The 57,671-nt window shown below is 73.2% G+C and carries 46 protein-coding genes and 4 pseudogenes (1 of these 50 running past the window's edge); 23 read left to right on the forward strand and 27 right to left on the reverse strand.

Features of this window, described 5'->3' with window-relative positions:
• From ABD317_RS03175 to ABD317_RS03185, 3 genes are all read right to left on the reverse strand, one after another.
• Positions 1–736: aminotransferase class I/II-fold pyridoxal phosphate-dependent enzyme (locus ABD317_RS03175; protein WP_344287594.1), on the reverse strand; the 736-nt coding region annotated here is incomplete at its 3' end.
• 177 nt (positions 737–913) lie between these two features.
• The gene (locus ABD317_RS03180) at positions 914–1,762 is read right to left on the reverse strand and encodes a SigB/SigF/SigG family RNA polymerase sigma factor (RefSeq protein ID WP_344287596.1); all 849 of its coding nucleotides are present in this window, start codon (positions 1,760–1,762) and stop codon (positions 914–916) included.
• A gap of 261 nt (positions 1,763–2,023) precedes the next feature.
• The gene (locus ABD317_RS03185) at positions 2,024–2,266 is read right to left on the reverse strand and encodes a DUF6158 family protein (RefSeq protein WP_027752321.1); all 243 of its coding nucleotides are present in this window, start codon (positions 2,264–2,266) and stop codon (positions 2,024–2,026) included.
• Positions 2,267–2,427: 161 nt separating this feature from the next.
• Here ABD317_RS03185 and ABD317_RS03190 point away from each other — a divergent pair, with 161 nt between their 5' ends.
• Together ABD317_RS03190 and ABD317_RS03195 are read left to right on the forward strand one after the other, a co-directional pair.
• Positions 2,428–3,228, forward strand: a complete 801-nt coding sequence (locus ABD317_RS03190) for a methyltransferase domain-containing protein (RefSeq protein ID WP_344287600.1) — start codon at positions 2,428–2,430, stop codon at positions 3,226–3,228.
• 131 nt (positions 3,229–3,359) lie between these two features.
• A complete protein-coding gene (locus ABD317_RS03195) occupies positions 3,360–3,707 on the forward strand; it encodes a VOC family protein (protein WP_027752323.1) in 348 nt (115 codons plus the stop codon).
• Positions 3,708–3,723: 16 nt separating this feature from the next.
• Here ABD317_RS03195 and ABD317_RS03200 read toward each other — a convergent pair whose 3' ends face one another.
• The 8 genes and pseudogenes from ABD317_RS03200 to ABD317_RS03235 all read right to left on the reverse strand — a co-directional run bounded on the left by ABD317_RS03200 (position 3,724) and on the right by ABD317_RS03235 (position 13,835).
• Entirely contained in the window at positions 3,724–4,281 is a 558-nt protein-coding gene (locus tag ABD317_RS03200) for a GNAT family N-acetyltransferase (protein ID WP_344287603.1), read from the reverse strand.
• Between the two features lie 24 nt (positions 4,282–4,305).
• Positions 4,306–4,677, reverse strand: coding sequence for a glyoxalase superfamily protein (locus ABD317_RS03205; protein ID WP_027752325.1), 372 nt, complete (start codon positions 4,675–4,677; stop codon positions 4,306–4,308).
• A 7-nt stretch (positions 4,678–4,684) separates the two neighbouring features.
• Positions 4,685–5,221 (reverse strand): endonuclease domain-containing protein, encoded by a 537-nt coding sequence (locus ABD317_RS03210; RefSeq protein ID WP_344287605.1) that lies wholly within the window; start codon positions 5,219–5,221, stop codon positions 4,685–4,687.
• Between the two features lie 55 nt (positions 5,222–5,276).
• Complete coding sequence (locus tag ABD317_RS03215) at positions 5,277–5,789, reverse strand: DinB family protein (RefSeq protein WP_344287669.1); 513 nt, start codon at positions 5,787–5,789, stop codon at positions 5,277–5,279.
• A 47-nt stretch (positions 5,790–5,836) separates the two neighbouring features.
• Complete coding sequence (locus ABD317_RS03220) at positions 5,837–8,812, reverse strand: prolyl oligopeptidase family serine peptidase (RefSeq protein WP_344287607.1); 2,976 nt, start codon at positions 8,810–8,812, stop codon at positions 5,837–5,839.
• A 112-nt stretch (positions 8,813–8,924) separates the two neighbouring features.
• Positions 8,925–10,307: a M20/M25/M40 family metallo-hydrolase gene (locus tag ABD317_RS03225; protein ID WP_344287609.1), complete on the reverse strand. Its 1,383-nt coding sequence runs from the start codon at positions 10,305–10,307 to the stop codon at positions 8,925–8,927.
• A complete protein-coding gene (locus ABD317_RS03230) occupies positions 10,300–11,133 on the reverse strand; it encodes a M55 family metallopeptidase (protein WP_344287611.1) in 834 nt (277 codons plus the stop codon). Before ABD317_RS03230 ends, ABD317_RS03225 begins: the two co-directional genes overlap by 8 nt.
• A gap of 274 nt (positions 11,134–11,407) precedes the next feature.
• Positions 11,408–13,835 (reverse strand): annotated as a pseudogene (locus ABD317_RS03235) (MFS transporter).
• Between the two features lie 319 nt (positions 13,836–14,154).
• On the opposite strand from ABD317_RS03235, the gene ABD317_RS03240 reads away from it, so the two are divergent.
• A complete protein-coding gene (locus tag ABD317_RS03240; RefSeq protein ID WP_344287613.1) occupies positions 14,155–15,231 on the forward strand; it encodes an Rv2578c family radical SAM protein in 1,077 nt (358 codons plus the stop codon).
• Positions 15,232–15,340: 109 nt separating this feature from the next.
• On the opposite strand, the pseudogene ABD317_RS03245 reads toward ABD317_RS03240, so the two are convergent.
• Positions 15,341–15,850, reverse strand: a pseudogene (locus ABD317_RS03245) (HEAT repeat domain-containing protein); the annotation flags it as partial.
• Between the two features lie 416 nt (positions 15,851–16,266).
• Here ABD317_RS03245 and ABD317_RS03250 point away from each other — a divergent pair.
• The 9 genes from ABD317_RS03250 (at position 16,267) to pssA (ending at position 27,232) form a co-directional block, all read left to right on the forward strand.
• The gene (locus ABD317_RS03250; protein ID WP_344287615.1) at positions 16,267–18,144 is read left to right on the forward strand and encodes a 3-hydroxyacyl-CoA dehydrogenase family protein; all 1,878 of its coding nucleotides are present in this window, start codon (positions 16,267–16,269) and stop codon (positions 18,142–18,144) included.
• Positions 18,145–18,225: 81 nt separating this feature from the next.
• Complete coding sequence (locus ABD317_RS03255) at positions 18,226–19,023, forward strand: TetR family transcriptional regulator (RefSeq protein ID WP_027752335.1); 798 nt, start codon at positions 18,226–18,228, stop codon at positions 19,021–19,023.
• Between the two features lie 371 nt (positions 19,024–19,394).
• Complete coding sequence (gene ccrA / locus ABD317_RS03260) at positions 19,395–20,810, forward strand: crotonyl-CoA carboxylase/reductase (protein ID WP_344287617.1); 1,416 nt, start codon at positions 19,395–19,397, stop codon at positions 20,808–20,810.
• Positions 20,810–22,873: a protein meaA gene (locus ABD317_RS03265; RefSeq protein WP_344287619.1), complete on the forward strand. Its 2,064-nt coding sequence runs from the start codon at positions 20,810–20,812 to the stop codon at positions 22,871–22,873. The genes ccrA and ABD317_RS03265 overlap by 1 nt, the downstream gene beginning before the upstream one ends.
• Positions 22,870–23,844, forward strand: coding sequence for an HpcH/HpaI aldolase/citrate lyase family protein (locus ABD317_RS03270; RefSeq protein WP_344287621.1), 975 nt, complete (start codon positions 22,870–22,872; stop codon positions 23,842–23,844). Before ABD317_RS03265 ends, ABD317_RS03270 begins: the two co-directional genes overlap by 4 nt.
• A gap of 1 nt (position 23,845) precedes the next feature.
• The gene (locus ABD317_RS03275; RefSeq protein ID WP_344287623.1) at positions 23,846–24,364 is read left to right on the forward strand and encodes a MaoC family dehydratase; all 519 of its coding nucleotides are present in this window, start codon (positions 23,846–23,848) and stop codon (positions 24,362–24,364) included.
• The gene (locus ABD317_RS03280) at positions 24,364–25,581 is read left to right on the forward strand and encodes an acyl-CoA dehydrogenase family protein (RefSeq protein ID WP_027752340.1); all 1,218 of its coding nucleotides are present in this window, start codon (positions 24,364–24,366) and stop codon (positions 25,579–25,581) included. The genes ABD317_RS03275 and ABD317_RS03280 overlap by 1 nt, the downstream gene beginning before the upstream one ends.
• A 165-nt stretch (positions 25,582–25,746) precedes the next feature.
• The gene (locus ABD317_RS03285) at positions 25,747–26,400 is read left to right on the forward strand and encodes a phosphatidylserine decarboxylase (protein ID WP_344287625.1); all 654 of its coding nucleotides are present in this window, start codon (positions 25,747–25,749) and stop codon (positions 26,398–26,400) included.
• Positions 26,387–27,232, forward strand: a complete 846-nt coding sequence (gene pssA / locus ABD317_RS03290) for a CDP-diacylglycerol--serine O-phosphatidyltransferase (protein ID WP_027752342.1) — start codon at positions 26,387–26,389, stop codon at positions 27,230–27,232. The genes ABD317_RS03285 and pssA overlap by 14 nt, the downstream gene beginning before the upstream one ends.
• 124 nt (positions 27,233–27,356) lie before the next feature.
• Here the strand turns inward: pssA and ABD317_RS03295 are convergent, their stop codons facing one another.
• Positions 27,357–29,363, reverse strand: coding sequence for a M4 family metallopeptidase (locus tag ABD317_RS03295; RefSeq protein WP_344287628.1), 2,007 nt, complete (start codon positions 29,361–29,363; stop codon positions 27,357–27,359).
• A gap of 104 nt (positions 29,364–29,467) precedes the next feature.
• Here ABD317_RS03295 and ABD317_RS03300 point away from each other — a divergent pair, with 104 nt between their 5' ends.
• A complete protein-coding gene (locus ABD317_RS03300; protein WP_027752343.1) occupies positions 29,468–30,427 on the forward strand; it encodes a LysR substrate-binding domain-containing protein in 960 nt (319 codons plus the stop codon).
• A gap of 87 nt (positions 30,428–30,514) precedes the next feature.
• Here the strand turns inward: ABD317_RS03300 and ABD317_RS03305 are convergent, their stop codons facing one another.
• The 5 genes from ABD317_RS03305 to ABD317_RS03325 form a co-directional block, all read right to left on the reverse strand.
• A complete protein-coding gene (locus ABD317_RS03305; RefSeq protein ID WP_344287631.1) occupies positions 30,515–31,828 on the reverse strand; it encodes an ABC transporter substrate-binding protein in 1,314 nt (437 codons plus the stop codon).
• A complete protein-coding gene (locus ABD317_RS03310; protein WP_344287633.1) occupies positions 31,791–32,912 on the reverse strand; it encodes a branched-chain amino acid ABC transporter permease in 1,122 nt (373 codons plus the stop codon). Before ABD317_RS03310 ends, ABD317_RS03305 begins: the two co-directional genes overlap by 38 nt.
• Positions 32,905–33,795, reverse strand: coding sequence for a branched-chain amino acid ABC transporter permease (locus tag ABD317_RS03315; RefSeq protein ID WP_344287635.1), 891 nt, complete (start codon positions 33,793–33,795; stop codon positions 32,905–32,907). Before ABD317_RS03315 ends, ABD317_RS03310 begins: the two co-directional genes overlap by 8 nt.
• Positions 33,792–34,589, reverse strand: a complete 798-nt coding sequence (locus tag ABD317_RS03320; RefSeq protein ID WP_051437963.1) for an ATP-binding cassette domain-containing protein — start codon at positions 34,587–34,589, stop codon at positions 33,792–33,794. The genes ABD317_RS03315 and ABD317_RS03320 overlap by 4 nt, the downstream gene beginning before the upstream one ends.
• 122 nt (positions 34,590–34,711) lie before the next feature.
• On the reverse strand, positions 34,712–35,578 hold the full coding sequence (locus ABD317_RS03325) for an ABC transporter ATP-binding protein (protein WP_344287637.1): 867 nt from the start codon (positions 35,576–35,578) through the stop codon (positions 34,712–34,714).
• 143 nt (positions 35,579–35,721) lie between these two features.
• On the opposite strand from ABD317_RS03325, the gene ABD317_RS03330 reads away from it, so the two are divergent.
• On the forward strand, positions 35,722–36,915 hold the full coding sequence (locus tag ABD317_RS03330; RefSeq protein ID WP_344287639.1) for a PucR family transcriptional regulator: 1,194 nt from the start codon (positions 35,722–35,724) through the stop codon (positions 36,913–36,915).
• Positions 36,916–36,966: 51 nt separating this feature from the next.
• Here the strand turns inward: ABD317_RS03330 and ABD317_RS03335 are convergent, their stop codons facing one another.
• The 5 genes from ABD317_RS03335 to ABD317_RS03355 all read right to left on the reverse strand — a co-directional run bounded on the left by ABD317_RS03335 (position 36,967) and on the right by ABD317_RS03355 (position 42,776).
• Positions 36,967–38,094 (reverse strand): glycerate kinase, encoded by a 1,128-nt coding sequence (locus ABD317_RS03335; protein ID WP_027752348.1) that lies wholly within the window; start codon positions 38,092–38,094, stop codon positions 36,967–36,969.
• Positions 38,095–38,187: 93 nt separating this feature from the next.
• A complete protein-coding gene (locus tag ABD317_RS03340) occupies positions 38,188–38,676 on the reverse strand; it encodes a methylated-DNA--[protein]-cysteine S-methyltransferase (RefSeq protein WP_344287640.1) in 489 nt (162 codons plus the stop codon).
• Between the two features lie 5 nt (positions 38,677–38,681).
• A complete protein-coding gene (locus tag ABD317_RS03345) occupies positions 38,682–40,181 on the reverse strand; it encodes an AlkA N-terminal domain-containing protein (protein ID WP_344287642.1) in 1,500 nt (499 codons plus the stop codon).
• 285 nt (positions 40,182–40,466) lie between these two features.
• Positions 40,467–41,882, reverse strand: a complete 1,416-nt coding sequence (locus tag ABD317_RS03350; protein WP_344287644.1) for a phytoene desaturase family protein — start codon at positions 41,880–41,882, stop codon at positions 40,467–40,469.
• A 33-nt stretch (positions 41,883–41,915) separates the two neighbouring features.
• Positions 41,916–42,776 carry an inositol monophosphatase family protein gene (locus tag ABD317_RS03355; RefSeq protein WP_344287646.1) on the reverse strand — a complete coding sequence of 287 codons (861 nt, stop codon included), beginning with the start codon at positions 42,774–42,776 and terminating at the stop codon, positions 41,916–41,918.
• A 350-nt stretch (positions 42,777–43,126) separates the two neighbouring features.
• Between ABD317_RS03355 and ABD317_RS03360 the strand changes: the two genes are divergently transcribed.
• The 6 genes and pseudogenes from ABD317_RS03360 (at position 43,127) to ABD317_RS03385 (ending at position 52,011) form a co-directional block, all read left to right on the forward strand.
• Positions 43,127–46,750 carry a chondroitinase-B domain-containing protein gene (locus ABD317_RS03360; protein ID WP_344287648.1) on the forward strand — a complete coding sequence of 1,208 codons (3,624 nt, stop codon included), beginning with the start codon at positions 43,127–43,129 and terminating at the stop codon, positions 46,748–46,750.
• Between the two features lie 154 nt (positions 46,751–46,904).
• Positions 46,905–48,188, forward strand: coding sequence for a discoidin domain-containing protein (locus ABD317_RS03365; protein WP_344287672.1), 1,284 nt, complete (start codon positions 46,905–46,907; stop codon positions 48,186–48,188).
• 444 nt (positions 48,189–48,632) lie between these two features.
• Entirely contained in the window at positions 48,633–48,983 is a 351-nt protein-coding gene (locus ABD317_RS03370; RefSeq protein WP_344287649.1) for a MerR family transcriptional regulator, read from the forward strand.
• Between the two features lie 350 nt (positions 48,984–49,333).
• Positions 49,334–50,416 (forward strand): pentapeptide repeat-containing protein, encoded by a 1,083-nt coding sequence (locus ABD317_RS03375; RefSeq protein WP_344287650.1) that lies wholly within the window; start codon positions 49,334–49,336, stop codon positions 50,414–50,416.
• Positions 50,417–50,465: 49 nt separating this feature from the next.
• Positions 50,466–50,732 (forward strand): annotated as a pseudogene (locus ABD317_RS03380) (IS5/IS1182 family transposase); the annotation flags it as partial.
• Positions 50,733–50,862: 130 nt separating this feature from the next.
• Positions 50,863–52,011 carry an amidohydrolase family protein gene (locus tag ABD317_RS03385; protein ID WP_344287652.1) on the forward strand — a complete coding sequence of 383 codons (1,149 nt, stop codon included), beginning with the start codon at positions 50,863–50,865 and terminating at the stop codon, positions 52,009–52,011.
• Between the two features lie 25 nt (positions 52,012–52,036).
• Here the strand turns inward: ABD317_RS03385 and ABD317_RS03390 are convergent.
• A pseudogene (locus tag ABD317_RS03390) lies at positions 52,037–52,141 on the reverse strand (IS5/IS1182 family transposase); the annotation flags it as partial.
• Positions 52,142–52,384: 243 nt separating this feature from the next.
• On the opposite strand from ABD317_RS03390, the gene ABD317_RS03395 reads away from it, so the two are divergent.
• Complete coding sequence (locus ABD317_RS03395) at positions 52,385–52,972, forward strand: hypothetical protein (protein ID WP_344287654.1); 588 nt, start codon at positions 52,385–52,387, stop codon at positions 52,970–52,972.
• Between the two features lie 108 nt (positions 52,973–53,080).
• Here ABD317_RS03395 and ABD317_RS03400 read toward each other — a convergent pair whose 3' ends face one another.
• Positions 53,081–53,692 (reverse strand): TRADD-N-associated membrane domain-containing protein, encoded by a 612-nt coding sequence (locus ABD317_RS03400; protein WP_344287656.1) that lies wholly within the window; start codon positions 53,690–53,692, stop codon positions 53,081–53,083.
• Positions 53,693–54,189: 497 nt separating this feature from the next.
• On the opposite strand from ABD317_RS03400, the gene ABD317_RS03405 reads away from it, so the two are divergent.
• Both ABD317_RS03405 and ABD317_RS03410 read left to right on the forward strand, forming a co-directional pair.
• Entirely contained in the window at positions 54,190–54,825 is a 636-nt protein-coding gene (locus tag ABD317_RS03405) for a hypothetical protein (protein WP_344287658.1), read from the forward strand.
• 171 nt (positions 54,826–54,996) lie between these two features.
• Positions 54,997–55,746 (forward strand): SIR2 family NAD-dependent protein deacylase, encoded by a 750-nt coding sequence (locus ABD317_RS03410; RefSeq protein WP_344287660.1) that lies wholly within the window; start codon positions 54,997–54,999, stop codon positions 55,744–55,746.
• Between the two features lie 90 nt (positions 55,747–55,836).
• Here the strand turns inward: ABD317_RS03410 and ABD317_RS03420 are convergent, their stop codons facing one another.
• Positions 55,837–57,219 carry an RNA-guided endonuclease InsQ/TnpB family protein gene (locus ABD317_RS03420; RefSeq protein WP_425582260.1) on the reverse strand — a complete coding sequence of 461 codons (1,383 nt, stop codon included), beginning with the start codon at positions 57,217–57,219 and terminating at the stop codon, positions 55,837–55,839.
• Between the two features lie 173 nt (positions 57,220–57,392).
• A protein-coding gene (locus tag ABD317_RS03425; RefSeq protein ID WP_027752360.1) for a TIGR03842 family LLM class F420-dependent oxidoreductase crosses the window boundary here: on the reverse strand, positions 57,393–57,671 show its 3' end. It continues 741 nt past the right edge of the window; the window shows 279 of its 1,020 coding nt (coding positions 742–1,020); its start codon lies beyond the right edge, outside the window; its stop codon occupies positions 57,393–57,395.

Genomic DNA, 57,671 nt, shown 5'->3' on the forward strand with positions numbered 1-57,671 from the left:
CGACGGGCGGCGGCAGCGGCGGTACGGCGGTGACGAGCACCGCGAGCACCGCGGCGTGCAGCGCGGCGCCCGCGCGGGTGGCGGGGAAGCGGGCGACGGCGGCGGGCCAGCCGGGCGGGGTGAGCGTGCCGCCGAGGTCGGCGAGGACGACGACGTCGTCGGGGAGCATCTCGGCGGGGCTGACGAGCACGGTGGCGTGCGGGTCGTGCAGCGCGTCGCGGTACGTCTCGTCGCTGACGACGAGCAGCCCCTCCCCCGCCGCCGCCTCGCACGCCTCGCGGACCAGCTCGGGCGGCGGCACCGTGCCGGTCGGGTCGTCGGCGACGGACAGGACCAGCAGCCGCGGCGCGCCGCCCTCGGCCCGTACCCGGCGCACGGTCTCCAGCAGGGCGAACGGGTCGGGGGCGCCGCCGGACTCCGCGGTGGTGGGCACGCGGTGCACGGCGCGGCCGAGGATCACCGGCTGCGCCGCGTACCAGGACGCCGAGGGGCGGGGCAGCAGCACCCCGCCGCCGGCCGCCGCGACCAGGGCGAGCAGCAGCGCCGCGGCCCCGGGCGCGGCGGCGGCGCCGGCGGGATCGGTGGTCAGGCCCCGGCGGTGCCAGTACCCCGCGGCGGCGGTCCGCACCCTGGGCCCGCCGCCGGGCGGTCCGGGGGTGGCGGTGGCGGCGCCGGCGAAGCCGTCGACGAGTGCGGCGGGGGGCGGCAGTCCGGCGTCGGGGACGGCCTGCTGCATACGCCACCTCCCGCCGCGACTCGCCCGTCGGACGTTCACCAGAGTGCGAACCCCTCCCACTGTCCCAGATCGGGCGCCCGCCGGGGCGGTGCGATGCGCCTGGTCAGGTGAAGGGGCCGGGAGGACCGGGCGGCGTACGGGGCGGGGCGGGCCCCGGCCCCGTACGCCGCCGGCTTCCTACGCGGCGGTGGCGGAGCCGGTCGGCTCCGGGGCCTTGGACCCCGCCGCGACCGCCGCCCGGTCCGCCTCCACGCGCTCGCAGACCCGCTCGCAGGTGCGGCTGATCAGCCGGGAGACGTGCATCTGCGAGATCCCCAGGCGTTCGGCGATGCAGCTCTGCGTCATGTCGCAGAAGAACCGCAGATAGAGGATCTCGCGCTCGCGGTCCGGCAGCCGGCGCAGATGCGGGCGCACGGCCTCGCGGTCCACGGCCTGGTCGAAGCCGGGCTCGGTGCTGGAGACGGTGTCGATGAGCGAGTAGCCGTCGGCGGCGCCGGGGAGCGCGGCGTCGAGGGACAGGGTGGCGTAGCTCTCCAGGGCCGCCAGGCCCGTACGCACCTCGTCCTCGGTCAGCCCGGCCACCTCGGCTATGTCCGCGGTGGCCGGGAAGCGGTCGTCGGGCGTGGCGGCGAGCGCCATACTCGCGCTGCGCACGCGGTTGCGCAGCTCCTGGACCCGCCGGGGCACGTGGACGCCCCACATGTGGTCCCGGAAGTGCCGCTTCAGCTCGCCGACGATCGTCGGCACGGCGAAGCTCTCGAAGGCGTTGCCGCGCGCCGGGTCGTAGCGTCTGACGGCCTTCACCAAGCCGAGGTGCGCGACCTGTTCGAGGTCCTCCAGCGCCTCGCCGCGGTTGCTGAACTGGCGGGCGAGCCGCTGGGCCATGGGCATCCAGGCGCGTACCACCTCCTGGCGCAGCGCCTTCTTGTCGGGTCCTTCCGGCATCCCGGCGAGCCTGCGGAACTGTGCCGCGGTGTCCGGGGCATCGTCGTGTGGGTGCCTGCTCCTTGACCGTACATGCGCCACGGGGGGCCTCCCTCGGGCGAGTTGCGAATGGTCGGTTTCCCGCGGGAGACGCTGCGCGGCCGGAGGCGACGACGCCCGGGTACCGCACGCGGCCGGAGCATTGGCGGCTGCGAAGCCGTCCGCTCCCGCGGAGGTGCTCTGGTCGGGAGCACGTTGGTCCGTCTGCCCGCCGCCGGATGCGGCAAACCGTGGGGCGGACGGGGCCTTTTCCACGATACGACGAGGTCGCCGCACGCACGACCGCTCGCGTCCGCGCCCGGGTCAGCCGCGTTCGCGCGCGCCCTCGCGGGTGCGGCCGAGCGCCACGGAGCGCTCCGGGTGCCGGCTGAGGTACTCGCCCTCCAGCTGTGCCATGCGCGTGTTGTGCATGGCCAGCGCCGCCGCCGAACCGTGCAGCAGCGTGTCGTGGCGGGTGCGGTGGATGGTCTCCAGCTCCTTGATCAGCTGCTGGTCGCTCAGCTGCGCGGGGGCGATGCCGCCCCTGCGCCGGTCGCTTTCGGCCATCTGAGGCTCTCCTTCGCCGGCTGTCTCCCGTTTCCAGGATCGGGCAATCCTGGCTCGTCGGCTACCCGGGCGGCGCCCCGGCAGACATGGACCACACTCCTCATGACCACATAACGAGACAACACTTCTCGTTATACGAGACGAAAGCTAGGGTGCCGCGCATGGCCGTATACACGCATGGACACCACGCCTCGGTGCTGCGCTCGCACCGCTGGCGCACCGCCGCCAACTCGGCGGCGTACCTGACCGGCGAACTGCGCCCGGAGATGCACCTCCTCGACCTCGGCTGCGGGCCCGGCACGATCACCGCCGACCTGGCCGCCCTCGTGCCGCGGGGCCGGGTGACGGCCGTCGACGCGCAGCCGGGGATCCTCGCGCAGGCGCGCGACACCGCGGCGGCACGGGGGGTGACGAACGTGGAGTTCGCCGTCGCCGACGCCGAGGCGCTGGACTTCCCGGACGACTCGTTCGACGTGGTCCACGCCCACCAGTTGCTCCAGCACCTCGCGCACCCGGTGCGGGCGCTGGCCGAGATGCGCCGGGTGTGCCGCCCCGGCGGGCTCGTCGCCGCGCGCGACGCGGACTACGCCGCGATGACCTGGCACCCCGACGTGCCCGTCCTCCACGACTGGCTGGACACCTACCGCCGGGTGGCCCGCGCCTCGGGCGGCGAACCGGACGCGGGGCGGCGGCTGCTCGGCTGGGCCCGCGAGGCGGGGTTCGCGGACGTCACGGCCTCGGCGAGCGCCTGGTGCTACGCCTCGGCGGAGGAGCGTGCGTGGTGGAGCGAGTCGTGGGCGGACCGCACGGTGGCGTCGTCGTACGCCCGCCTCACCACCGACGGCGGGCACGCGGACGCGGCGGCACTGCAGCGGATCGCGGCCGGCTGGCGGGAGTGGGGCGAGGCACCCGGTGCCTGGTTCGCGGTGCTGCACGGCGAGGTCCTCTGCCGGGTGCCGTGAGGCTGCGCCGGGCCCGGCGCGTACGGGCGTACGGGCCGGGGCCGCGGCCGCCCGGCCCGCGGCCCGTACGCCCGTGGCCGGTCCAACGACCCGGCGCCACAGGCGCCGTCGCCGCCCCTAGACTCTCCTCCATGGAGATCCTCGGCACCTCACTGCGCATCTGCGTGGACGATCTGGACCCCGCCGTCACCGCGTACGAGAAGCTGACCGGCGAGCAGGCGCAGCGCTTCTCGCACGCGGGCGTCTCCGTCGCCGCGGTCGGCTGCTTCCTGCTGATGTCGGGCCCGCCCGAGACCCTCGACGTGCTGCGCAGAATCACGGCGACGCTGGCCGTCGACGACGTGGCCGAGGCGTACGCGACACTCCGGTCGGTCGGCGCCGAGGTCATCGCGGGCCCCTCGGAGACCCCCATCGGGCGCAACCTGGTGGCCCGCCACCCCGACGGCAGCATCTTCGAGTACGTCGACCGCCGCCGCTGACCGCCGCTCGCGACCGCTACCGGCCGGCGCCGGGGCCGTCCGCCGTCATCTCGGCGGTCAGGGCCCAGCGCTCGTGGTCGCGCCAGGCGCCGGCGATGAACAGGTAGTCGGGCGAGAAGCCCTCCAGGCGGAAGCCCGCGCGCTTGGCCAGCGCGATGGAGGCGGTGTTGCCCGGCTGGACGTTGATCTCCAGCCGGTGCAGGCCCAGGTCGGTGAAGGCGTGGCGGACGACGAGGCCGATGCCCTCGGACATGTGGCCGCGGCCGGCGTACGGGACGAAGGCCGCGTAGCCGAGGGCGCCGGAGAGGAAGGCGCGGCGGACGATGGCGTTGATGTTGACGAAGCCGGCGAGGGCGCCGGACTCCCGCTCGCAGACGAGGAACCCCTCGGTCTGCGGCTCGGTGAGCCGCTCCAGATAGGCGCGGAAGTCGGCCGGCGTGGCGGGCGGGGCCAGCCACGGATGGTGGAGTGCTGCGCTGTCGCGCACGCGGGCGAGGAACTCCGCCTGGTCGGCGGGGCGCGGGAGGCGGATCACCGTGCGGGCGCCGGCCGCGATGACGTCGTTCTCGGGCACCGGGCGAGTGTACGCCCCGGCCGGTCAGCGGTTCGGCTGGACGAGCCGCAGCCGGTTGCCGAAGGGGTCGGTCAGCTCCAGGATCGTGCCGATCCCGGCGTCCTCTTCGAGCCCGGGCTTCAGGTACGGGTAGTCCTTGGCCTTCAGCTCCGCGTGCAGCTCGCCCGCGCCGTCGACCTCGACGTAGACGGTGGCGCCGGGGCTGGCGTCGCCGTGGTGCTCGCTGAGGTGGAGCGTCAGGTCGCCGCGGGAGACCTGCAGGTAGAGCGGGAGACCGTCGGAGAACCTGTGCTCCCAGTCGACCGTGAAGCCCAGGTAGTCGACGTAGAACTCGCGCGCCTTCGCGACGTCGAAGATGCGGAGGACCGGAACCGTGCGACGGAACAGGACAGTCATGTCTCCACTATGCCTCCGCCGCCAGCCGCGCGGCGAGACGGCGCATCTCGTCGCCCACCAGGTAGTGGCCGGGCAGCCCGGGGATCTCGACCGGGCGGCCGGCGGGGCGCCGGGGCGGGTGGCGTATGAGGTGGTCCAGCACGCGGGCGGCCAGCGCGGGGTCGTCGGGAGGGTCGCCGAGGACGTAGTGGTAGGCGTTGGGCCGCCAGTGCGGATAGCGCTCGGTCAGGCCGACGATGACCGCGGGCGGGCGGCGGCGGTACGAGGCGTACGGCTCGGCGTAGTACGACGTGCGGCGGCCCTCGGCGACGTTGCACGACTCGCAGAGCAGGCCGCGCACCAGCCCGGAGACGTGGTGGTGGTCGATGACGAGCCGGGCGGGCCGCAGCCCGCAGACCGCGCACCGGCCGGCCTGCCACCGCCGTATCGCCGCGAGCGGGGCGCCCGGGCCGGCGGCGGCACGGCGGGGGAGACCGCCCGGCTCGCCGGGCGGCGTCCACTCGTGGCAGGCCGGGACCTCGGAGCCCGGCGGCGTGCTGCTCATGCCGCCGACACTACGGCCCGGCACTGACATCTCCGGCGCCGTCTCCGGGGCGGTGTCACTCGCCGGTGACGCCGTCGGCCAGCTCCCGGGCGATGTCGAGGTGGCCGGCGTGGCGCGCGTACTCCTGCAGCACGTGGAAGAGGATCAGCGCCAGCGACGGCGCGTCCGCCGCGGCCGCGAAGCGGCCGCCGACGGCGGCCCGGCGGTCCAGCGGGACGCCCGCGACGATCTCCCGGGAGCGGGCGCACGCCGCGCGGAAGGCGTCCTTCAGCTCCGCCGTGCCCGTGCTCTCCGGGACCGCCCAGCGGCCGTCCGGGCCGCGGTCGCCCCACGGGTCCGGCACCGGGCGGGCGGCGAAGCCCCACTCGAACCAGCGGCGCTCCACCCACGTCAGGTGGACCAGCAGCTCCAGCGGCGTCCAGCCGGAGGCCACCCGGCTGGACCGCAGCTCCTCCTCGGCGAGGCCGTCCAGCTTGCGCAGCACCTCGGCGCGGTAGTGGTCGAGGTAGGCGTCCAGCAGCTCCCGCGGGTCCGTGCGGGAGGCGGGCGCGGGGTCGTCGATCGGCATCCGCGGCCGGTCGGACGGCGGCGGTGCGGCGCTGCGGGCGAGGCGTCTCATACGAGTCCCGGGGTGTCGAGGGCGAGGGTGCCGGCGTCCGCGTCGAGGACGGCGGGCACGCCGAGCGGCACGGTGAGGGCGGGGACGCCGTGGCCGAAGTCCAGGCCCTCCAGCACCGGCACGCCGAGGTCGCCGAGCCGGTCGGCGAGGACGGCGCGCACCTTCTCGTACGGGCCGCAGTCCGCCCAGGTGCCGCAGACGACGCCGGCGACGCCGGTCAGCCAGCCGGTGCGGCGGAGCTGGGTGAGGATGCGGTCGAGGCGGTAGTCCTCCTCCTCGACGTCCTCGATGAGCAGGATGCCGCCGGCGGCGCCGGCGCGGGCGCCGGGGGTGCCGAGGCCGGCGGCCAGCAGGCTGACGCAGCCGCCGAGGGTGACGCCGCGGGCGCGGCCGGGCACGAGGGCGCGGGCGCCGGGGCTGGTCAGGCACTGCACGGTGGCCGGCTCGAAGAGGGTGCGGCGCAGGTGCTCGCGGGTGCCGTCGTCCGCGGCGAACGGGCCCCAGGCCGGCATCGGCCCGTGCAGGGTGGCCACGCCGAGGCGGGTGGCGAGGGCCTCGTGCAGGGCGGTGGCGTCGCTGAAGCCCACGTAGACCTTCGGCCCGGCGGCGCGCAGCGCGGGCCAGTCGACGCGGTCGAGCATGCGGTGGGCGCCGTAGCCGCCCCGGCCGGAGAAGACGGCGGCGACGTCCGGATCGCACCAGGCGCGCTCGAAGTCGCGGGCGCGGGCGGCGTCGTCGGCGGCGAGGTAGGACAGCCGGTCGTCCTCGCCGTACGCGGTGGGGTGGACGACGACGTCGAGGCCCCAGCCGCGCAGCACCTCGACGCCCGCGTCCAGCTCCGCGCGCGGGAACCCGCCGCTGGGGGCGACGATCGCGAGCCGTTCGCCGGGGCGCAGGCGGCGGGGCCGGTCGAGCGCGACGGCGGACCCGGTGGCCGGGGCCGGGGCGGCGGTCGCGGCGGCCGGTGGGCGGGACGTGCCGAGGTCCACGGCCGGCACGTCCGGCGCCGCGAAGCCGAACGTCTGCGCGTACAGCGACAGCTCGGCCTCCAGCGCCCGGGTGAGGGTGCCGGCGCGCCGGAAGCCGTGGCCCTCGCCCTCGAAGGTGAGGTACGCGTGCGGCACGCCGCGGCCGGCGACCGCGTCCAGGAACCGTTCGCACTGCACCGGCGGGCAGATCACGTCGTCCAGCCCCTGCAGCAGGAGGAACGGGGCGGTGATCCGGTCGGCGCGGTGGACCGGGGAGCGCTCGCGGTACCGCTCGGGCACCTTGGCGAACGGGCCGACCAGCGACTCCAGATAGCGCGACTCGAAGTCGTGCGTCTCGTCGGTGGCCCAGCCGGCCAGGTCGAGGATGGGGTAGATGACCGTGCCGCACGCGTACAGTCCCTCGGTCAGCGGCGAGGTGAGCGAGGCGGCGGTCGTCCAGCCGCCCGCGCTGCCGCCGCGGACGGCGAGCCGGGCGGGGTCGGCGGTGCCCTCGTCGGCGAGGGCGCGCGCGACGGCGGCGCAGTCCTCGACGTCCACGACGCCCCACTGCTCGCGCAGCCGCTCGCGGTAGGCGCGGCCGTAGCCGGTGGAGCCGCCGTAGTTGACCTCGGCGACGCCGATGCCGCGGGAGGTGAAGTAGGCGATCTCCAGGTCGAGCACGAGCGGCACGTGGCCGGTGGGGCCGCCGTGCGCCCAGATCACGTACGGCGGCAGCTCGTCCTCGGGGCCGCTGAACTCCGGGTGGTGCGGCGGGTAGAGGTGGGCGTGCACGTCGCGGCCGTCGGGGCCGGCGAAGGTGCGGGAGGCGGGCCGCGGCAGGAAGGCCGGGGCGACGGCGTCGCGGTGGGCGCTGCCGGCCACCCGGGCGTGGCCGGTGACGGTGTCCAGCTCGACGACCTCGTACCCGGTGGCGGGGCTCGCGGCCAGGCCGAAGACCCGGTCGCCGGCGACGGCGAGGGCCGCGGCCCAGTTCGACCAGGGGCCCGGCACGTCGGCCAGGTCGCCGGTGGCGGGGTCGAGGACGCCGAGGCGGGTGCCGCCGGTGCCGTGCAGGGTGGCGACGAGGCCGCCGCCGAGGACGGCGAACCAGCGCAGCCCGACCTTCCACAGCGCGTCGGCGAACTCCTCGGGCAGCGGGCAGAGCGCGCTCGTCACGGCGGTGGCGGGGTCGACCCGGTGGAGGTTCCACCAGCCGCTGCGGTCGGTGGCGGCCACCAGCGTGCCGTCGGGCAGCCACTCGGCCTGCGCGACGGACTCCGCCTCGGGGCCGGTCTGGGCGCCGAGCACGGTCGTGACCCCGGCCAGGCCGCCGTCGCCGGTGACGTCGGCGACGCGCAGCTCCGTGCCGTCCCAGGGCATCTGCGGGTGGTCCCAGGCGATCCAGGCGGTCTGCCGGCCGTCCGGGGACAGCCGCGGGCCGGTGACGAAGCGGTGCCGGTCGTCGGTCAGCTCGCGCACGGCGGCGCGGTCGGCGGCCGCCGAGCCGTCCAGCGGCACGGCGGCGAGCACGCGGCGCACGTCGGTGGGGGCCGGGCCGGTGAACTCCTCCAGCACGCACCACACCTCGCCGCGCTCCGGCAGCACGACGGGGTCGCACCAGCGCAGCCCGCCGCCGGTGGCACTGACGGGCGTGAGCGGGCGGGGCGCGCCGCCGCCGTCGGGCTCGTACCCGTAGAGCCGCTGGTCGGCGAAGTGGGTGAAGACGATCAGCGGGCCGCCGGTGGCGCGCGGCACGCCCGCCCAGGGCCGGCCGCCGTACTCGATGACCCGGTTGCGCACGTTCCACGGCGGCGGCAGCACCGACTCCTCGGTGCCGTCCGGGCGGAGCCGCACCAGCGCCCGGCGCCCGCCCTCGCGCGGCCGCGGGGCGGTCCACCACACCTCGTCGCCGACGGTGTCCAGATACTCCGGGCGGCCGTCGTGGGTCGCGGCGAGGGCGGCGGTGAGAGGGCTGGTCCAGGTGCCGTACGGGGCGGTGGTCACGGGCGGCGTCGTCTCTTTCCGCTGGTGGTCGAGGCGCCGGCGCTCTCGCCGGCGCGCGCGCTGGTCCGTGCGCGGGTCGTCCCTCCCGCGCGGTCTGCGGGGCGGTGTGCCGTCAGGCCTCCCGGAGGAAGTCGTCGAGGACGCGCACGCCGAAGTGCAGCGCCTCCACCGGCACCCGCTCGTCCACCCCGTGGAACAGCTCCTGGTAGTCGAAGCCGGCGGGGAGCTTGAGCGGCGAGAAGCCGTAGCCGGCGATGCCGAGGCGGGAGAACTGCTTGGCGTCGGTGCCGCCCGACATGCAGTACGGCACGACGTGCGCGTCGGGGTCGAACCGCTGCAGGGAGGCGCGCATGGCGGCGTAGACGGGCGCGTCGACGGGGGCGGTCAGCGGCACCTCGCGGTGGCTGAACTCCCAGTCGACGTGCGGCCCGGTCAGCTCGTCCAGCGTGCGGGCGAACTCCTCCTCGCCGCCGGCCACCATCCGGCCGTCGACCTGGGCGGTGGCGCTGCCCGGGATGACGTTCACCTTGTAACCGGCGGTCAGGACGGTGGGGTTGGAGCTGTTGCGCACGGTGGGGGCGACGAGGGCGGCGGCCGGGCCGAGCCTGCCGAGCAGCGCGTCCACGTCGAAGCCGGGGTCGTCCAGCTCCTCGGGGGCGACCTCGATCCCGAACACCGCGGCCGTCCCGGTCAGCGCCGCGCGGACGGTGGGGGTGAGCCGGACCGGCCAGCGGTGCGCGCCGATCCGGCCGACGGCGGCGGCCAGGTGCGAGACGGCGTTGTCGGCGTTGACCTTGGAGCCGTGGCCGGCGCGGCCGCGGGCGGTGAGCCGCAGCCAGGCCGTGCCGCGCTCGCCGGCGGCGACCGGGTACAGGCGGCGGCCGTCGCCGGCGTGGAAGGTGAAGGCGCCGGACTCGCTGATGCCCTCGGTGCAGCCGTCGAAGAGCGCGGCGTGCTGCCCGGCGAGGAAGTCGGAGCCGTACTCGGCGCTGGCCTCCTCGTCGGCGGTGAAGGCGAGGACGATGTCGCGGCGGGGGCGGACGCCGGCGCGGGCCCAGGCCCGGACGACCGCGAGGACCATCGCGTCCATGTTCTTCATGTCGATGGCGCCGCGGCCCCAGACCACGCCGTCGCGCACCTCGCCGGAGAACGGGTGCACGCTCCAGTCGGCGGGCTCGGCGGGCACCACGTCCAGATGGCCGTGGACGAGCAGGGCGTCGGCGCCGCGGTCGGTGCCCTCGATGCGGGCCACCACGTTCGTCCGGTCGGGGGCCTTCTCCAGCAGGGTGGGCTCGATGCCGGCGTCGGCGAGGCGTTCGGCGACGTACTCCGCGGCCTGGCGCTCGACGCCGTCGCCGCCGCCGTGGTTCGTGGTGTCGATGCGGATCAGGTCGGAGGTGAAGCGCACCACCTCGTCCAGCGCCGCGTCGTCGGGGCCCGGGGCGTGCGGGGCGGGGACGTGCGGGGCGGGGACGTGCGGGGCGGGGTCAGCCATACTGCTCCTCCACGGCGGCCGAGACGAGCGTGGTGACGGCCTTGAAGCAGCGGATGCCGTCGTACATGGTCTCCGTCGTGTACGCCACGCGCCGCTCGCCGGCCGGGGCCACGCCCGGCACGACCGTGGCGGCGCCCGCCAGATGCTCCGCGTCGAACTCCAGCTCCACCGTGAACGGCCCGCCGCGCACCGGCTCCGTCCGCACCGCGAGGGCCGCGGCCTCGGTGGCCGCCGCGCGGATGTCCGCCGCGGTACGGGCCGGGGTGCGGCACACCGCGGCGTACCGCGAGACGTAGTCCTTGACGGCGACGCCGGGGGCCGCGGGCGCGTACCCCTTGGCGTCCTCGACGGTCTTGTCGTCGCCGGTGACGAGCACCACCGGGACGCCGAACTCGGCGACGACGTGCGCGTTCAGCAGGCCCTCGCTGGCCGGTACGCCGTTGAGCCAGACGCCGGTGACGGAGTTCGCCAGGTAGGTGTGCGCGAGCACCCCTTCGGCGCCCGCGCCGGTGTGGTAGCCGACGAACGCGATGCCGTCGACGTCGCCGCGCTGCACGCCCTCGACCATGGACAGCGACTTGTGCCGCCCGGTGAGCATCTGGGCGCGGTCGTCCAGCCGCTCCAGGAGGAGATTGCGCATCGTCCAGTGCGCCTCGTTGACCAGCACCTCGTCTGCGCCGCCGGCGAAGAGGCCCTCGATGGCGGCGTTGACGTCGGATGTGAACATGGGCCGGCAGCGCTCCCACTGCGGGCCGCCGGGAAGCACGTCGGCGGGCCACGTGACGCCGGTGGCCCCCTCCATGTCGGCGCTGATCAAGACCTTCATGCCGAGCCACGGTACGCGGTCGGACGAAGCGGTGAAACCCCTGTGGATACGTACAGAGGTCTAGACCACACGAACTCCCCTCGAATGGCCCGCGACCAGCCCTTTCGGGGTCGGTTCCGGGCCGTCAGCCGTCCGGTGCACGCACGGTCGCGACCCCACGGCGCCGGGCCCCGGCAAGCCTTCGCCGACCCCGCCGCCGGCCTCGCCGCCGACCCCGCCGCCGGCTTCGCCGCCACCCCCGTCGCCAGCCCTGCCGCCGTCCCCGCCGGGGGCCCTAGTCGCCGTGTCCCAGCCGGAGGTCCCGCTCCGTGCGCCCGCCGCCCTCGACGCGCAGGACCGTGGCCACCGGCGGGTATCCGGCGGCGATGACGGTGTACTCGCCGGCCGACAGGTCGACGAAGCGGAACGCGCCGTCCGGGCCCGTGGTGCCGCTGTCGACGACGTTGCCGGCCGCGTCCAGCAGGGTGACCCGGGCGTCCTCCACCGGCCGGCCGCCGTACGCCCGCACCGTGCCGCGCAGCACCGCTCCGCCGGCCAGCTCGACGTCCTGCCGGGTCTCGCGCGCCGCCTGCACCGCGACCGGCAGCGCGGCGGGCCGGAAGCCGGGGGCCGTGGCCGCGAGGGTGTACGCGCCGGCGACCAGCTCGCCGAGGGCGTACGCGCCGTCGTGGCCGCTGCGCGTGGAGGCGACGACCTCGCCGCGGGCGTCGGTGAGGGTGACGACGACGTTCCCCAGCGGCGTGCCGTCGGCCGTCGCCACGGTGCCGCAGATGCGGCCCGCGCCGCCGAGCACGAGGTCCAGCTCCACCGGCCGGTCCCCGACGGTGACCGTGACGGCCTGCGGCTGGTGCCCGCCGGCCGCGGCCACCAGGACGTACGAGCCGGAGCCGGGGGTGGGCAGCACGTACCGGCCGTCCTCGCGGCTGGCGTCGCGCCCCACCTGCCGGCCCGTGCCGTCGATGAGCGTGGGCGGCGGCGGCGCGGGCCGCGGACACCGCGGAGTCGGCCGCCGGGGGCGCGTCCTGGACGGGGCCCGGCCCGGGGAGGTTCTGGGACACCAGTGGTCTCTCCTTCAGCAGGAAGGCGAACAGGAGGCCGAGGAGGAGCACGGGCACCAGGTACAGGAAGATGCGCGGCATGGCCTCGGCGTAGGCGCGGACGTACCCGTCGCGCAGCCCGGCGTCGAGCGCGTGGACGGCCTCGGGGGTGATCGACTGCGGGTCCGGCAGCGTGGCGCCGGGGGGCGGCGGGGGCAGGGTCCCGGCCAGTTCGCCGGCGAGCCGGTCGAAGAAGACGGTACCGAAGACGGCCGCGCCGACCGAACCGCCCATCTGCCGGAAGTAGTTGTGCGCGCTGGTGGCGACGCCGAGGTCCGCGGGGCGCACCGCGTTCTGCACGGCGAGGATGAGCACGGGCAGGACGAGGCCGACGCCGGTGCCGAGGACGGCCATCCAGATGCTGTACGACAGCTGCGAGGTGTCCTCGGTGAGGCGCGAGAGCAGCCACATGCCGACGGCGGCGAGGGCGCAGCCGAGCACCGGGTAGCGGCGGTAGCGGCCGGTGCGGCTGATGAGGTGGCCGGAGACGACGGAGGCGACGACGAGGCCGCCCATCATCGGCAGCATCAGCAGCCCGGACTCGGTGGCGCTGGCGCCGTCGACCATCTGCAGGAAGGTCGGCAAGTAGCTGGCCGCGCCGAACATCGCCACCCCGATCACCACGCCCACCAGGGAGGTGACGGCGAAGACGCTGTCGCGGAACAGCCGCAGCGGCAGCACGGGTTCGACGGCGAAGTGCTCGACGACGAGCAGCAGCACGGTGGCGCCGACGGCCCCGGCGCCGAGGGCCAGGATGACGTCGGAGGTCCACTCGTACTCCAGGCCGCCCCAGCTGGTCAGCAGCACCAGGCAGGTGGACGCGGCGGCGAGCAGCAGCGCGCCGAGGACGTCGAGGCGGGGCCGGGCGGCGGGCTTGGGCAGCTTCAGCACCAGCCCGGTCACCAGCAGGGTGACCAGCCCGAAGGGCACGTTGAAGTAGAAGCACCAGCGCCAGGACAGCTCGTCGGTGAAGAACCCGCCGAGCAGCGGCCCGGCGACCGAGGCAAGCCCGAAGGCGGCGCCGATCAGGCCCATGTAGCGGCCGCGCTCGCGGGCCGGGACGATGTCGGCGATGATCGCCTGCACACCGATCATGAGGCCGCCGGCGCCCATGCCCTGGATCGCGCGGAACGCGATCAGCTGGTCCATGCTGCGCGCGGCGCCGGCGAGCGCCGAGCCGGCGACGAACACGACGATGGCGAACTGGAAGACGCCCTTGCGGCCGAAGAGGTCGCCGAGCTTGCCGTAGATCGGCAGCCCGACGGTCGCGGTGAGCAGGTAGGCGGTGATCGCCCAGGACATCCGGTCCAGGCCGTGCAGTTCGCCGACGATCTTCGGCAGCGCGGTGGCGACGATCATCTGCTCCAGCGCGGCGAGGAGCAGCGCGAGCATCAGCGCCAGGAAGACCAGCCGTACGCGCCGGGGGCTCAGCGCCCCGCCGGCACCGTCGGCCGCGCCGGGACCGGCGGGCGGTCCGCCCTCTCCGGTACGTCGCGCCGGCTGGGCCACCTGGGCCTGCTCCGCCGGCCGGTCCGCCGGGCCGGCCGCGGGCACGGTGACCGGCTCGTCCTTCACCAGGGTCGTACCCACCTGCCAGCTCCCCATCGTCCGCCTGCGCCGGACCATTTCTCGCACCGCGCACGATCCTGGGGCAAACCCGATCACTCCCCCCGCGGGGCCGCCCCACGGTCCGCGACCCGGTTGCCCGGGGCGCCCGCCGGTCGCTCATCAGCGGCTTTCGCGGCGCGCGGGCGGAGCCGGGGGCGCGGGAGTGCTCGCGGCGGCGCGCGGGAGAACCACTCGAAACGGCGAACCGGGCGGCGGCCCCGCCGGCGGGCGGCGCCGCCCGGCGTCACCCGATCGAGGACTCGACGCGAAGGGAACACGTGTTCTATTCTCGGCGGCAGATCAACGGGAGGTACCGATGCGCTGGGAGAATCTGACACACGACGCCGCCGCCGAGACCGCCGCCGCCGACGGCGGCACGGGCCCGGGCGGCGCGCCGCCCGCCCTCTTCGGCACGGCCGCCGTCGTCACCCGCACGTTCGACACCCCGGAGTTCCAGGGCATCACCTTCCACGAGGTGCGGGCGCGCTCCCTCGTCAACAGGGTGCCGGGCGCGTCGCGGATGGCCTTCGACTGGACCGTCAACCCGTACCGGGGCTGCAGCCACGCCTGCGTGTACTGCTTCGCCAGGAAGACCCACGACTACCTGGACCTCGACACCGGCCGCGGCTTCGACTCGCAGATCGTGGTCAAGGTCAACGCCCCGGAGCTGCTGCGGCGCGAGCTGGCCGGCCGCCGGTGGCGCGGCGAGCACATCGCCATGGGCACCAACGTGGACTGCTACCAGCGCGCCGAGGGGCGGTACCGGCTGATGCCCGGCATCCTGGCCGCGCTGCGGGACTTCGCCAACCCGTACTCGATCCTCACCAAGGGCACGCTCATCCTCCGCGACCTGCCGCTGCTCAAGCAGTCGGCCGAGGTGACGGACGTCGGCGTCGCGGTCTCGGTCGGCTTCCTCGACGAGGAGCTGTGGCGGACCGTCGAGCCCGGCACGCCGGCGCCGCGCCGCCGGCTCGACGTGGTGCGCACCCTGGCGGAGCACGGCATCGGCTGCGGGGTGCTGATGGCGCCGGTGCTGCCGTTCCTCAGCGACTCGCCGGAGCAACTGCGCGCCACGGTGCGGGCGGTGGCCCGGGCGGGCGCGACGTCCGTGACGCCGCTGGTGCTGCATCTGCGGCCGGGCGCGCGGGAGTGGTTCATGACCTGGCTGGAGCGGCACCACCCGCGGCTGGTCCGCCGGTACCGCACGATGTACGCGGGCGGGTCGTACGCGCCGAAGTGGTACCAGCGCCAGGTCACCCGGCAGGTGCACGAGTACGCGACGGAGCTGGGCATAGGCCCCTCGGCGCCCGGCACCGCGCGCCGCATCGGGCCGGCGGAGGAGCCCGGAGCAGGGCCGGACGCCCCGGAGAGCACGCAGCTGACCCTGCTCTGACCCCGGTGCCCGGCGCCGGGGTGCGCGGGCCTATGCGGGTGATGGCCGCCGTGGCCGCGCGCCACAGCTGCGGGAAGCCGAGCGCCTCGGAGAGCGCCGGGATCGCGCCCGGGTCGCCCAGCTCGCCCAGCCCTTCGACACAGGCCTTGGCGATCGGCCAGTGGTGCTGCGGCTCGCGCACCAGCCGCTGCAGGGTGCTGATCAGCGCCGGCGCCGACTCCGGCGCGCGCAGCCGGACGAGCAGCCGGATGGCGTGCAGCGCGTACGCGGTGCGCAGCGGGTTCGTCGCCAGGGCCGCCGCCGCCCGCGCGGTGCGCGGGTCGCCGAGCCGGGCCAGCGCGCACGCCGCGCTCTCCGCCCGTACCGGGTCGCGGTAGTTGAGCAGCAGCACCAGCGTCTCGAACGCCCGCCGGTCCCCCGCCGTACCCAGCGCGAAGGCGGCCAGCTCCCGGGTCCACAGCGGCTCCCCGGGCAGCTCCAGCACCCGCGCCAGCTCGTCGTGGGCGGTGGTCGTGCGCTGTCGCACGAGCGCGGTCATGCGGTCGAAGCGCGCCAGCGCCGGCGGGTCGTCCAGCCTGCCGCGGATCCGTTCGGTGAGCGCCAGATACTCCTGGTCCATGCCTCGCCCCCTGCCTCGCCGGCACTCAGGGTACGTGTCCCGTCACCGGTCGGTGACGGGCGCGTCGATCGGGTTCACTCCATCTGTGCCCCCGCTGACGGGTACATTCCCTGAATCCCCCTCTGGCGCCCATGGTTACTCACGAGTTAAGCTCGGGGGACGAGCAGCACCCCTGCTCGGGCGGTCTGGTGACGCAGCCGCCGAGAGCTGAAGTCGGTTCGGCGACCAACAGCACGCGCGACGGGCGCTCAAGCGCCCGTGGCGGGGACGCCCGGCCCCGGGACAGGGCCTGCGGCGCGCCTCGCCGCCGCGTGCCCCGCCGCCGCGCGGTTCCCGCCGTGGGCCGTCGTGCCCCGGTCCCGCCGCCGTGCGCGCGCCCCGACCCTCGTCTCCCGCGTCACGACTGGAGTCCCGCGATGGACCGCAGCCCCGTCCCCGAGTCCCCCGAGATCCCCGAGCCCCCCTCGGTTCCCTTCCCCACCGTGGCCGTCGTCGGTCTCGGCACGATGGGCACCGGCCTGTGCGAGGTGCTGGCCCGCGCCGGCCGCGAGGTCGTCGGCATCGACGTCAGCGAGGCCGCCGCCACCGCTTGCGTCGCCGCACTGGAGCGCGCCACGGACCGTGCCGTGGCCCGCGGCCGCCTCACCGAGGGCGACCGCGCCGGCGTCCTGGCCCGGCTGCGCACCTTCCCCGACCTGCGCGCCGCCGCAGACGCGGACCTGGTCATCGAGGTGGTGCCGGAGTCGTACGAGACCAAGCAGCGGGTCGTCGCGGAACTCGACCGCGTGCTACGCGCCGACGCGGTCATCGCCACCGGCACCAACGCGCTGTCCGTCACCCGGCTCGCCGCCTCCTCCGCCCACCCCGAGCGCGTCCTCGGCCTGCACTTCTTCGCCCCGGTCCAGGCGATGCGGCTGGTGGAGGTGGTCTCCTCCGTGCTCACCGAGCCGCCGGCGGTGGAGCGGGTCACCGCGCTGGTGCGGGAGCTGGGCAAGGAGCCCGTCGCGGTGGGCGACCGGCCCGGGTTCATCGCCGACGGGCTGCTCTTCGGCTACCTCAACCAGGCGGCGGCGATGTACGAGTCGCGGTACGCCACCCGCGAGGACATCGACGCGGCGATGAAGCTCGGCTGCGGCCTGCCCATGGGCCCGCTGGAGCTGCTCGACCTGATCGGCGTCGACACCGCCCGCACGGTGCTGGAGGCCATGTACGCCGCGTCGCAGGACCGGCTGCACGCGCCCGCGCCCCTCCTCGGCCAGCTCACCGCCGCGGGCCTCACCGGCCGCAAGGCGGGCCGCGGCTTCTACACCTACGACGCCCCCGGCAGCGGCACCGTCGTGCCGGACGCCCATCCTCCCGCCGCCGGCTCCCCTGCCGCCGGCTCCCTCGCCGCCGACGCAGCTTCGGGGGCGGCGCCGCTGGCGGCGCCGCGGCCGGTCCGGGCGGTCGGCGTCGCTGGCTCCGGCACGATGGCGAGCGGCATCGCCGAGGTGTTCGCCCGGGCGGGGTACGACGTCGTGCTCGCCGCCCGCGGCGAGCAGAAGGCGGCGGCGGCGAAGTCCCGTATCGCCGCGTCGCTGGACCGCTCCGCCGCCCGGGGCCGCCTGACCGCGGGCGACCGCGACGCCGCGCTGGCCCGGGTCTCCCCCGCGGGCTCCCTGGCCGCGCTGGCCGGCGCCGACCTCGTCGTGGAGGCCGTCGCCGAGGACCTGGCGGTCAAGCGGCAGTTGTTCGCGGCCCTGGACGAGGTCGCCAGGCCGGGCGCCGTGCTGGCCACCACCACGTCCTCGCTGCCCGTCGTCGCCTGCGCCGCCGCGACCTCGCGCCCCGAGGACGTCGTCGGCATGCACTTCTTCAACCCGGCGCAGGTGATGAAGCTCGTCGAGGTGGTGCGCACGGTCCGTACCGCGGACGACGCGCACGCCACCGCCCGCGAGGTCTGCACCCGGCTGGGCAAGCACGCGGTGGACTGCGGCGACCGGGCCGGCTTCATCGTCAACGCGCTGCTGTTCCCGTACCTGAACAACGCGGTGAAGATGGTCCAGGAGCACTACGCCTCACTCGACGACATCGACGCCGCGATGAAGCTCGGCGGCGGCTACCCCATGGGCCCGTTCGAACTGCTGGACGTCGTCGGCCTGGACGTCTCGCTGGCCATCGAGCGCGTGCTGCACCGCGAGTTCCGCGACCCGGGCCTGGCCCCGGCGCCGCTGCTGGAACACCTGGTCGCCGCCGGCTGCCTCGGCCGCAAGACGGGCCGCGGCTTCCGCGAGTACGCCGCCGCTCGGCGCTGAGCGCGCCGCAGCCTCCGTCCCGCCGCCGCCTCGTGCGCAGCGGCGGCGGAACGGGGCCCACGCATGGAGTACGTTCCTTACATGTCCGAGCCAGCGAAGCCCAGCCGTCCGACCTCCAGCAGCCAGCGCCTGAAGATGCGCCGCGACATCGCGGCCGCCGCGATGGAGCTGTTCGCGACGAAGGGCTACGAGGCGACGACGGTGGACGAGATCGCCGCCGCCGCGGGCGTCGCCCGCCGCACCTTCTTCCGGCACTTCCGCTCCAAGGAGGAGGCGATCTTCCCGGACCACGACGACACCCTGGAGCGGGTGAAGGCCGTCCTGGACGCCGCGCCGCCGCACGAGTACCCGCTGGACACCGTGTGCCGCGGCATCCGGGAGGTCATGCGGATGTACGCGGCCCAGCCCGCGGTCTCCGTCGAGCGCTACCGGCTGACCCGGGAGGTGCCGACGCTGCGGGAGCGCGAGATCGCCTCGGTCTCGCGCTACGAGCGGCTCTTCACCCGCTACCTCCTGGGCCACTTCGACGAGGGCGCCCACCAGGACGGCGACGACGACCCGCTGCTCGCGGAGGTCGCGGCCTCGGCGGTGGTCACCGCGCACAACCACGTGCTGCGCCGCTGGCTGCGCGCGGGCGCGCAGGGCGAGGTGGAGGGCCAGCTCGACCGGGCCTTCGCGGTGGTACGGGCCCGGTTCGCCGGCGTCGGGCTGCCGCACGGGCCGACGGGCCGGGGCGGCGCGCAGGCGGGCGCGGCGGGCCCGCCCGCGGTGCTCACGGCCGGCGGTGAGGGCTCGGACGTGCTTGTCGCCCTCGCCCGGACGGACGCGCCGCTGAGCGAGGTCATGCGCACCATCGAGAAGGCGCTGAACCGGGGCTGACCGGCGGTTTCACCCCCGTGCACGAGGCTCCCCGGCCGCTTCGGCCCGGGAGCCTTCGCCTGCCCGGGCGTGCTCATCCGTGCGCTCCCGTCGACATCTGAGGGAATTATTTGGCACCGAGTGTCTTGCAGCCTGGCACGCCGTGCCATACCGTACGGATATCCGGGTGACCGGTGCCCGAAGGCAGAGCGGGCGCCGGCTGTCCCCGCGAGCCCCCGGCTCGCGCACCCGGCCGCGCCTCGTCACGGGCGCCCCGGCGCCACCGCGCCGTACCCCGCACACCGGCACCACCGCCGGAGCCGAACCGCACCCGCAGCTCTCCCCCGACGTCCCTCAAGCGTCCCCCGACACGCTTCGCCGGAGGCAGCACCATGAACGAGACGCACGAGATACTCGCCGCGATCCAGGCACCCGACAGCACCGCCGCCGACTTCGCCGCCCTGCCCCTGCCCGGTTCCTACCGGGCCGTGACGGTGCACAAGGACGAGACCCGGATGTTCGACGGCCTCCCCACCCGCGAGAAGGACCCGCGCAGGTCGCTGCACCTGGACGAGGTGCCGGTGCCGGAACTCGGCCCCGGCGAGGCCCTGGTGGCGGTCATGGCCAGCTCCGTGAACTACAACTCGGTGTGGACGTCCCTCTTCGAGCCGCTGCCCACCTTCGCCTTCCTGGAGCGCTACGGCCGCCTCTCCCCGCTCGCCAGGCGCCACGACCTGCCGTACCACGTCATCGGCTCCGACCTCGCCGGCGTCGTGCTGCGCACCGGCCCGGGGGTCGTCGCCTGGCGGCCGGGCGACGAGGTGGTCGCGCACTGCCTGTCGGTGGAACTGGAGAGCGCCGACGGCCACGACGACACGATGCTCGACCCCGAGCAGCGCATCTGGGGCTTCGAGACCAACTTCGGCGGCCTGGCGGAGATCGCGCTGGTGAAGTCCAACCAGCTGATGCCCAAGCCGGCCCACCTGTCCTGGGAGGAGGCCGCGGCCCCGGGCCTGGTCAACTCCACCGCGTACCGCCAGCTCGTCTCCCGCAACGGCGCCGGCATGAAGCAGGGCGACAACGTGCTCATCTGGGGCGCGAGCGGCGGACTCGGCTCGTACGCCACGCAGTTCGCGCTCGCCGGCGGCGCCACCCCCGTCTGCGTGGTCTCCAGCCCGGAGAAGGCGGAGATCTGCCGCCGGATGGGCGCCGAGGCGATCATCGACCGCCGCGGCGAGGACTACCGCTTCTGGCGCAACGAGCACGAGCAGGACCCCCGGGAGTGGAAGCGCTTCGGCGCGCGCATCCGCGAGCTGACCGGCGGCGAGGACGTCGACATCGTCTTCGAGCACCCCGGCCGGGAGACCTTCGGCGCTTCGGTCTACGTCACCCGCAAGGGCGGCACCGTCGTCACCTGCGCCTCCACCTCCGGCTTCGTGCACGAGTACGACAACCGCTACCTGTGGATGTCGCTCAAGCGGATCATCGGCTCGCACTTCGCCAACTACCGCGAGGCGTGGGAGGCCAACCGCCTCGTCGACAAGGGCAGGATCCACCCCACCCTGTCGCGGACCTACCCGCTCGACCAGACCGGCCAGGCGGCGTACGACGTGCACCGGAACCTGCACCAGGGCAAGGTCGGCGTGCTCTGCCTCGCCCCCGCCGAGGGGCTGGGCGTACGCGACGAGGAGAAGCGCGCCGCGCACCTCGACGCGATCCAGCTGTTCCGCACCGCCGAGGCACCCGGGCCGCGGGCCGGCCGCGGGAGCGCGCCGGCGCGGGCCGTCGAACACGCCGGGAACGTCTGATGGCGGACCGCGACCGGCCCTGGCTGATGCGCACCTACGCCGGCCACTCGACCGCCGAGGCGTCCAACGAGCTGTACCGGCGGAACCTGGCCAAGGGCCAGACGGGCCTGTCCGTCGCCTTCGACCTGCCCACCCAGACCGGCTACGACCCCGACCACGTGCTCGCCCGCGGCGAGGTCGGCCGCGTCGGCGTGCCCGTCGCACACCTGGGCGACATGCGCCGCCTCTTCGCGGGCATCCCGCTCACCCGGACGAACACCTCCATGACCATCAACGCCACCGCGATGTGGCTGCTGGCGCTCTACCAGGTGGTCGCCGAGGAACAGGGCCTGGACGAGGCGGGCATCGCCGAGCTGGCGGGCACCACGCAGAACGACATCGTCAAGGAGTACCTCTCCCGCGGCACCTACGTCTTCCCGCCCGGGCCCTCGCTGCGGCTGACGACCGACACCATCGCCTACACCGTCGGCCGGATGCCGAAGTGGAACCCGATCAACATCTGCAGCTACCACCTGCAGGAGGCGGGCGCCACGCCGGTGCAGGAGATCGCGTACGCCATGTCGACCGCGACCGCCGTCCTGGACGCGGTCCGCGACTCCGGCCAGGTGCCGCCGGAGAAGCTGGGCGACGTCGTCGCCCGCATCTCCTTCTTCGTCAACGCCGGGGTCCGCTTCGTCGAGGAGATGTGCAAGATGCGGGCGTTCACCCGCATCTGGGACACCGTCACGCGCGAGCGCTACGGCATCGGGGACCCCCGGCAGCGCCGCTTCCGCTACGGCGTGCAGGTCAACTCCCTCGGCCTGACCGAGGCGCAGCCGGAGAACAACGTCCAGCGCATCGTGCTGGAGATGCTGGCCGTGACGCTGTCGAAGGACGCCCGCGCCCGCGCGGTGCAGCTGCCCGCCTGGAACGAGGCGCTCGGCCTGCCGCGCCCGTGGGACCAGCAGTGGAGCCTGCGCATCCAGCAGGTGCTGGCGTACGAGAGCGACCTGCTGGAGTACCCCGACCTCTTCGACGGCAGCCGTGTGGTGGAGGCCCGGGTGGCCGGCCTGGTCGAGAGCGCGACAGCCGAGATGGCGCGCATCGAGCGGCTGGGCGGGGTCGTGGCGGCGGTGGAGTCCGGCTACCTGAAGTCCCAGCTGGTCGCCTCGCACGCCGAGCGGCGCGCGCGTATCGAGTCGGGCGAGGAGAAGATCGTCGGCGTCAACTGCCATACGGAGACCGAGCCCAGCCCGCTCACCGCCGACCTGGACGCCGCGATCATGACCGTCGACGCGGACGTGGAGGCGCGCGTCGTCTCCCGAACGCACGAGTGGCGGCTCGCCCGCGACGAGCCGCGCGCGCAGCGGGCGCTGGCGGCGCTGAAGTCCGCCGCCGCCGGTACGGACAACCTCATGCCCGCGTCGCTGGAGTGCGCCCGCGCCGGCGTCACCACCGGCGAGTGGGCCTGGGCGCTGCGCGACGTCTTCGGCGAGTTCCGCGCCCCCACGGGGGTGGGCGGCGCGCCGGTCGCCGTCGCCGCGGCCCCCCACGGCGCGGACGGCCCGGACGGCCCGGACGGCCCGGACGGCGACGCCGCCGTCGCGCTCACCGCCGTACGGGACCGGGCCGCGCGCACCGCCGCGGAGCTGGGCACCGGCCGGCTGCGGCTGCTCGTCGGCAAACCGGGCCTCGACGGGCACAGCAACGGCGCCGAGCAGATCGCGGTACGCGCCCGGGACGCCGGCTTCGAAGTCGTCTACCAGGGCATCCGGCTGACGCCCGAGCAGATCGCCACGGCCGCGGTCGCCGAGGACGTGCACTGCGTCGGGCTGTCCGTCCTCTCCGGCGCACACGCCGAACTGGTCCCCGACGTCCTGGACCTGCTGCGCCGCGCGGGCGCCGGCGACCTGCCCGTCGTCGTCGGCGGCATCATCCCGGCCGCCGACGCCGAGGCGCTGCGCGCGGCGGGCGTCGCCGCCGTGTTCACCCCGAAGGACTTCGGAATCACCCGGATCATCGGCCGTATCGTCGACGAGATCCGGCTCGCGAACAAGATCGGCCCGAAGGAGGCCCCCGCATGAACCCCGCCCCCGACCAGCCCGACCGCCTGCGGCCGCGGCGTTCCTGCCTCGCCGTCCCGGGATCCAACCCTCGGTTCCTGGAGAAGGCGCAGGGGCTGCCGGCCGACCAGGTCTTCCTGGACCTGGAGGACGCCTGTGCGCCGCTGGCGAAGCCGGACGCGCGGCACACCGTCGTGAAGTTCCTCAACGAGGGCGACTGGAGCGGCAAGACCCGGGTGGTGCGGGTCAACGACTGGACGACGCACTGGACGTACCGCGACGTCATCACGGTCGTCGAGGGCGCGGGGCCGAACCTGGACTGCCTCATGCTGCCGAAGGTCCAGGACGCCGAGCAGGTCAGGGCCCTCGACCTGCTGCTCACCCAGATCGAGAAGACCATGGGCTTCGCCGTGGGCCGCATCGGCATCGAGGCGCAGATCGAGAACGCCAGGGGGCTGGTGAACGTCGACGCCATCGCCGCCGCCTCGCCGCGGCTGGAGACGATCGTCTTCGGGCCCGCCGACTTCATGGCCTCGATCACCATGAAGTCCCTGGTCGTCGGCGAGCAGCCGCCCGGCTACCCGGCCGACGCCTACCACTACATCCTCATGCGGATCCTCATGGCCGCCCGCAGCCACGACCTGCAGGCCATCGACGGCCCGTACCTGCAGATCCGCAACGTCGACGGCTTCCGCGAGGTCGCCGGCCGCGCCGCGGCCCTCGGCTTCGACGGCAAGTGGGTGCTGCACCCGGGGCAGGTGGAGGCCGCCAACGAGGTCTTCTCGCCGTCCCAGGAGGACTACGACCACGCCGAGCTGATCCTCGACGCGTACGAGTACTTCACCTCCGAGGAGGGCGGCCGCAAGGGCTCGGCGATGCTCGGCGACGAGATGATCGACGAGGCGAGCCGCAAGATGGCCCTCGTCGTCTCGGGCAAGGGCCGCGCCGCCGGTCTGACCCGCACCGCCGCCTTCACCCCGCCGGAGGGCTGACATGCAGTTCGGACGCATCTACGAGGAGTTCGAGCCGGGCGCGGTGTACAGGCACTGGCCGGGCAAGACCGTCACCGAGTACGACAACCACCTGTTCTGCCTGCTGACCATGAACCACCACCCGCTGCACCTGGACGCGCACTACGCCGGCGAGGCCACCGGCTTCGGCCGCAACGTCGTCGTCGGCAACTACGTGTACTCGCTGCTGCTCGGCATGTCCGTGCCGGACGTGTCCGGCAAGGCGATCGCCAACCTGGAGGTGGAGTCGCTGAAGCACGTGGCGCCCACCTTCCACGGCGACACGGTCTACGGCGAGACGACCGTCCTGGACAAGTGGCCGTCGACGTCGAAGGACGACCGCGGCATCGTGTCCGTCGAGACCCGCGGCCACAAGCAGGACGGCACCCTGGTGTGCGTCTTCCGGCGCAAGGTGCTGGTCCCCACGGCGGCGTACGTGCGGGAGCCCATGGGGGCACCGCCCGGCCGCCCGGAGCCGGCCGAGCGCGGCGGGGCGGCGTGATGGGGCGGCTGGCGCAGACGGAGGGGCTGACGGACGTCCAGCGCGAGATCGTCGCCACGGTCCGCGGCTTCGTCGACAAGGAGATCCTGCCGGTCGCCACCGAGCTGGAGCACCGGGACGAGTATCCCGCGCAGATCGTCGAAGGCCTGAAGGACCTGGGTGTTTTCGGCCTGATGATCCCCGAGGAGTACGGCGGTCTCGGCGAGTCGCTGCTCACGTACGCGCTGTGCGCGGAGGAGATCGCCCGCGGCTGGATGAGCGTGTCGGGGATCATCAACACGCACTTCATCGTGGCGTACCTGATCAAGCAGCACGGCACCCCCGAGCAGCGGGAGCACTTCCTGCCCCGGATGGCCGCCGGCGAGGTGCGCGGCGCGTTCTCGATGTCGGAGCCCGGGCTCGGCTCGGATGTGGCGGCGATCACCTCCCGGGGCGTACGGGACGGGGAGAGCGGCGACTACCTGCTCACCGGGCAGAAGATGTGGCTCACCAACGGCGGCACGTCGACGCTGGTGGCCGTCCTCTGCCGGACGGACGAGGGGCTGCCGGCGGACGCGCCGGCGCACCGGTCGATGACGACGTTCCTGGTGGAGAAAGAGCCCGGGTTCGGCGCGGTGAAGCCGGGGCTGACCATCCCCGGCAAGATCGACAAGATGGGCTACAAGGGCGTCGACACCACCGAGCTGATCATGACGGGGCTGCGGGTCCCGGCCGACCGGGTGCTCGGCGGCCCCGGCGGGGCCGGCCGGGGCTTCTACCAGATGATGGACGGGGTCGAGGTGGGCCGCGTGAACGTCGCCGCGCGCGGCTGCGGCGTCGCGCAGCGCGCCTTCGAGCTGGGCGTCGACTACGCCCAGCAGCGGCAGACGTTCGGCCGGCCGATCGCCCGGCACCAGGCAATCCAGTTCAAACTGGCCGAGATGGCTACCAAGGTCGAGGCCGCCCATGCGATGATGGTGCGAGCGGCACGCAAAAAGGATACTGGAGAACGTAACGACCTAGAGGCGGGGATGGCCAAATATCTCGCTTCGGAGTACTGCAAGGAAGTCGTGGAAGACGCGTTCCGCATCCACGGCGGGTACGGCTTCTCCAAGGAGTACGAGATCGAGCGTCTCTACCGGGAGGCGCCGATGCTTCTCATTGGCGAAGGAACCGCCGAGATCCAGAAAATGATCATTGGGCGGCGACTGCTGGAGGAGTACGGGTCCCAGGGCTGAGGGACTGCTTCAGGGGCAGGCGGCAGGGGCGCGTGGCAGCCGGTCGGGCGCCCCGGCGGACGAAAGCTCGCTTCGGCTTGCCGAGTTGCCGGTGCCAACCGATAGCATCCCCGACAAGCCGCCGTCCCCCATCACCGCGGCCCCCTCCCGCTACGAAGGTCAAACATGCCCCACAGCCCAGATACCGTTCCGCGCCGCCGGGTCCGCCTGGCGCGCGGAGCATCGCCGTGGCTCCTGCCGACCTTGGCCACCGCGGCCGCCGCCGCCGTCCGCGCCCGCCGCACCGGGCGCTGGCCCGACCGGCTGGCCGCCGTGCCCCCCGCCGCGCTGGCGGCGGGCATGCTGTGGTTCTTCCGCGACCCCGACCGCGAGATCGCCGGCGGCCGGGTCCTCTCCCCCGCCGACGGCGTGGTGCAGAGCATCATGCCGTGGCCCGACGGCCGCACCCGCGTCGCGATCTTCATGAGCCCGCTGAACGTGCACGTGAACCGGGCTCCGCTGGCCGGCACCGTCAGCTCCGTGGAGCACGTCCCCGGCGGTTACGTCCCGGCGTTCAACAAGGAGAGCGACACCAACGAACGCGTCGTGTGGCACCTCGGCACCGAACTCGGCGACGTCGAGATGGTGCAGATCGCCGGCGCGGTCGCGCGCCGCATCGTGCCGTACGTGACCCGGGGCACCAAGGTCGAGCAGGGCGAGCGGGTCGGGCTGATCCGCTTCGGCTCCCGCGTCGACGTGTACCTGCCGGAGGGCGTCGCCGCCGGCGTGGACGTCGGCCAGGCCACCACGGCGGGGGTGACGCGCCTTGACCGTGATTGATCCGGAGACGAAGGCCGGCTGGGTCCCCGAGGTCGACGAGGACGACGACATGCCGCTGTCCACGCGGCTGTCGATCGCCGACACCCTCACGCTGGCGAACGCCACCTGCGGCTTCCTCGCCGTCTACTTCACCACCACCGGCGTGCTCGTCCCGCACCTGATGGGCGAGAGCACCGGCGGCATAGCCCGGCAGAGCGCCGCCACCGCCGTGATCCTGATGCTGCTCGCCTCGGTCTTCGACCTCTTCGACGGCCTGGTCGCGCGGAAGCTGCGCAGCTCGGCGATGGGCGCGGAGCTGGACAACCTCTCCGACCTGATCAGCTTCGGGCTGGCGCCCGCGTACTTCGTGCTGGTCTACGGCATGGTCGCCGACGACGCGCACCAGCGGGTGTCCACGGTGGCCGCGGTCGCGGTGATGCTGGCGGTGGTGCTGCGGCTCGCCCGGTTCTCCTGCGTGACGGTGCGTGACGGGGTCTTCCAGGGCATGCCGAGCCCCTTCGGGGCGCTGACGGTGATCTCGGTGGTGCTGCTGGAGCTGCCGTTCGTGCCGACGCTGCTGGCGATCGTCGGGGTGGCCTGGCTGATGGTGAGCCGGGTGGAGTACCCCAAGCCGCGCGGCCGGCTGGCGGTGGCCACGCTCGTGTGGATCTTCATCAGCATGACCTGCCTGGGGGCGTGGGCCTTCGACGCGCCGAACGGCCAGCTGCTGCTCCAGACGGGCTGCGCGCTGCAGATAGTGACCGCCGCCACGATCCCGCTCTTCGCCACCGCCCGCCGGGTCAACACCTTCCGCGTCGGCCGCCGCGAGGCCCGCGCCGCCGCGCAGGGCTGAGCCGCCCGCGCCTACGGGCCCGGGCTCCGGGCCCGTACCGTACGAGAACAGACCGCGCCGCCGCGCCCGGGGGACTGGCCCCCGGGCGCGGCGGCTTTTCCGGCGGGCCCGTCCTGGATCGGGGTCAGACGGGCTGCCAGAGCGCGGGCACGTTCGGCGGCTCCCAGCCGGGCAGGGCCGTGTGGGCCTGCAGGCACCGGTAGGTCCGGCCGCCGTACGTGACGGTGTCACCGGCCTGGTAGGAGGTCCAGGCCGCCCAGGTGCCGCCGGTGTCGGAGCCGACGGTCAGGGTGTACGTCACGCTGTGGGTGGTGCTGCCGGTGCCGGTCACCCTGATCGGGTACGTGCCGTCGGCGGTCGCGGCGCCGACGTCGACCGTCATGGTCGCGGAGTCGCCGGACGTCACCGTCGCCGGTGCGAAGGACACCGTGGCGCCCCCGGGGGCGCCGGAGGCGGTGAGCGCGACGTCCTGCGGCTCGCCGCCGGTCGTCGTGGTGCCCACGGTGGCGGTGGCGGAGCCGCCGCCCGACTCCACCCGGCCGGAGTCCGGCGACAGGGCGAGGGAGAAGTCCGGCGTCTGGCTGCCGCCGCAGTCGGCCTCGCCGGCCGCCGCGGGCACGGCGACGGCGCTCCAGGCCGCCTTGACGGCGTTGCACTCGGCGGCGCCGTAGGTGGTCTTCGCGGCGGTGACGGTCGCCGCGCGGGCGGCCCGGTGGTTCCAGGCGGAGGTCTTCATCAGCAGCCCGCCCATGAAGACCTTCGCGGCCTTCTGGATGCCGATGCCGGTGACGGAGGAGGGGCCGCCGGAGCAGATCGGGCTGCCCGGCTTGCCGCCGCCGGGGTCGGAGCCCTCGGCGAGCAGGTAGAACCAGTGGTTCTGCGGGCCGGCCGCGGCGTGCACCTCGGTGCCGGGGCCGAGCTGCGTGTAGCAGTTGGGGTCGTTGTTGACCAGCGACGGGTTGTACATGTTACGAATGGGGCGGCTGTCGCCGAAGAAGCGGGCCTTCTCGCCGACGGTGTAGTCGGGCGGGTCGTTCGGGTTGTTGATGTACGCCTCGGTGACGGCGCCGAAGATGTCGCCGGTGGACTCGTTCATGCCGCCGTTCTCGCTGCCCGAGCCGGTGCCGCCGGGGGTGCGGTGGAAGATCTCGTGCCCGTACTCGTGCGCGACGACGTCGATGGACGTGAGCTGGTTGGTGCCGGTCTGGTTTCGGCCGTAGGTGGTCTTGGTGCCGTCGTAGTAGGCGTTGACGACGCTGAGGCCGGCGCGGGCGGGGACGAGGCCGCCGCGTCCGTTCTGGCCGTTGTAGCCGAGCCACTCGTTCAGCATGTCGAACTCGTGCTGGGCCGCGTACATGATGTCGACGCAGGCGGTCTCCAGGTCGTTGGCGCCGCCGTTGCCCCACGGCGGGCTGGTGTACGGGGCGCCGTTCTGGCCGCCGCACTGGAAGCCGGCGCGGTCGGGGTCGGTCATGGAGCTTGCGGCGGTGTCGATCTCGACGGTGCCGTTGTGGTAGCCCTGCCCGGAGGCGTCGCGGACCTGTTCGCGGGTTTCGACGACCTCGCCGGTGCGGGCGTCGACGTAGACCTCGCGCACGCTGGGGGCGCCGGCGGCGGTGGTCCCGGTGACGGTGGACTGCCAGGTCAGCACGCCCTTGCCGGACTTGATGAGCACGCCCAGCTCGGGCCGCGTGGTCTCCTCCGGCCGGGCGACCCGTCCGGCGGCGGTCTTCTCGGCGGCGGCCGCGGAGATCCGGGCGTGCGGGGAGAGCGTCAGCTCGGGCGCGGGTGCGGCGGCGACGTCGAGGACGCGGCCGCGGCTGTCGGCGAGCACGACGGCGTCGCCCCCGGTGACCGGCAGCCCGAGGTAGGTGCGTTCGTACGCGGCGTAGTAGAGACCGCCGTCCCAGGGGGTCACCCCGGTGCGGACGAGCTCCTCGCCGGGGCTGTGGCGCAGCCCGTCGAGCCCGCTGTCGGCGGCGCGGTCGGCGGCGGCCAGGGCGCGCGCCTTGCCGCTCGGCTGCCGCTCCGACGGTGGTGGAGCGGCGCTGGTCGTGCCGGTGAAGGCACCGGTCAGGCCGGCGGTCAGGGCGAGTGCCGCCACGACCGCGCCAAGTCTTGTGGACCTCACGTCTGTTGCTCCCCTCTGGGAAACCGGTGACGCGAGTATCGACATGCACATGGCGCTTCGGGGATATCCCACCGGCCCTCATGCCCGGGTTATACGCTGCTGGAATGCAGCTGGAGTTGCGGCATCTCCAGGCTGTCTGCCGGATCGCCGAGGCCGGCAGCCTGTCCCGCGCCGCCCGCCTCCTCGGCGTCTCCCAGCCGGCTCTCTCCGCTCAGCTGCGGCGGATTGAGCGGGTGGCCGGCGGGGAGCTGTTCACCCGGACTCCGCAGGGCGTACAGCCCACGCCGCTCGGCGAGTTCGTCCTGTCCAAGGCCCACCGGGTGCTCGGCGAGATGGAAGCGCTCTCCGCCGGCGCCCGGGCCACGACGGCGACGGGGCCGCTGCGGCTGGGGAGCATCGTGCTCGTCATGCTCGGTGCGCTGGTGCAGGAGCTGGACGAGCTGCTGCCGGGCCGGCAGACCACGGTCGACAGCGAGGACTCGGTCACGGCGCTGACCCGGCTGCTGGGCTCCGGCCACTACGACGCCGTCCTCTACGGCGAGGTCAACGACCACCGCACCCCGCTCCCGGCGGGCGTCACGGCCCGCACGCTGGTCGCCGGCGAGCCGTTCTGGATCGCCCTGTCCGCGCGCCACCGGCTCGCGGACCGGGAGCGGGTGGACCTGGCGGAGCTGGCGGGCGAGCACTGGATGGCGATGACCAGCCAGGACGACGGTGGCCCGGAGGCCCTGCAGGCGGCGTGCGCCGGCGCGGGCTTCACGCCGTCGCTGCGCTACCGCATCGGCGACACGGCGCTGAACCGCCGGCTGATAGCGGCCGGCCGCGCGGTGGCGGTCTTCCAGCCCACGGCCCCCGCGACGCCGGGGGTGGTGCTGCGCCCGCTGGCGGGGGACCCGATCAGGGGCCGGCTGACGCTGGCGTGGCAGCGCCGCGCGGTGCCGGCGGAGATGGCGGCGGTGCTGTACCGGGCGGCGGCCCGGGCGTATGCGGCGGGGCTGGCCAACAACCCGCGGTACGGGGCGTGGTGGGCGGCGCACCCGGAGGTGCATCCGGAGCCGGGGTGAGCGCCGGCCCCGGATGCGCGGCGGACCGTGCGGACGCCGGGCGCGGCGCGCACCCCGCGGCCGGGACCGGCGCCCGGCCCCCGGCGCTCAGCCCTCGGCGCCCGCCACGGCGTAGTCGGCCGCCGCCGTCGCCGTGAACGCCTCCTCGGCCACGACCATCCCGCCCTTGGCCTCGGCGTCCGGCCGCAGGATGAGGCTCTCCCGGGTCGACGGCTCGGCCGGGTCGGAGAAGTCGTGGGTGATGCCGAAGCCGGTGTCCATCGAGTCGATCGACAGCAGCGCCTCCGTGACTCCCTCGCGGGTTAGGTTCTTCGCCTTGCAGGCCCGCTGCAGCGCCTCGCCGAACAGGTCGGCCGCGGACCAGCCGGCGATGACGCCGGTGTCGAGCAGCTCGCCCGGGTACTCCTTCTCGTACGCCGCCGCCAGCTCCGCGGGCCCCGGCTCCGGCGAGCCGATGGGCAGGGTGGAGGTGGAGACGTGGAAGTTCTTCAGCAGCGCGGGCCCGGCGGCGGTCTCCAGCAGCTGGGGGGCGAACGTCGGGTTGGAGCCCACGATCGGCACGTCGAGCCCGGAAGCCGCCGCCACACCCGCCAGCGACGCGGACTGTCGCGGCCCCGCGCTCATCAGGACCGCCGAGACCTCCGCCTTCGCGAGCGAGGTGACCTGGGCGGTCATGTCCTGGTCGGTCGCCTTGATCTTCTTGCCCACGACGGTGAGCCCGGCCGCCTCGGCCGCGTACTCGGAGCCGGCCAGCGCGTTCTCGCCGTAGTCGCCCTCGAAGTACACGTGGCCGATCCTGTCGCCCTTCCCGACGGCCCCCTGCCGGACCAGGAAGTCCACGGCGTTGATCATCTCCATGTCGTACGTGGCGCCGATCTGCCGGATGTTCTCGCTGCCCAGCAGCGTGGCCGACCACGCCTGCGGGATGACCAGCCCCTTGTCCTGGCCGTCGATGCGGTCCTTGACCGCGGCGACGTAGGGCGAGCCGATGAACTGCGGGAAGCCCAGCACCTCCGGCTCCAGCTCGGTGTACGCGGAGACGGCCTTCTGCGGGTCGTAGCCGTGGTCCCGCACGGTCAGCTCCACCGTGCGGCCGCAGACTCCGCCGTCCGCGTTGAACCGGTCGAAGTACAGCTGCTGCGCCTGCGTCACGCTCTTGCCGAGGGTGGCGTACACGCCCGTCATGTCGGTGAGCACGCCGAGCGGGACGGTGGTCGCCGTCACACCGTCGCCGACGCGCAGCTCCGATCCGCCGCCGTCGCCCTCGGCCGCGTCGTCGTCGTTCGCCTTGCCGCTGCAGCCCGCCGCGGTGAGCGCCAGGGTCGCCGCGATCGCGGCGACCGCGGCCAGACGCGGCCGTTGTCTACGCACGGTGTGGTGTCTGTATGGCGTCTTCAGCATCAGAGGGTTCCTTCTTCTCGGGGGTTCTGCGGCGAGGAGCGAGCCGGGCCAGGCCGCCGGGCAGGAAGAGCACGACCGCGACGACGGCGGCCCCGTACAGGTAGCGGGACGCCTCTCCGGGGGCGACGCCGCCATCCCCGGTGGCGGAGACCAGGGGCAGCGACTCGCTGTAGCGCATGAAGACCTGCGGCAGCAGGGAGACGAAGGCGGCGCCCAGCACCGCGCCGGCGACCGAGCCGAGCCCGCCGACCACGATCATCGCCAGGTACTCCAGGGAGAGCACGAAGCCGAAGTACTCCGGCACCGTGCGCTGGAAGACCAGCGCGAGCAGCACCCCGGCCAGCCCGGCGTACATGGACGACAGCACGAACACCCCGGCGCGCAGCCGCGCCACCGGCACCCCCATGACGCCCGCGGCGATCCGGTGGTCGCGCAGCGCGTTCATCGCCCGCCCGGGCCGGCCGCGCAGCACGCCGCGGGCGAACAGCGCGCCGGCGACGAGCAGGGCGAGGCCCACGTACCAGAGCTTCTCGGCCGCCCCGAACGGCACGTTGAGCAGCACGTCCTCGCTGTCGTCGAAGCGGTAGCCGAACAGCTCCAGCGGCGGCACGGCGCGGCCGTTGTAGCCGCCGGTCAGGTCGTCGGCGTTGAACAGCAGGTGCTGGCCGATGAAGATCAGCGCGAGCGTGGCGATACCGAGGTACGCGCCGCTGAGCCGCCCCGCGATCGGGCTCAGCAGCCCGCCGGCGAGCCCCGCGAGCAGCACCGCGCCGGCCGCCGCGACCGCGGTGGGCAGCCCGAGGCCGGTGAGCCCCTCCTCGTCGCCGCCGGCGAGCGCGCAGTAGCCGTACGCGCCGACGGCGAGGAAGAAGGCGTGGCCGAGGGAGAGCTGCCCGGTGGCGCCGGTGAGCAGGTTGAGCCCGATGGCGCCGATGGCGGCGGCCATGGCGAACAGCCCGGCCTGGAGCCAGAACCGGTCGAGGTAGAACGGCAGCGCCAGCGCCACGAGCAGGCCGGCGCCGGCCGCGGCGGGCAGCGCGTACCGCCGCGGTGCCCGGCGCGGGGCGGTGAGCGGCTCAGACACGGGTCAGCTCCCTCGTCCCGAAGAGCCCGGCGGGCCGCGCCAGCAGGACGAGCAGCATCACCAGGTACGGGGCCACGTCGCCGAGGCCGCGGCCGAGGAACGACAGCTCGGCCTGGTAGCCGGTGGCCATCGCCTCGGTGACGCCGACGATCAGCCCGCCGGCCAGCGCGCCCGCGGTGGAGTCGAGGCCGCCGATGATCGCGGCCGGGAACGCCTTGAACGCGGCGAAGGACGTGCTGCGCTCCAGCCCCGGGGTGGGGAAGACGGTGAGGAAGAGCGCGGCGACGGCGGCCAGCGCGCCGGCCACCGCCCAGGCGGACAGCGACACGCGCCCGAGCCGTACGCCCATCAGCGCCGCGGCCTCGCGGTTCTCGGCGGCGGCCCGCATCGCCACGCCCCAGGAGGTGTAGCGGAAGGCGAGCAGGAAGGCCGTGATGAGCAGGGCCGCGGCGGCCAGCGCGGCGATGCGGGTCTGCGGCACGGTCACCGAGCCGAAGGTCAGGACCGCGTCGCCCCACGGGTCGCCGAGGGTCAGCACGTCGGTGCCGATGAGCCGGGTGAACTCGGTGAGCAGGACGATGTCGACGCCGATGGTGGCGATGGCGAGGACGCTGTGCTCACCGCCGCGGTAGCGGCGGATGACCAGGAACTCCACCAGTGCGCCGACGGTGGCGGCGCCGGCGATGCCGGCGGCGAGGGCCGGCCAGAAGCCGATGTGCCCGCTGAGCCGGGCGGCGACGTAGCCGCCGGCGAGGAGGAGGGAGGCGTGGGCGAAGTTGACGACCTCGGTGGCCTTGAAGATGACGACGAAGCCGAGGGCGATGAGGGCGTAGACCGAGCCCGTGGAGAGCCCGCCGATGAGCAGTTCGACGAACGTGGTCACCGGTGCCCCCTCCCCGCCGCGGGCGCGCCGCCGTCCTCCGGGGCCGCCTCGCCGAGGTAGGCGCGCACCACCTCGGGGTCGCGCTGCACCGCCTCGGGTGCGCCGCCGGCGATACGGCGGCCGAAGTCGAGCACGGTCACCTCGTCGGCGAGCCGCATGACCACCCCCATGTCGTGTTCCACCAGGACGATCGAGATGCCGAGGCTGTCGCGTATCCCCGCGACCAGCGCGGCGGTGCGCCGCCGTGCCGCCGACGTCATGCCGGCCACCGGCTCGTCGAGCAGCAGCAGCCGCGGCTCGGTGCACAGGGCCCGGCCCAGCTCGACGAGCTTCTGCAGCCCGTACGGCAGCGCCCCGGCCGGGTGGTCGAGGTACGGCTCCAGGCCGGTGAACGCGGCGATCTCCCGCACCCGTGCGCCGTGCCGCGCCTCCTCGCGGGCGGCGGACGGCAGCCGCAGTCCGGCGGCGAGGAAGCCGGCCCTCGTCAGCCGGTGCCGGCCGAGCATGAGGGTGTCGGAGACCGTGGCGTACGGGGGCAGGGCGAGGTTCTGGAAGGTGCGGGCCACGCCGAGGCCGGCGATGCGGTGCGGGGGGAGCCCGGTCAGCTCGTGTCCGCCGAGCCGGACGCTCCCGGAGGTGGCCCGGTAGACGCCGGAGAGCACGTTGAAGCAGGTGGACTTGCCGGCGCCGTTGGGCCCGATGACGGCGTGCACGCTGCCGGGCCGCACGGTGAACGACACGTCGTCCAGCGCGGTGAGCCCGGCGAACCGCACGGTCAGCCCGGTCACCCGCAACTCGGGGACGCCGGGCGCCGCCGGGACCGGGCCGGCCGCGTCCGCCGCGGGCCCGTCGGGTCCGGACGGCGGCTCCGGGCACCGGGAGCCCGGCGGTGGCCTGCGGGACCGGGGGGCGCCCCTCACGCCGGCCACCTCCCCAGCCGGGGTACGGACGTACTCACCGACTCCGCGTCCTGCGCCGCGGTCTCGTCCACCACGCCCAGGTACCGCCGCCGCACCTCGTCCGACACCGCCAGCTCCGCCGCCGGGCCGGCGAGGGCCACCCGGCCGGTCTCCAGCACGTACGCCGACGACGCCAGCTTCAGGGCGACCGCCGCGTTCTGCTCGACCAGCAGCACCGAGGTGCCCTGCGCGTTGATCTCCCGGATCGTGTCCGCGATCCGGGCCGCGGCCATCGGCGCCAGCCCGAGCGTCGGCTCGTCGAGCAGCAGCAGCCGCGGCTCGGCCATCAGCGCCCGGCCGAGCGCCAGCATCTGCTGCTCGCCGCCCGACAACAGCCCCGCGCGCTGCTGCGCCCGCTGACGCAGCACGGGAAAGAGCCCGTGCACCCGGGCGTGCGCCGGGGCCCGGCGGTCCGCCCGGGCCCGCGCTCCGCCCCACGCCCGGTCCCGCTCCCCGCCGCGGGCGCGGCCCCGCGCGCCCCCGCGGGCGCCGAGCGCCCCGGCGCGCAGGTTGTCCGCCACGGTCATCCGCGCGAACATCTGGCGGCCCTCGGGCACCAGCACCACCCCGGCCGCGACCAGCTCGGCCGCCGCGAGGCCGTCGAGCCGCCGCCCGCCGAACGACACCGACCCGCCGCGCAGCGCGCCGCCGTGGAAGGCCAGCGTGCGCGAGACGGCCCGCAGCAGCGTGGACTTGCCCGCGCCGTTGCCGCCGAGCACCGCGACCACGGCGCCGTCCGGCACGTCGACCGATACGTCGACCAGCGCCCGCACCGGCCCGTAGCCGGCCGTCACGCCCTCGACCCGAAGGGACGCAGCCGTCATCGGCTCTCCTCTCCCGTGGAACAGGCGTTCACGACAGCACCGCCGCCCGCCGCCGTCCACGTCGGACCGCGGAATCGCTGCCGATGACCACCGCGTACGCCGACCCGTTGTGCACCGGCACAACGCGCTGCCATCGTGAGCGGATGGCTGCCCGCAGAGCGCGTTCGGACCATGACTGGGCGGTGCTCGCCAGTGCCTCGCGGGCGCTGACGGACCGCGTGCCGCTACTCGCCGACCGGCTGCTCGACGAACTGGCGGAGAACTCGCCGCACTACGACCTGGCCGTGCCGCGCGACGAGCACTGGGAGCAGATCTGCGTGGCCCTGCGCTACGGCATCGAGGCCATCGCCGCCTCCCGCTCCGCGCCCCGCCGCGACCTCGCGTACGCGCGGGAGCTGGGCCGCCGCCGGGCGGAGCAGGGGCTGCCGCTGGAGCTGCTGCACCAGGCGTACCGGCAGGCGGCGTACCTGGTCTGGGACGAGATGCTCGACGTCGTCGCCGACGACGACCCGGGTTCGCTGCCGGTGCTGCTGCGCACGGCGACGCAGATGTGGTCGGGGGTGGACCGGCAGACGGCGACGCTGACCGACGCCTACCGCGCCACGGAGCGGGAGCTGCAGCGCCGCACGGACGGCCGCGGGCAGGCGCTGCTGGACGCCCTGCTCGACGCGGGCGACGGCGACGCGGACCCGGCCCTGGTGCAGCGCGCGGCGGCGGCGCTGGACCTGCCGGAGGCGGGGCGCTACGCGGTGGTGGTGCTGCGCTCGGAGCACCCCGGCCCGGGCGTGCCGGTGGAGCCCGGCGGCATGCGGTTCTTATGGCGGATGCGTACGGACGTGGAGCTGGCCGTCGTCGCCCTCGGCGCCGCCGCCTCCCCGACGGATCTGCAGAACGCCCTGCGGGCGCGCTGCCCCGGCCCCGGCGGCATCAGCCCCGTCGTCGGCAGCCTGGCGAAGCTCGGCCACGCCCGCCGCCAGGCGGAGCTGGCCCTCAGCACGGTGGGCCCGGGCGGCGCGGACTCCATCGTCCGCCTGGCCGAGCGCCTCCCGGCGGCCCTGGTGGTCAGCCGCCCGGAGCTGGCGGGCCTGCTCGTCGCGGAGGTCTTCGGCGAGCTGCTCCGCCTGGAGGCGCCGGACCGGGCGACGCTGCTGGAGACGCTGGAGGCGTGGCTCTCCTGCGGCGGCTCCGCGGGCCGCACGGCGACGCGGCTGTACTGCCACCGCAACACGGTCTTCAACCGCCTGCGACGGCTGGAGCAGCTGACGTCGCGCTCGCTGTCGCACCCCCGCGACCTCATCGAGCTGATGCTCGCGCTGGAGGCGTACTGGCGCGGTTAGGCGGGCCCGGTCAGGCGGGCGCGGTCAGGCGGCGCGGCCAGGCGGGCGCGGTCAGAGGAAGTCGCGGGCCAGCGACTCCGCCACCGACTCCAGCAGCGCACCCGCGTTCGCCATCGACCGCTCCACGTCCGGCTCCAGCGCCGCCAGCGCGTACGCCCGCTCGATCCCCGCCCCCCGCAGCGCCGCCTCGTCGATCGACAGCCCTCCGCACACCGCCACCACCGGCTTCCCCGCCGTCCGCGCCGCCGCCGCGACGCCCGCCGGGGCCTTGCCGTGCAGCGTCTGCCGGTCCAGCGACCCCTCCCCCGTGATCACGAGGTCCGCCCGCGCGAGGGCGGCCGCGAAGCCGAGGACGTCGAGGAGCACCTCGATCCCGGGCCGGAAGACCGCGCCGAGCCCGAGGAGCGCCCCGTAGCCGATGCCGCCCGCGGCGCCCGCGCCCGGCTGCCGGGCCAGCTCCGCCGCCCGCGGGCCGACGGCCTTCTCCAGCACCCGCACGTAGTGCGCGAGCGCCGCGTCCAGCGCCTCGACGTCCGCGGCGCTCGCGCCCTTCTGCGGCCCGTAGACCGCCGGCGCCCCGGCCGGGCCCGTCAGCGGGTTGTCGACGTCGCTGGCGAGGATCAGCTCGACGTCGGCGAACCGCGGGTCGATGCCGCTGAGGTCGGCCCGCGCCAGGTCCGCCAGCGGCCCGCCTCCCGGCCCGACCGGCTCCCCCGCCGCGTCGCGGAGGTCGGCGCCGAGCGCCGCGAGCATGCCGGCGCCGCCGTCCGTGGTCGCACTGCCGCCGACCCCGAAGACGACGGTGCGCGCCCCGGCGTCGAGCGCCGCGCGCAGCAGTTCGCCGCTGCCGTACGTGGTGGCGGTGCGCGGCGCGAAGCGGCCGGGGGGCAGGAGCTGCAGCCCGGACGCTTCGGCCATCTCGACGACGGCGGTGCCCGCACGCAGCGCGTACGCCGCGCGGACGGGTTCGCCGAGGGGCCCGGTGACCCGGGCCTCGCGGCGTTCGAAGCCGGCGGCCAGGGCGGCGGCGACGGTGCCGTCACCGCCGTCCGCGACGGGCAGCGCCTCGACGGCCAGGCCGGGTGCGACCCGGTGCAGGCCCGCGGTCACCCGCTGGGCGACCTGCTCCGCGGTCAGGGAGCCCTTGAACTTGTCGGCCGCGATCAGCACCCGGGTCACTGGTCCGTGCGTCACGTGTCACCTCATGCTCTGGTCCTGGTCACGCCGCTGCGACCCTATCCGGACGCCGGCCGGACCGCCCAGCCCGGTACGTCACCACAGGCCGCGCCGCTCCAGCGCCAGCAGCTGCTTCTTGCGGTCGATGCCGCCGCCGTAGCCGGTGAGGCTGCCGTTGGCGCCGACGACGCGGTGGCAGGGGACGATGATCCCGACGGGGTTGCGGCCGTTGGCCATGCCCACCGCGCGGGAGGCCGCGGGGTTGCCGACGCGCTCGGCCAGCTCGCCGTACGAGAGGGTCTCGCCGTACGGGATCTGCCGCAGCTGCTCCCACACCCGCTGCTGGAACGGCGTGCCGGCCAGCCGCAGCGGCAGGTCGAAATCGGTGCGCTCGCCCGCGAAGTACGCCCTGAGCTGCGCGGCCACGGCCGCGAACGGCGGGTCGGCCGCGTCGGCGGGGGTGCCGAAGGTCTCCTCGGCGGGGCGGTGGCGCTGGTCGGTCATGTAGAGCCCGGTGAGCTCGTCGCCCTCGGCGACGAGGGTGAGGGGCCCTACGGGGCTGTCGACGGTGGTGTGTGTGCGCATGTCCATCACTCCGTGGGCATCAGGTTGATCGGGTGGTCGCCGGCGGGCGGCGCCGCCCAGAGGTACTGCACGGCGTACGCGCGCCAGGGCCGCCAGGCGGCCGAGTGGCGGACGAGCGCCGCGGGGCTGCCGGGCAGCCCGAGACCGGCGGCGGCCTTGCGGACGCCGAGGTCGGTGGCCGGGAAGGCGTCGGGGTCGCCGAGCGCGCGCATGGCGACGACCTCGACGGTCCAGGGGCCGATGCCGGGCAGTTCGGCGAGGCGGACGCGGGCCTGTTCCCAGTCGCTGCCGCCGCCGAGGTCGAGGTCGCCGGCGGCGAGGGCGGCGACGAGCGCGGTGAGGGTGGTGCGCCGGCTGCGCGGCATGGCCAGCGCCTCGGGGTCGAGCCCGGCGAGGGCCTCGGGTTCGGGAAAGAGGTGGGTGAGGCCGCCTTCGGCGTCCTCGACCTCCGTCCCGTACGCGGTCACCAGCCGCCCCGCGTGCGTGCGCGCCGCGGCGGTGGAGACCTGCTGGCCGAGGACCGCCCGTACGGCGAACTCGGCGCCGTCCGTGGTGCGCGGCACCCGCCGGCCGGGCGCCTTGGCGATCAGCTCGGCGAGCTGCTCGTCGCGGGCGAGCTGCTCGTCGACGGCGACGGGGTCGGCGTCGAGGTCGAGCAGCCGCCGGCAGCGGCTGATGGCGATGGCGAGGTCCCGCTGGTCGGTGAGGGCGAGCCGGGCCGCGACATGGTCCGGCCGGGGGGTGAGCGAGGCGATGCCGTGCCCGTACGGCAGCCGCAGCGTGCGCCGGTACGCGCCGCCGCGCCACTCCTCGACGCCGGGCACCGCGGTGGCGACGAGGTGGCCGAAGAGGTTGTCGGGGGTCAGCGGCTGCCGGAAGGGCAGCCGGAGGGAGATCACGCCGGGGGTGGTGCTGCCCGTACTGTCCGTGCCGGCGCGGCCGCGGGCGGCGCGGCGGCGCAGCTCGGAGGGGGCGAGCGCGAAGACCTCCTGGACGGTGTCGTTGAAGGTGCGGATGGAGGAGAAGCCGGCGGCGAAGGCGACGTCGCCCATCGGCAGCGGCGACGTCTCGATGAGGACGCGCGCGGTCTGCGCGCGCTGGGCGCGGGCGAGCGCGAGGGGGCCGGCGCCGAGTTCGGCGCGGAGCTGGCGTTCGACCTGCCGGGTGCTGTAGCCGAGCCGGGCGGCGAGGCCGACGACGCCGTCGCGGTCGACGACGCCGTCGGCGATGAGCCGCACGGCGCGGGCGGTGAGGTCGGCCCGGTGGTTCCACTCCGGGGAGCCGGGGCTGGTGTCGGGGCGGCATCGCTTGCAGGCGCGGAAGCCGGCCTGCTGGGCGGCGGCCGCGCTGGGGTAGAACCGCATGTTCTGCGGCTTGGGCGGCACGACGGGGCAGCTGGGCCGGCAGTAGATGCCGGTGGTCAGCACGCCGGTGAAGAACCAGCCGTCGAAGCGGGCGTCCTTGGACTGGACGGCCCGTACGCAGCGCTCCGTGTCGGTGAACATGACTCCAGGGTCGGGTACCGCGGGCGCGCATGCTAGCGAAAATCCGACATGACCCTGCGGCTGCGCTGGGCCTGCGTCGTGCCTTCCCGGCCGGAACCCGCCGACGCAGCCCGACCGCGCCGACCGCCCGTCGGCGAGACCGCGTCCCCGTCCGAAGGACCGCGCGAGCCGCCATGCACCCGCCCGGGCCGCTCCCCGCCACACAGACGGCCCCACCGTCGCCAGAGGCGCTCGGGAGCGCTCGGCGGAGAACGCCTCGGACGCAACCCGGCGACCCGCCTCCCGTCAGCGGGTACGCGTCAACGTGCGGAAGACCGCGCGGGCCGCGTTGTGGCCGCCCATGCCGTGCACGCCCGGGCCGGGGTACGTCGACGAGGAGCACAGGAAGACGCGGGGGTGGACCGTGGCCCACGGTACCCGGGCGAGCCGCGGCCGCAGCAGGGTCTGGGTGCCGGAGAACGCGCCGGCGGCGATGTCGCCGCCGACGTAGTTGGCGTTGCGCGCGGCCAGCTGGGGCGGCCCCGCGGTGGCGCGGGCCAGCACCAGGTCGCGGAAGCCGGGCGCGAAGCGCTCCAGCTGCCGCTCGATGACCTCGGTGGCGTCGCCCTCCCAGCCGTTGGGCACGTGCCCGTAGACCCAGAAGGTGTGCTTGCCCGCCGGCGCCCGGGTGGGGTCGGCGATCGTGGGCTGGCAGGTGATGAGGAACGGCACCGTGGGGTCGACCCCGTGCACGGCGGCGTCGAGCGCCGCGCCGATCTCGCCCTCCGTGGGCCCGACGTGCACCGTCGTGGCGCGCCGCGCCTCCGGCGAGGTCCACGGCACCGGCCCGTCCAGAGCGTAGTCGATCTTGAACACGGAGGGCCCGTAGCGGAAGCCGTCGTACGCGCCGCCGAGCCCGGCGATGCGCGCCAGCGCGGTCGGGGTGGTGTCGAAGACGTACGCGCGCGCGGGCGGCAGCTCGTCCAGCCGCTTCACCTCGATGCCGGTGTGGATCCCGCCCCCCAGCTCGCGCAGGTACGCCGCGAGCGCGTCGGAGACGGCCTGCGACCCGCCGCGGGCCACCGGCCAGCCGACGGCGTGGCCCGCGAGCGCGAAGGTCAGCGCCATGGCGGCGGTGATCGGCGTGTGCAGCGGGGCGATGGCGTGCGCGGCGAGGCCGGCGATCATGCCGCGGGCGTGCGCGCCGTGGAAGCGGCGGTTCAGCAGCGACGCGGGCATGCCCAGCTGCCCCAGCCGCAGGAGGGTGAGGGGGTCGCGGGGCACGGAGCGCAGCGAGGCGGTGAAGAAGTCCCAGGAGAGCGTCTCCCACTTGCCCAGGAACGGCTCGACCAGCCGCCGGTAGACGCCCGCGTCGCGGCTGCCGAGCGACATCGCCGTCTCGCCCACGGAGCGGGAGAGCACGGCCGCGGAGCCGTCGGGGAAGGGGTGCGCCATGGCCAGTTCGCCGTGGACCCACTCCAAGCCGTGGGCGGCCAGCGGGAGTTCGTTGAAGACCGGGGAGCCGGCGCCGAAGGGGTGGGCGGCGGAGCAGGGGTCGTGCCGGAAGCCGGGCAGGGTCAGCTCGGCGGTGCTCGCCCCGCCGCCGATGGTGTCGCGGGCCTCGAAGACCTCGACCGTGAAGCCGCGTCGGGCGAGTTCGACGGCGGCGGTCAGCCCGTTGGGCCCCGCGCCTACGACCACCACGTCGACCAGCGTCGTCATCCGCCTCGCCACTCCCGTCGTCGCCGACCGGGGCTATCCGGCTGCCCCGGGTACGCCTCGGCCTGGTCCGGCCAGCAGGGCAAGGATATGCCGCGCCGTTTCACCGTCCCGCGCCGCGGTGAAGGGAAGCGCGTTGCCCCCGGCCACGCGGAACGGCTCCCCCGCGACGGTCCCGCTGGCGCCGCCCGCCTCGGCGACGAGGAGCAGGCCCGCGGCGTGGTCCCAGGGCTTCTCCCAGGAGAACGCGACGGCGTCGATCTCGCCGCGGGCCACGGACAGGTAGTCGTGGCCGGCGGAGCCGCAGGCCCGGGCCCGCACCCCCGGCACGTCGAGACGGGCCAGGGCGCGCTTCTCGGCCTCGGTGGTGAAGTCGTGGTGGGAGATGCCGACCACCAGCTCCCGGCCGGGCTCGGGCACGCCGGCGTGCAGCTCCCCGCCGCCGACGACGCGCGCACCGGCGCCGCGGCGGGCGACGGCCAGGACGTCCTTGGCCGGCAGATACGTCCAGGAGGCCAGCACCTCGCCGCGGTGCGCGAGGGCGACGAGCATGCAGAACCCGGGCTCGCCGTGGACGAACTGCCGGGTGCCGTCGACGGGGTCCACGATCCACACCGGCGCGTCCCCCCGCAGCGCCGCGAGCCGCCCGGGGTCGGCGTGCACGCCCTCCTCGCCGACGAGGACGGACCCGGGCAGCAGCGCCGTCAGCGAGCGCTCCAGGTGCAGCTCGGCCGTCTGGTCCGCGACGGTGACCAGGTCGTGGGGGCCGTCCTTCTGGGTGATCTCGTGCGCGCCGAGCTGCCGGAAACGGGGCATGACCTCTTCGGCCGCCGCCTTGCGCAGGGCGTCCTCGACCCGGTCGAGGGCGTCGGCGGAGGCCACGAAGTCGTCGATCATACGTCCATCGAACCATGCGGGGACCCCGGACGCGGAACCGGCGCGGAGGCGCCCGCCCGGCGGCCTCCGCGCGGTGCCGGGGACCGGTCCCCACCTGCCCGTGACAGCGTTGCCGCATGCCGGAGCCCGGCCGGTTCGCGGTGGCGCCACGCCGCCGGAACGCAGCTCTCCGACGCGGCCGCGGCCCGGCACGCACCATCGCCCTGCACGACCTCGCGACATTCCCCCGCAACCGTTCAGCACCAGGTCGCGCACCGTGGCTGACCTGGTGCTTTCAACCACAGTGAGGCCCAGTGAGACGACTGTATCGTGCGCTTCTGGTGGGCTTGTTAGCCCTCGGAGTCTCGGCCGTGTACCACCCGGTCGCGTCGGCCGAGCCGGGTTCCCGGCTACCGGTCGCGGACGTCGTGGCCAGCGACGACGACGGCAACGTGGCCGCCAACACCCTCGACGACGATCTGAGCACCCGCTGGTCCGCCGAGGGCGACGGGGTGTGGATCCGCTACGACCTCGGCTCCGCACAGACCATCGGCTCGACCTCCCTGGCCTGGCACCAGGGAGACACCAGAAACAGCACCTTCGACGTCGAGGTGTCCGACGACGGATCGTCCTGGACGCCGGTCCTGACCCAGAAGAGGAGCAGCGGCACCACACTCCAGCCGGAGAACTACGACTTCGCCGACGTCTCGGCCCGCTACCTGCGCATTGTCGGCTACGGCAACACCGGCAACGACTGGACCAGCATCACCGAGACGGCGATCTACGGCGCCGACGGCAGCGGCGGCTCCTGCCAGTACCCGGCCGACGTGCTGGACCTGACGAACTGGTACATCGGGCTGCCGATCGGCGACGAGGAGTCGCCGACCAACGTCGAGCAGCCGGAACTCGACACGTTCGCGATCGACCCGTGGTTCATCGCGACGGAGGACTGCGACGCCGTCCGGTTCCGCGCCGCCGTCAACGGCGTCACCACCAGCGGCTCCAGCTATCCCCGCTCGGAGCTGCGCGAGATGACGGACTCGGGGCAGGAGAAGGCGGCCTGGTCGTCGACGTCTGGCACGCACACGATGGTGATCGACCAGGCCATCACGGCTCTGCCCGAGGACAAGCCGGAGGTCGTCGCCGGACAGATCCACGACTCCGACGACGACGTCTCGGTCTTCCGCCTGGAAGGCGAGAAGCTCTACGTCACCAGTCCCGACGACAGCAACTACTACCTGGTGGACGAGAACTACGAGCTGGGCACGAGGTTCGAGGCGAAGTTCGTGGTCAGCGACGGCGAGATCGAGGCTTACTACAACGGCGAGCTGCAGACCACGCTCTCGGAGGACTTCTCCGGCGCCTACTTCAAGGCGGGCGCGTACACCCAGGCCAACTGCGAACGCTCGTCGCCGTGCAGCGACGACAACTACGGCCAGGTGGAGATCTACGGCCTGAACGTCACGCACGACGACGGCCAGGGAACCGAGGACCCGGCCCAGGCGGCCGAGCGGTACGGCTGGGGCGAGCCGCTGCCGGTCTCCGACGAGTTCGACTACACCGGCCCGGTGGACCCCGCGAAGTGGGATGTGCCGTCCGGCAGCGTCGGCGGCACGGCGCAGTGCTGGGAGGGGCACGCCGGAAACGGCCGCCGGTGCGGGAAGAACAGCACCGTCGGCGACGGAATCCTCACCATGCACGGCGAGGAGAACGGCGACACGGGATGGATCAGGCAGAACCTTGACACCCAGTACGGCCGCTGGGAGATCCGGTCGCGCTCACGCAACATCGGCTCCGACGGCGGCCTCTACCATCCCCTGCACCTGATCTGGCCCACCGCCGGCAACCGGCTGGAGAACGGGGAGTACGACTGGGTCGAGTACACGAACCCCGACGCGCAGTGCCTCGGGGCGTGGCTGCACTACCCGCAGAGCCCGTCGGACAAGAAGGTGCACCGCGAACTCTGCCCCGTGGACATGACGGAGTGGCACAACTTCGCGTTCGAGTGGACGCCGGAGGCGCTGGTCGGCTACGTCGACGGTGAGGAATGGTTCCGGCTGGCGGACGGCGCGGACTCCGAGCGGGGGGACATCCAGTCGATGCCGCTGGGGAACCTCGTCATCCAGCTCGACAACTTCACCGGCGACAGCGGTCTCCGCGAGGCGGTGTTCGAGGTCGACTGGGTACGGACGTATCCGGTCACGCCGTCCGGCGGCGGCTCTCCGGGATCTCCGGTGCCGGTCACGGACGTCGTGGCCAGCACCGACGACGGCAACGTGGCCGCCAACACCCTGGACAACGATCTGAGCACCCGCTGGTCCGCCGAGGGCGACGGGGTGTGGATCCGCTACGACCTCGGCTCGGCACAGACCATCGGCTCGACCTCCCTGGCCTGGCACCAGGGAGACACCAGAAACAGCACCTTCGACGTCGAGGTGTCCGACGACGGATCGTCCTGGACACCCGTCCTGACGGGCAGGAGCAGCAGCGGCACCACCCTCCAGCCCGAGAACTACGACTTCGCCGACACCACCGCCCGCTACCTGCGCATCGTCGGCCACGGGAACACCAGCAACGACTGGACCAGCATCACCGAGACCACGATCCACGGCGCCGACGGCGGGGGCGGCGGGGATCCGGGCCCGGGCCCGGGCCGCACCGTCCCGGTCGCGGACTCGGACCAGTTGCAGGACGCGCTGGGGGACGCGCGCGCCGGGGACCGCATCGTGCTCGCGGACGGTCCCTACTCGATCGGCAAGATGACCGGCAGGAACGGGACCGCCGACCAGCCCATCACCGTCGTCGCGGAGAACCGCGGCCGGGCGGTGATCGAGGACGGGCAGCTGGAGGTTCTCGACTCCTCGTACGTCACCTTCGAGGGTCTGACGTGGACGAACAGCGACACGTTGAAGGTCACCGGCTCGAACCACGTGCGCCTGACCCGCAACCACTTCCGGCTGACCGAGGAGTCCTCGCTGAAGTGGGTGATCATCCAGGGCGCGGACAGCCACCACAACCGGATCGACCACAACCTGTTCGAGGAGAAGCACGAGCGGGGAAACTTCATCACCATCGACGGGTCCGAGGACCAGCAGTCGCAACACGACCGCATCGACCACAACCACTTCCGCGACATCGGCCCCCGCGCGGAGAACGAGATGGAAGCCGTCCGGGTCGGCTGGAGCGGGATCTCGCAGTCGAGCGGGTTCACCGTCGTCGAGTCGAACCTCTTCGAGAACTGCGACGGCGATCCGGAGATCGTCTCCGTGAAGAGCAACGACAACATCGTCCGCTACAACACGTTCCGCACCTCGCAGGGCGTGCTGTCGCAGCGGCACGGCAACCGCGGCTCCTTCTACGGCAACCACTTCCTCGGGGAGGGCAAGGAGGGAACCGGAGGAATCCGGATCTACGGCCAGGACCACAAGATCTACAACAACTACTTCGAGGGCCTGACCGGCTCCGGCTACGACGCCGCGCTCCAGATCGACGGCGGCGACGTGGACAACTCGGGCGCGCTGAATGCGCACTGGCGCGTCTACCGGGCGATCGTCGTGAACAACACCTTCGTGGACAACGTGTCGAACATCGAGGTCGGCGCCAACTACGACCTCGCGCCGGTCGACTCGGTCATCGCCGACAACGTGGTCGCAGGAGACCGCGGCAAGCTGATCAACGAGCTCATGACGCCGGAGGACATGGCCTACGCCGGCAACATCGCGTGGCCGACCGGATCGGCCACCGTCGGCGTCGACGAGCCCTCCGACGCCGTCCGTACCGTCGATCCGCTGCTGTCCCCCGACGGACCGCTGCACCGGATCGGCGCCGGAAGCCCGGCGATCGACGGCGGCACCGGCGGCTACGGGTTCGTCACCGACGACATGGACGGCCAGCCCCGCACCGGCGTCGTCGACGCCGGAGCCGACGAGCGGTCGTCGTCCGCTGTCACGCGGGCCCCGCTGACCGCGTCCGACGTCGGTCCCGGCGCCGCGTAGGACGCGCGGCACGGCCGGTGGCGGCCCGGCCCGTCACCGGTCGTGCCCGTCGCGCCGGACACTCCTCCCCGACCCCAGAGGATCTCCCCAAGGAGACGCAGTGAACGATCTCAACGCCCCCTTACCTCCCCCGGCAGGCATACCGGTGAGACGCATGCTCACCGCCGCGCTGTGCGCGTGCGTCACGCTCGGCTCGCTGGTGCTGCTCGGCCCGGCGGCATCGGCGGCGACGCTGCCCATCACCTCGGTGACGGCCAGCTCCGACGACGGCAACGAGCCGGACAACACTATCGACGGCGACCTGTCCACCCGCTGGTCGGCGGCCGGCGACGGCGTCTGGATCCGCTTCGACCTCGGCTCGGTCACCACCGTCGACTCGGTGTCGCTGGCCTGGTACGACGGCGACAGCCGGAGAGCGACGTTCGACGTCCGGCTCTCCGAGGACGGCTCGACGTGGACGACCGTACTGTCCCGGGCGACCAGCAGCGGCACCACACGCAGCCTGGAGACGTACAACTTCGCCGACGCGCCCGCCCGCTACGTGCAGATCGTCGGACACGGCAACGACTCCTCCGACTCGGCCAAGTGGACGAGCATCACGGAGGCGGCCGTCTCCGCCCCCGGCGACGACCCGCCCCCGCCCGAACAGTCCCTCGGCGTCGGCGGCGTGGCGACCCCGCCCGGCGCGATCCTGGTCCCGGACCAGGATTCCAGGTACGAGATCGAATCCGGCGGCACGTCGGCCGACCCCAAGGTCTACGACTGCCAGGGCAACACCATCCACGGCGGCGTACGGATCGAAGCCGACCACGTGGTCATCCAGAACTGCTACGTGGACGCCGAGCAGCAGTACGGCATCTACTCGGACAACAACACCAACGTGACCATCCAGAACAACGACATCAAGGGCGTCGAGGGCCCCGGAGACCTCAACGCCATCACCTTCTTCGGCGACCGACACAAGATCCTCTACAACACCGCCGTCAACTTCGTGACCGGCGACCCGGGCGACAGCCACACCGACTTCATCCAGACCTGGGTGTCCGACTCGCACCCCATCGCGAGTGACGACGTGCAGATACGCGGCAACAAGGCCGTCGGCCCCCCGAACCCGGACCGCGAGGACAGCGTCCCGAGCATCCACCAGTGGCTCATGGTCGAGGACTACGGCCGCGGCGGGAACTCCGGCGGCAACACCGACGGGATGCGGAACTGGATCGTCGCGGACAACGAGATGGGCGACAGCTGGAACCAGTCCATCAAGCTGGACGGCCCGGACGACGTGTCCATCACCCGCAACAACTTCGCGGGCTCCTCGACCCGGGTCATGGAGGTGACCTCGGCCTCGACGGGCGTGAAGTTCTACAGCGACAACCGGGTCGGCGAGGACTACGGGCGGGTCGGCATGACGGTGACCCCGGGCGAAGGCCCCCCGTGACGGTCCACGCGGGAGACCACCCTTACGGCTGGAACCGCGGTAGAAGTCCGTACGCCTGCAGCGAAGGAAATCTGTCGTGGCTGCAGTAGACATCGGGCTGTCGCAGTGCTAGCGTTTCTCTCGTAGCCAGGAAGTCAAAGAGGGCACGGAGACACGAACTGCCGTGCATAGCAGGACCAGCAGTACAGCCGAGTAACCGAAGGAAGAAGGAGCAGACGCCATCAGGATCGCCCGGGCGAGGACGACGTCCGCCCGGGTACCGCAGGCCCCGGATTGGAAGGTGGTCCCCGGTCACGCATCCGCGATCCCCGCAGCCCGCCCGTTCGACGGCACCTGCGGACACAGAGGCCGGCGCAGTCAGCCGGTAGATGGTGTTGAACGCTCGGGGCCCGGGTGCCAGGACGGCATCCGGGCCCCCCGACGTGTCGTGGAAAGAAGAGGTTTATGCCCCCTGCCGACGCCAGGCCCACCATCCCCCTCGATGACGACGATTACCCCGCCTACACCATGGGCCGGGCCGCCGAGATGCTCGGCACCACCCCCGCCTTCCTCCGCGCCCTCGGCGAACAACGCCTGATCACCCCCCTGCGCTCCGAAGGCGGCCACCGCCGCTTCTCCCGCTACCAACTGCGCATAGCCGCCCGCGCCCGAGAACTCGTCGACAACGGCACCGCCATCGAAGCCGCCTGCCGCATCATCATCCTCGAAGACCAGCTCGAAGAAGCCCAGCGCATCAACGACCAGCTACGCGCCCAGGACGGCGACGGCGAGCCGCAGCCGAAGACGTCCACCTGACCCAGCCCCCGGTCACGTTGTGCTTGCGGTGCCGAGCCCGCGACCTGCGCCTGCGAGTCCTCCAGCCCTCCAGCGGCAGCGGCACACCTACCGGGCCACCGCAGGAGCCCGGGTGACTTCACCCTGTGGGTGAGCGCTTACCGAACTTTCGTTCCCTCGCCAGCGTGGGTCGAGGCATGAGCCAGGTGCAGAGGGCGGCCACGACGGACATGCCGCGGCGGGTTCGGCCCAGTCGTATCCGCGGGGGCGGTGCAGGTTGCGGCTGCGATCAGCAAGTGCGTGCTTCCTGAGCCGGAGGTGGTACAGGCTGGGCTACGGCTGTGTGGGGCGGAGCCGAAAGGGCGTGAGTGATGGAGGGCAACGGCGAGGGGCGGACAAGTGAAGCTCCGCGGCGACAGGGACTGGACTGGGCTCGCCGGGTCGAACTCGCCTCGGTGCTCATCGCCTCCCTCGTCGCCGCGGTGGGCCTGTGGTACTCCTCCGCGCAGGTCCGCGAGGAGCTGCAGATCAGCAAGGAAGGCCAGATCACCGACCGCTACAACGCCGCCGTGACGAACCTCGGCAGCGACACGATGGAAGTACGCCTGGGCGGTGTCTACGCGCTGCAGCGCATCATGCAGGACTCGCCCCGCGACCACCCCGGCATCGCCAACGTGCTGACCACGTACGTCCGCGCCCACGCCGACCGGCCACCGCAGAAGGGGGCACCGATTGCCGCGGACATACAGGCCGCACTGAGCGTGATCGCGACCCGGGACCCGGCCCATGACGACTACTTCGTCCCCGACCTGCGCGCGGCCCGGCTACCCGGCGTCGACCTGGGCCACCGCGTCCCCTACCCAGAACTCCGCCCCTTCGACCCGGACGACTACCGTCCTGCCCGCTTAGAGGACGCCATCCTCACCGACGCGGATCTGACGCGTGCGACCCTCACCAGGGCCCGACTGCACCACGCGAACCTGACCGGAGCGGACCTGACGGGGGCGAACCTCGACGCTGCCGATCTCAGCCGGGCCTTCTTGCCCCAAACGGATCTCAGCGATGCCTACCTCGTCGGTGCCGATCTGTCCGGTGCATCGCTCGGCGGCGCCGATATGGCCGAGACGCAGCTGTTCAAAGCGAATCTGACCGGGGCGAGACTGGGTGGGGCGAACCTGAAGGGCGCCAACCTCAAAGGGGCGAACCTGCAACAGGCCAGCTTCCGCGACGCCCACCTGCAGGACGCGTTTCTGGCCAACACGAACATGAAGGACGCAGACCTGACCGGGGCCGACCTGACGGGGGCCGACGTGGCCGGTGCGGACCTCACGGGCGCTTCCGTAACGGCCGACCAGCTCACCGCGGCCCACGTCTCCTCCACGACCACGCTGCCGTCCCGTATTGCGGACCATCCGGATGTCCGGGCAAGGATCGCCGACTACGAAGGGCCGTGAGCCGCAGCCGACGTCCCTCTAGTAGATAGCGAAGAGGGCTTCCTCCAGGAGGCGACCCAGGAGCCTGCCCCGCCGGAAACCCGACTGGCTCTTCGCCGACCGCGGCTACGACCACGACGTCTACCGCGACCAGGTCCGCGACCGAGGCATCGTGCCCGCCATCGCCCACCGCGGTACCCGGCACGGCACCGGACCGGGCGTCTACCGGTGGGTCGTCGAGCGCACATTCGCCTGGCTCCACGGCTTCCGACGCCTGCGGTTCCTCAAACTCGCCTGCTGCCTCATCACCCATCGACAGCTCGGCACATTCTGTTAGCCGCTGTTAGCAGAGCGCGTGAGCAGCTTTTTAACGTTCGTCTCAGGTTCGCTCGGTAGCAAGTAGGCATGCGGATAAGCGATGCAATCCGTATGCAGGAGGCTAGTAACGCCTGAAGAGAGGGACTGACATGAAGCCCATGGGACGCCGCGGCTTTCTCACCGCCAGCACGGCACTTGGCATTGGTGCCGGCTTGTCCACGTACGCCATTGTCTCGGAAGTGAGCGAGAACGAGACTTCCGACAAGACTTCCGACAAGACTTCGGACATTTCACGGCGGGACCAGGACCTGCCCTTCATCGGCACGGAGGAGACCTTTTCGACTCCCACGTTGTTGAAGCTGAACTCCATCAATCAGGATCACATAGCGTTCCTTGAGGAAATTGGTCTTTCGGATCTGGGCCAACGCCGCATCGGCGATATGGATGCGGGGGGACTCAACGTTCAGATCCTCTCTGCTCATACACCCTCCGTACAAAATGTCCCTGGGCAGAGGGGCATCGACCTTGCCCATCGTCTCAACCGGCAACTTGCAGACGGGGCAATCGCCACATATCCGGACCGCTTCAAGGCTTTCGCCACCTTGCCCTTGCAGAGCCCGGAGGCGGCGGCGGACGAACTGGAACGCTCGGTTCGGGAAGATGGCTTCTTGGGCGCACTGACCAACGGACACATCGCGAAGAAGTATCTCGATCATCCCGATTTCGAGCCTGTGCTGGCACGTGCCGTTGCTCTCGATGTGCCGATCTACCTGCATCCCGGCTATCCGGCTGACGAGGTCTTCAAGGTCTACTACAGCACCACACGGTCTAAGTACAAGGAAGAGTACCAGGACTACATTTTCAGTGGGTCTGGATATGGCTGGCACCAGGAGGTGCTGACCCAATGCATTCGGATGATCGCGTACGGGGTTTTCGACAGATTCCCCAAACTGAAAATCATCATCGGCCACATGGGTGAAGGTCTTCCCTTCTACTACGAGCGGATCGTCAATGACATGGGCGAGCCGACCAAAGACTCGCTCGAGAAGCCCATCGGACAATACTTCCAGGAAAACTTCTGGGTCACAACCAGCGCATTCCCCCAGACCGAACTGCTCGATCTCCTGCTGAAGTACATAAGCGTGGATCGGGTGATGTTCGCAACCGACTACCCGTTCGCGGACATAAAGGAGCAGACCGACTGGTTCCGCGGAGTCGATTTGCCACGCGAAGACAAGGAGAAGATTGCGTTCCGAAATGCGGAGAAACTGTTCAGAATGAAAGTGTCCGTGAAGTGATACGCCAGCGGATGCGCAGGCGTCAGAAGCCGTGGAGCCAGGCAGGTGTCCGCTCGACGACCCACCGGTAGGCGCCCGGTCCGGTGCCGTGCCGGGCGCCGCGGCGGGCGATGGCGGGCACGATGCCGCGGGCGCTGACCTTGCAGCACCTGCCGGTCCGGCAGCGGTCTGCGGGCCTGGATACCGGAAGCGGCGCTCCCGGCGCGGTGGCAGCGGCTCGATGCGCGCCCTCCGTCATACCGGCGTCGCATCCGCCATCAACCCGGCGACGGAGCCGGGTTCAGCCCGCGGAGTGATTCTTCGCGCGCCCATGGCTTGCCATATTCATTCCGGAATGGAATTGATCGCCGGTCTGCAGAAGCTGAGGACGCGCATGCCTCTCCCGCACGTCGATACCCCCGTTGTCGCCCGGCCCAGTCGGCTCCACTCGGCATGGCGGGCCGCCCACCGGCCCGTCACGGGTGTGTCGCGTCGCCTGCAACTCACCGCATACGCCGTACCCCTCGTCGTCCTGCCCTCAAGCCTGTGGCGGCTCCCGGCGGCGTTCGACGAGGGCGTCAGCTTCGGGGAGCGCATGTACATCCCCTCCCTATCCATCGTCTCCGAACTTCTCGCCTTCACCGCGATCGGACTCATCGCTCACTGGGGTGAGGTGTTCCCACGCTGGATCCCCCGCCTGCGCGGCCGCCGCGTCCCGACCAAGGCCGCGCTCATCCCAGCTGCCCTCGGAGCCACGATCCTCACGCTCACGTTCACCATCCTGGCCGTCGTCAACGAGATCCAGGGGACCACGATCCGCGGCGACGACCTGCCGGACGACTTCCCCGGCGAGGCCGGCGGCTGGGAAGCTGCCTGGTTCTACGTCTGCTACACACCACTGACCCTGTGGGGCCCGCTGCTTGGCGTACTGACCATCGCGTACTACAAGCGCCGTCGAGCCAACAGGTCTGCTGCGACATGAACGACGAGCAGCGCTACGTTCGACACCGTGTAGACCTTGAACGCAGCGCCCAGCCGCGGCGGAGTGACCGCGCACCGGCGCTCCCCGGGGGTGTTCGGCGGGCAGGGCTCAGGGGGTGGAGTCGTTGCCTGGTTCGATCTCGTCGGGCGGGGGTGTTGCCTGTTCGGGCAGGAGTCGGTCGACCATGATCTCCGGGCTCGGCTGCATGTCCAACGACTTCATCGCCGCGGCGGCGTTGAGCCGGTCACGCGCCGACGGGTCGTCGATCCGGTCGATCAGAGTGGTGGCCGTTTCCAGCTTGTGATCGAGGTCGATCTTCTCGTCGATGCGGTCGGCCTGCTCCGTCACATGAGCACGCGCGCGCCGTGCGTGCACCGCCAGTGCGCCTCCGCCGACCGTGATCAACGCACCGGTCAGGCTGGTGACCAGGGGCAGGTAGCTGAGATCAGGGTTGCCCGCGTGCACCAGCGCGAGGACCCCGCCGGCGAGGATCACGGCCGCGCCGCCGGTCATGAACCACACGCTCAGCCGAAAGGTCCACTCGGCCTGCTGCAGGGAGTGCTTCAGGAAGTCGAAGTAGAAGCGTTGCCGCTGTGCCGCGAGTGGCGGTGGTGACGGGGAGTCCGGCGACGCGGTGTCCGGTGGTGACGTCTGCGGGTATCCGTACGACCCGATGTTGACGGTGCCGCCCTCCCCTACGGCGATCGACCCGCCGGCCACAGAGCCGATACTCGGTCCGGATGACTCCGGGAGCGTCCCCGGGCCGCGGTCCCGGGTCGCCGGCTTGCTGTCGGGAGAGAGGTCATCGCCCTGCGGCTCGGGGCGGTCGCTCTGACCGGCCGTCACACCAATCCCCCGCCCTCTTCTTTGACGTTGCGTCAGCCTTCTTCAGCGTACCGCCAGAGCAGTTGGTGCGCACCGCTGACGAGCCTTTCCCCAGGCCCTGCGCACCGACGGTCCGGCAGCCGCGGTCACCGGGCCGGACGACGGGTTCGGCGGCGACGGTGGCCGCACCGGGGTCGAGGGCTGCCTCGATCCCGCACCTGCGACTGCGCGAAGTGACAAAGTCGTCGCCGCCGATTCCGCCGGTTCTTCGCCCCGTCACAAAGACCGCGCCGTCGCGACCGCATATGGTCGGGCCGGCCAACGCCCCTCGGGGGATCCTCAGCAGGACACCCTCGGGGCATCCTCAGCAGGAGCACCGAGAAGGGGGAAGAATGGCCAAGCGCAGTACACGGGCCAGGAGCGGCCTGCGTCGCCTGGCGCGGTGGAGATCTCGGATCGCGGCAGGGGCGACGCTGGCCGCCCTGACGACGACGCTGACCATGGGCATCTCGTCCCCGGCCCAGGCGGCCGTGGGCGATTGTCCCAGCGGATTGACGTGGAGCAACGTTTTCAACCCCCACTATCCCGAGTACGTGGCCTATGAGTACGTCGTCACTTCGGTGCGGCCCGAATTCCTGGTGAGTGAGGAGCGCGTCGTCGTCAACGGCACGAACAGCGAGATCACGGGAAGCTTCACATCATCGGTGTCGAAGACGTTCAGCCTGACCTCCAGCCTCGGCGCCAGTGCCTCGCTGTTCGGCTTCCTGAACGCCAACGTCAGCACGAGCATCACACAGAGCACGACGACCACGACCGGTGTCACGGCCACCGCGCCCGTTCCCCCGAACGGCCGGGTGGTCGGCCAGTACGGCGTCGAAGCGTACGCCGTGGACATCACCCTCCACGAGTACCGCTCCGTCCTCGGCCTCCCCGAAGACGCTGACAGCATCTGCTGGCGGGACCGCTCGACCGCGGGCACGAGCATCGCGCCAACGCACTACACCGGCTGGCGGGTCGTACCCGGCTGACAAGTCCAGCCACATCAACGGCGCCGAGGGCGACTGCGTCGAGTGGGCACCGGGCCACCGTGGCCGCCACCGCGGCCGCAACCGGCGCCGTTCCCGTCCGCGACAGCGGCCTCTCCCCTGCGGGAGAGGCCGCCTTCCCCCTTCCCGGGGCCCCCGCCCTACCCTGGGCGCATGTCCACGACGGCGGGTGACGGGCGGGGGCCGCTGGTGGCGATCCTCAGCGGGGCCGGGATCTCCACCGACTCCGGCATCCCCGACTACCGGGGGCCCAACGGGGTCTGGCGGCGGGATCCGGAGGCGCAGAAGCTCGTCACGTACGAGTACTACATGGCCGATCCGGAGATCCGGCGCCGGTCCTGGGTCATGCGGCGCGACGGCGCCGCCCGCGGGGCGCGGCCCAACGCCGCGCACGCGGCCGTCGCGGAGCTGGCGCGCTCCGGCACGCCGGTGCGGGTCGTCACGCAGAACGTCGACGGGCTGCACCAGCTCGCCGGGCTGCCCGAGCGCAAGGTGCTGGAGCTGCACGGGTCGTCCCGTACCGCGGTGTGCACGGCGTGTCCGTGGCGCGGGCCGATGGCCGAGACGCTGGAGCGGGTGGCGGCCGGGGAGGCGGATCCGGCGTGCCGGGAGTGCGGGGGGATCCTGAAGTCGGCGACGGTGATGTTCGGGCAGCCGCTCGATCCCGAGGTGCTGGCCACCGCGGTGGCGGTGGCCGAGGCCGCGGAGGTCTTCCTCGTGGTCGGCAGCAGCCTGCAGGTGCAGCCGGCGGCGTCGCTGGCGGGGCGGGCCGCGGCGGCGGGGGCCCGGCTGGTCGTGGTCAACGCCGAGCCCACGCCGTACGACCACCTTGCCGCCGAGGTCGTCCGGGAGCCGATCAGCGAGGCGCTGCCGCCCCTGCTGGCCCGGCTGGGCCGGGTGTGACCGCTTTCTCCCGCCTTCCCGACATCAGCAGGCTGTACAGGATCAGCGACGTGCCCAGGCCCACCGCCCAGCCGTAGTCCGCCAGCGGTTTCAGCAGCGGGATGAGGCCGTCCTCGGGGTACGGGCCGGAGGCGCCGGCGTCCGTGTGGGAGCCCCCGACAGCCAGCAGGCCGGCGACCGCGCCGAGGAGGCCTGCGTAGGTGTCGCCGAGCCAGACGAAGATTTGGAGTGTTCTCCCGCCTGGTGCTGGGAGATTCCCGCTTGCCTTGCGGCAGCGGGCTTGACGCGCTGAGCGCGCCTGACGACTGCCCTCCCGGCAGCCGGGACGAGCGCGTGGCCCATCCGGTACAGGTGCAGGACGTTTCGGGCCGCGTTGTAGTCGGCGTTGCCTGACCAGCCGCAGTCCGGGTTCTTGCACACGAACACGGCCTGGGACTCCCGGCTGCCGGGCGTGGTCAAGCCGCACGCCGAGCAGCGCCGGGAGGTACCGGGGGCAGGAACCTTGACCAGGGTACCGCCGTGCCGGGCGGTCTTGTACGCCAGCATGGCGACCGTCCGACCCCATGCCTCCCGGCTGATCGAGCGGTTCAGCCCGGACTTCTGGGCAACGTTCTTCCCCGGCTCCTCAACGGTGCCTCTGGCCGACCTGACCATGCTCGTGAGGGTGAGCGCCTCGACCACGACCGTGCCGTAGGTGCGGGCGATGGCGGTGGTCGTCTGATGCTGCCAGTGAAGGGCCCGGCGCTTGGCTTTCGCGCGCAGCCCTGCGATCTGGTCGTAGGTGCGGTGCAACCGGCGGCTGGTACGTTCGCCGGGCCTGCGGTGCCGCTTGCGCTGCGCGGCACGCTGCTCCAGACGCAGAAGCCTGGCCTTCTCCTTCTTCGTCAGCCACGCGCCGTGCTCGTACGTTCCGCCGTCCGAGAGGGCGAGAGGCACGGTGACACCCAGGTCGATGCCCACCTCCGGCCCGGGGTGCGGCTCGGGCCTGCCTTCCACCGCCTGGACTCGGAAGGCGATGTGCCAGCCGAGCGCATCCTTGATCAGCCTGGCGCCGGTGATCCGGCTCTCCGAGCTGGCGTGCCTGCCCACGGGCAGGTCCTTGGTCCACCGGAACCGCACCCGGCCCACCTTGGGGATGTTGACCATGCCCCAGCGCCGGTGCACGCGGGTGATGTTCAGGTCCCGGCCCTGCGGGATATCCACGGCCATCACCGTGCGGAACCGGCCCTTGAAGCCCGGGGCACCGGCGCGACCGCCCCAACAGTTCTGCCACGCCCGAACGTACGTCTTAAGTACCGCTTGCGCGGCCTGCGCGGGCAGGACTTCGAGAAAGCCGATGTCCTGGCGGGCCTGACGGATCGCCGCGTCCGCGTTCGCGAGACTCCGCTTCTCCCTCGGCATCATCTGCCACCAGGCATGCAGCAGGTTCCACAGAGTACGGGCTGCGTGCGCCTGCCCATCGGCCTTTAACACACCGGCAGGCGGAAGCGAAAGACGGGCACGGTGCCCGAACCACCGCGTCACAGGGGCGTCTTGGCTCACAATCGAGAACATAGCACCTGTGTGTGACACCGCGCTGAATTCACATTTCACTGCCGAGCGAGGAAACGGGGGGTTACGCGGCGTCGGCGGCCATGGGCCCTCCCTCAGCCCAGCGCCGGGATGACGTACTTCCCGTACGCGTCGACGGTGGACTCCTTCGCGTCGTGCATCGCGTAGATCGCGAACTGGTGCACGCCCAGCTCCCGCAGCCGGCGCAGCTTCTCCACGTGCGCCTCGACGGGGCCCAGGATGCAGAAGCGGTCCACGATGTCGTCCGGGACGAAGTCGGTGGAGGGGTTCCCGGCGCGGCCGTGGTGGGAGTAGTCGTAGCCCTGGCGCTGCTTGACGTACGCCGTAAGCGCCTCGGGGACGACGTCGGAGTG

This window comes from Streptomyces synnematoformans, from assembly GCF_039531005.1.
In the GTDB taxonomy this organism is placed as follows: Bacteria; Actinomycetota; Actinomycetes; order Streptomycetales; family Streptomycetaceae; genus Streptomyces; species Streptomyces synnematoformans.

Bases quoted from the DNA above. Each gene is read 5' to 3' on its own strand.
- ABD317_RS03305 (WP_344287631.1), bottom strand. From the start codon at position 31,828: ATGCTGAAGACGCCATACAGACACCACACCGTGCGTAGACAACGGCCG.
- ABD317_RS03240 (WP_344287613.1), top strand. From the start codon at position 14,155: ATGCGCTGGGAGAATCTGACACACGACGCCGCCGCCGAGACCGCCGCC.
- ABD317_RS03395 (WP_344287654.1), top strand. From the start codon at position 52,385: ATGCCTCTCCCGCACGTCGATACCCCCGTTGTCGCCCGGCCCAGTCGG.
- ABD317_RS03355 (WP_344287646.1), bottom strand. From the start codon at position 42,776: ATGATCGACGACTTCGTGGCCTCCGCCGACGCCCTCGACCGGGTCGAG.
- ABD317_RS03210 (WP_344287605.1), bottom strand. From the start codon at position 5,221: ATGAGCAGCACGCCGCCGGGCTCCGAGGTCCCGGCCTGCCACGAGTGG.
- ABD317_RS03190 (WP_344287600.1), top strand. From the start codon at position 2,428: ATGGCCGTATACACGCATGGACACCACGCCTCGGTGCTGCGCTCGCAC.
- ABD317_RS03410 (WP_344287660.1), top strand. From the start codon at position 54,997: ATGTCCACGACGGCGGGTGACGGGCGGGGGCCGCTGGTGGCGATCCTC.
- ABD317_RS03385 (WP_344287652.1), top strand. From the start codon at position 50,863: ATGAAGCCCATGGGACGCCGCGGCTTTCTCACCGCCAGCACGGCACTT.
- ABD317_RS03230 (WP_344287611.1), bottom strand. From the start codon at position 11,133: ATGAAGGTCTTGATCAGCGCCGACATGGAGGGGGCCACCGGCGTCACG.
- ABD317_RS03325 (WP_344287637.1), bottom strand. From the start codon at position 35,578: ATGACGGCTGCGTCCCTTCGGGTCGAGGGCGTGACGGCCGGCTACGGG.
- ABD317_RS03300 (WP_027752343.1), top strand. From the start codon at position 29,468: ATGCAGCTGGAGTTGCGGCATCTCCAGGCTGTCTGCCGGATCGCCGAG.
- ABD317_RS03205 (WP_027752325.1), bottom strand. From the start codon at position 4,677: ATGACTGTCCTGTTCCGTCGCACGGTTCCGGTCCTCCGCATCTTCGAC.
- ABD317_RS03215 (WP_344287669.1), bottom strand. From the start codon at position 5,789: ATGCCGATCGACGACCCCGCGCCCGCCTCCCGCACGGACCCGCGGGAG.
- ABD317_RS03405 (WP_344287658.1), top strand. From the start codon at position 54,190: ATGGCCAAGCGCAGTACACGGGCCAGGAGCGGCCTGCGTCGCCTGGCG.
- ABD317_RS03345 (WP_344287642.1), bottom strand. From the start codon at position 40,181: ATGTTCACCGACACGGAGCGCTGCGTACGGGCCGTCCAGTCCAAGGAC.
- ABD317_RS03350 (WP_344287644.1), bottom strand. From the start codon at position 41,882: ATGACGACGCTGGTCGACGTGGTGGTCGTAGGCGCGGGGCCCAACGGG.
- ABD317_RS03275 (WP_344287623.1), top strand. From the start codon at position 23,846: ATGCAGTTCGGACGCATCTACGAGGAGTTCGAGCCGGGCGCGGTGTAC.
- ABD317_RS03330 (WP_344287639.1), top strand. From the start codon at position 35,722: ATGGCTGCCCGCAGAGCGCGTTCGGACCATGACTGGGCGGTGCTCGCC.
- ABD317_RS03185 (WP_027752321.1), bottom strand. From the start codon at position 2,266: ATGGCCGAAAGCGACCGGCGCAGGGGCGGCATCGCCCCCGCGCAGCTG.
- ABD317_RS03285 (WP_344287625.1), top strand. From the start codon at position 25,747: ATGCCCCACAGCCCAGATACCGTTCCGCGCCGCCGGGTCCGCCTGGCG.
- ABD317_RS03270 (WP_344287621.1), top strand. From the start codon at position 22,870: ATGAACCCCGCCCCCGACCAGCCCGACCGCCTGCGGCCGCGGCGTTCC.
- ABD317_RS03195 (WP_027752323.1), top strand. From the start codon at position 3,360: ATGGAGATCCTCGGCACCTCACTGCGCATCTGCGTGGACGATCTGGAC.
- ABD317_RS03225 (WP_344287609.1), bottom strand. From the start codon at position 10,307: ATGGCTGACCCCGCCCCGCACGTCCCCGCCCCGCACGTCCCCGCCCCG.
- ABD317_RS03375 (WP_344287650.1), top strand. From the start codon at position 49,334: ATGGAGGGCAACGGCGAGGGGCGGACAAGTGAAGCTCCGCGGCGACAG.
- ccrA (WP_344287617.1), top strand. From the start codon at position 19,395: ATGAACGAGACGCACGAGATACTCGCCGCGATCCAGGCACCCGACAGC.
- ABD317_RS03265 (WP_344287619.1), top strand. From the start codon at position 20,810: ATGGCGGACCGCGACCGGCCCTGGCTGATGCGCACCTACGCCGGCCAC.
- ABD317_RS03280 (WP_027752340.1), top strand. From the start codon at position 24,364: ATGGGGCGGCTGGCGCAGACGGAGGGGCTGACGGACGTCCAGCGCGAG.
- ABD317_RS03340 (WP_344287640.1), bottom strand. From the start codon at position 38,676: ATGCGCACACACACCACCGTCGACAGCCCCGTAGGGCCCCTCACCCTC.
- ABD317_RS03370 (WP_344287649.1), top strand. From the start codon at position 48,633: ATGCCCCCTGCCGACGCCAGGCCCACCATCCCCCTCGATGACGACGAT.
- ABD317_RS03250 (WP_344287615.1), top strand. From the start codon at position 16,267: ATGGACCGCAGCCCCGTCCCCGAGTCCCCCGAGATCCCCGAGCCCCCC.
- ABD317_RS03365 (WP_344287672.1), top strand. From the start codon at position 46,905: ATGCTCACCGCCGCGCTGTGCGCGTGCGTCACGCTCGGCTCGCTGGTG.
- ABD317_RS03255 (WP_027752335.1), top strand. From the start codon at position 18,226: ATGTCCGAGCCAGCGAAGCCCAGCCGTCCGACCTCCAGCAGCCAGCGC.